The following is a 57,671-nucleotide window of genomic DNA, read 5'->3' on the forward strand; positions in this document are numbered from 1 at the left end:
CGACGGTTTCATCGATGAAGGGCACCATGTTGAAGTTGCGCTTGAGCTCGAAGTAGTAGTGCCCCCGCAGGAAGCGAGCTTCGGCCTGAAGTCCTGTTTTGTCAGCAGCCGTTACATCTGAACCAGCCGAAGCCAGCGAGCGCAGGACGGAGTTGCATCGGGCGATGCCTTCGTACATGGCATTCCACTTGGCGTTGACTTCACCACTGGAAGGCAGGAGCTGATAGGTTTCGTAGGGGGTCAGGGCGTTGAAGTCACCGGAGTTGGAGCCTTTGTTGGCTTCGCCCCCGGAAATGCTGCCGCGGACCCAGTTGAAGGAGGAGGCTGACTGGGAGAAGCCCCGGGCGTTGAGCTGGGCGTAGGCCCCCATCAACAGACCATCCAGACCCGCCTTGCTGGTGAGCTGGACGCCGGAGAGTTGCCCGGTGGCGGGCACTTCCAGGAATTTGTCGGTACAGGCAAAGGAGACGGCCATCAGCAGGGTGGCGGTCAGTGTGCCTTTATTAATCAATGTTTTCATTGTGCGTATATGCCTTAGAGATAATAAGGAATAAGAGTCTTTTCATATTCCCAGCGACTACATTCGATTAAGACCAAGTTAATCTATAAACGAACGGGAGTCGCTGGGTTGTATCTTCTCAACGCTTAGAAACCGAAGCTTAAACCTACGTTGTAGCCACGCTGAACCGGGTAGTTACCCACATCGATACCGAAGTTGGTATCGGCCGATCCACCTACGCCTGGGTCCATACCCGAATACTTGGTGATGGTGAACAGGTTGGTAGCCGAAACCGACAGCCGCAGCCGATTGATGTTGATCTTGCTAAGCAGGGTCGATGGGAGGGTATATCCCAGCGTCAGGTACTGCATCCGGGCATACGAACCGTTCTCTACGTAGTAGGAGTTGGGCTGGGTGTTGGTGCTGAAGTTAGACGCACTTTCGAAAATGGGCACCGTCGTGTTGGTGTGCGAAGGCAACCACGAATCTTTTACCCGTGCGCTCACAGCCGCCCCGGTGAAGGAGGGGTAGAAATCCGTAAACCAACGCTGGTTGTTGAAGATGCTGTTACCCAGCGAGGTGTACAGGTTGGTGTTCAGGTCGAAGCCTTTGTACTTCAGCGTCAGGGTGATACTACCCGTCATTTTCGGGATCGGGCTGCCCAGATACTGCCGGTCACTGTCGTCAATCTTACCATCACCGTTGGTGTCGGCATAGCGGAAACGACCGGGAGCGGCACCATCCTGAGTTGGGGCAGCGGCCACTTCTTCCTTGCTGTTGAACAGGCCGATCACTTTGTAGCCGTAGAACGACGACAGTTGGTGGCCGGGTTCGTTACGCACTACGTTGCCACTCAGGCGGGTACCCCCACCGTAGAAGTAAGGCACCAATGGGTCGATCGCCACGATCTTGTTGTTGAGGAAGCTGGCAATCGCCGTTACTTCATACGTCAGACCATTCGTAACATTGCCTCGGTTGGTCACTAAGATGTCGATCCCTTCGTTGCGCATGCTGGCCAGGTTTTTGAACGGAGCGCCTGAACGAACGCCGACTACACCAGGCAGAGCCAGTTGGTAGAGCAGGTCTTTGGTGTCCCGGCGCCAGAAATCGAGCACGACTTCGAGTTTGTTGTTGAAGAAGGCTCCATCGATACCGATGTTGCTGGTCACGTTAGTTTCCCATTTAGCACCCGCATTCCCGATCTGAGTCCGGTAGAAACCAGCGGCAATGGAGTTATTGGTTCCGTTGATGTCGTAACCCTGGCTGGCGTCGCCACCATACAGGTTATACTGGTTGGTCGCGCTCAGGAAGTTGGAGTTACCCATGGTACCGTATCCCCCCCGAATTTTCAGATCCGACACCCAGGGCAGGTTTTTCATGAACTCTTCCGACGACAGACGCCAGGCAGCTGACACGGCTGGGAAGACCCCGTACCGATTCGAAGCGGCAAACTGAGACGATCCATCCCGGCGAACTACGCCCGTAATAATGTACTTATCGTTGTAGGTGTAGCGTACCTGACCGAACAGCGAGTAGAACTTGTTACCTAGTCCGTAGCCACTACCTACCTGGCGGGTCGCTCCCGGCGTGGTGGTGCTGATGGTCACGTAGTTAGGGTCGGTCGAGAAAGGATTTTGACCCGATCCGAAAATATTCCGTCCTAATCCGGTGTTGAGGGCTTCGATACCAGCCAGGGCGTCGATATCATGGATACCGAACTTCTGCTTGAAGTGGGCCGTGTTGGTAAAGGTCCAGGCTAAGCCATAACCTGCGCCTTCGCTGTAGGTGTAGGTCGTGTTGTTCTCCGAGTTTTCGTACTGCACCCGACCGTAGCTATTATAGTAATTGGTGAAATAGTTACCACCGATGCTGCTGCGCAGGGTCAGGGAAGGGATCACGTCATACTCCAGGTAAGCATTACCGAAACCGATGATGTTCAGGTTGCTGTCGTTGGCCCGGGCCTGGCGAGTGGCAACGGGGTTCTGTGGGTTGTTGAAGCCCGGAGCAGCTGTACCCGCATAGCCTCCAAAGGAGTTATACACCGGAATGATGGGCGGCATCCGATAAGCAGCCAGTACCTCGTTTTCGTCAGAAGCGGCTGTCGAGTTGTTGTTGGTCGAGTTACCCAGAATGCTACCTACGCCACCTAAAAGACCTTTTGTGCGGATGTAAGCGAGCTGGAAGTTTTCGCCAAAGCGAAGCTTTTTAGTGATGTCGAACTCCGTGTTGGCGCGCAGCGTGTAACGCGAAAAATCATTGTTGATCACGATACCTGCCTGCTGCTGCATACCCAGGGCTACATAGAACCGGCTCGATTCGGTACCACCCGAGAAACCGATGTTGTGCCGCATCAGGGGGGCTACCCGGGTAATCTCTTTGTACCAGTTGGTACCTGCCTTATTAGCAGGAATGACGTTGTAAATCGCGCCGTTGGCTGGATTCACGTTGTATTTCGCTGCTTCAGCCGTCAGATCCACCTGCGAAGCCGACAGGCCCGAACGGCTACCTACCAGCAGATAATCCGGTAACACCGGCGTAGCGCCTTCGCCATACTGACCACCGGCCAGCCCTTTGAAGTCGTTAGATGGGTAGGTGCCCTGGTAGATGTCGTTCTTCCGGGCCTGCCAGGTCCAGTCAGCCTGTTCCTGCGGGTTGAGGATAGGCAGGCTCTTGCCTGGATCGGTCGCCCCGAACAGTCCATCGTAGCTCACGCTCAGCTTTTGAGCGCGACGCTGACCTTTGCGGGTGGTGATAACGATCACCCCGGAAGCGGCCCGGGCGCCGTAGATCGACGCCGAAGCGGCATCTTTCAGAACCGTGGTCGATTCAATGTCATCTGGAGAGATATAAGAGATACTCTGCGTTGGTACGCCGTCAACTACGTAAAGCGGCTGGTTACCCCCGAACGAACCGAAGCCCCGAACGCGGACCTGCGAAGAGGTGCCAGGCTGGCCGCTGGTGATAACGGTAACCCCGGCAACGCGTCCCTGCAACTGCTGTTCGACGTTGGTGGAAGGGACGACCTTTAATTGAGCCGGTTTAACGGTGGACACAGCTCCGGTCACATCCCGGCGGTTTTCGGTAGAGTACCCGGTAACGACGACTTCACTCAGCGCAGTGGCTTCGTCTTCGAGTTTAATCTCGATACTGGTCTGGTTCCCAACAGGTACTTCCTGGGTTTTGAAGCCGATGGCCGAAACCACCAGTACAGGACTTGCCCCCCTGATATTCAGGGAGAAACTGCCATTAGCGTCGGATGAGGTTCCGACTTGTGTCCCTTTGAGGACGATGTTGGCGCCGGGTACGGCTCCATCCGATCCCGTAATTGTCCCCGTCAGCCGACGGTCTTGGGCTGAAGCATGGAGGCTCCAAAGCAGCAGGACTGCACCCAGAAAAGCGGTCTGCAGAAACCTGTAGAACGATGCTTTCATGAAATTTAGGTTGGTTTGAAAAATGAGTAAACACGCTACTTTTAAAGTAAGCGCACCAATATTAAGTTGGTTAAATTATATTTCAAAAGGGGATCGTGATAATTCTATTTTAGGAAATACTTTAAAAAAGTTTAATTTATTAAAATAATTAAATTAAATCGATGTTAAGTTACTGTAAATCAATTTTTTAAATAGTAAATTATGTAAATAAAATTAAGTTTTTCCTGAAAAATTAAAGTAAAATTAAATTTGAATATACTGGTAAAATTTTTGCCTTATTTCTTTATAAATTAGTCCCTTGAGAGTTGATTAAATTGACTTAAAAAAATTTAATTGAGTATTTTTTTTATGGTGCTTGTAATAATACTCAGTTAAACTACTTAGTAGTAATTGATCAAATTACTTAATGGTATTTGACTAGTATAAAATGCTAACTCGACGTATCAAATGGACACTTATTTTTTTTATGCGTACTATCGAAATCCGAAGGTTACTATTCACAAAGCAACTTGTCGGTTTTGTAATCAGGGTAAAGGCATGCAGCCAAATAAGTGTAGTTGTTCAACGGGGCGCTGGCGGGGAAGCTTTTCCAGTTTCGAGCTGGCGTTGACGGCTGCTCAGGAAGTTGGTAAGCGATTAGGGGTAGAGCCTACCTATTGTCAACGTTGCATGCATGAGGCAGTTGCCGTTTCCGGGCAGGATGAGCTTGAGTGGGAAATGACTACGGCTGTATCCTAGCGGAGATCGTATACTGAGAGGAGACAAAAAAGCCCTGTTTGGCACACAGATATTGCCAAACAGGGCCTTTAGCATATAGCCTGATACGTATTAACTGGTAAACTGCTTCACGAGTCCTTCCAGCGTATGCAGGGGCTGAACCCCCGACTGCCGCCAGACAATCTTGCCGTCTTTAAATAAGATCATAGTCGGAATACTGCGAATCTGATATTGCTGGGCAGCCGCCTGGGCTTTATCGACATCAATCTTTACAACCCGAACTTTATCGCCTGCTCGGTCGGTGAGCTGCTTGAGGATAGGAGCCTGTTGTTTACAGGGGCCACACCAGTCGGCATAGAAATCGACCAGGACGGGTTTGTCGCCGTTGATCAGGTCTTTAAACGATTGCTTGTTCATAGTTTTGTTTGTTTACATTTTTTGGTGTACGGCTTATAGGGGGCTGATTCACGGCGGTAAGCCGTACGCCAAGAACCATAAACTTGTTTTATTGTTCCTCATTCACCGGTTCGTTCAGGATGGTGTGGCCCATTTTATCCCGTTTGGTTTGGAGGTATCGTTTGTTGTGCGGGTTGGATGGTATTTCGATAGGTACCGTATCGACAATTTCAAGGCCATACCCCATCAAACCGGCCCGTTTCTTGGGATTATTGGAAATCAGCCGTAGTTTGCGGATACCCAGGTCACGTAGAATCTGAGCGCCAACTCCATAATCACGGGCGTCCATAGGGAGGCCTAGTTCCAGGTTGGCTTCTACGGTATCACGGCCCATTTCCTGAAGTTTATAGGCCTTGAGTTTATTGAGTAGGCCAATACCCCGGCCTTCCTGAAACATATATAGAACAACGCCTTTGCCTTCCGCTTCCACCATTTTCATCGCTTCATGAAGCTGAGCACCACAGTCGCAACGGCAGGAGCCGAAGATGTCGCCTGTCACACAGGAAGAGTGGACACGTACCAGAACTGGTTCGTTAGGCTCCCAACTTCCTTTAATGAGTGCCAGGTGCGTATCTCCTGAGTTACTTTGCTTATAGGCAATCAGGTCAAAATGCCCCCATTCCGTAGGCAGATCGACGCCAATTTCCCGCTGAATAAGTGTCTCTGTCTTGAGTCTGTATTCGATGAGGTCCTGAATACTAATCAGTTTCATGTCGAAACGGTCGGCCATTATACGCAGTTGCGGTAGGCGAGCCATGGTACCGTCTTCATTCAATACTTCGATCAATACACCCGCTGGTGAAAGACCGGCCAGCCGGGCCAGATCGATAGCCGCTTCGGTATGCCCCGACCGTCGAATTACACCACCTTCAGCCGCACGTAGCGGGAATATGTGGCCGGGCCGCCCTAAATCCTCGGGCGTAATGGTTGGGTCAACCAATGCCTGAATTGTTTTAGCCCGATCGGAAGCTGAGATACCTGTTGTGCAACCATGACCTAATAAATCGACTGAAACCGTAAATGGGGTAGTGTGAACCGATGTGTTACTGGTTACCATCATATCCAGACCCAGTTCATTACAGCGTTCCTGCGTGAGCGGAACACACATTAGCCCACGGGCCTCGCGCACCATGAAGTTGACCATTTCAGGCGTAACCATTTCGGCCGCACAGATCATATCTCCTTCGTTTTCGCGGTCTTCATCGTCAACGACAATCACAATTTTGCCCGCCTTAATGTCGGCAATGGCCTCTTCGATTGTATTGAGTCGAATCGGCGTTGCGTCCGACGGGGGTAACTCGTAGCCAGAGGCAGATTCTTGCTGTGTGGCGTCAGAGTTGGTACTATTATTGCTCATTTTTTTTGGTCTATGCGTATCAGTAAAACTATCTTTGGTAGTGCTTAGCCAATCACCTGTTGGTTCGAAAGGTAGCACGGGCTTCTGTTTAATCGGAAAACTGAATTTTAGAAAGATACGTTTCGTGGGATGCGAAAATGTCTGTTATTCCGTTTAAAGCATAGATGAAATAATTATATAAGAATGCTAAAAAAGTTACCCTCTGTGCGAGCCTTACGATTGTGGTTGATGGAGTCTGGGGTGAAAACCAATGGATTGACTGGCTGGCTGAGCCTGGCTCTGGGCCTATACCTGCTACTGGGCAGCCCTCGATTTGTGCAAGGTCAGAATGTTTGTGCTAACCCACGATTTCCGGGTGATTTTTCAGTTGATAAGGCGAAAATATGTGTCGGCTCATCGGTCAATATCGTAGGTGTGCCAGCCAATTTAATAAGCGCTCAGTATAATTTTGAATACGATGGTAAGAGCACCATCGACAAAGTGACCCTGGCACCTACCAAAGCACATACCTATTCGACTCCTGGTTCGTATACAATTATTCAGAGTGGTACCGGTAATGGTGCAGGCACGGGTACTATTTTCTGTAAAGAGGTAGTTGTATTACCCGTGGATCAGGTAAAATTTACGGTCAATGTTTGCTCGGGGCGAAGGGCTATTCTTGTACCCGATGGTTCGACACTGGGCCAGTATGACAGCTACGAGATCAGATGGGGCGATGGAACCGTTGAGCGGAAAACCCGGGCTGAATTGACGAATCAACCAGCGCATACCTACAGCAATTCTGGTAATACAGTTTATACCATAGCACTTCAGGGAGTATATAATCCACCAGCCGACTGCAAGTCAACCGTATCCCAGTCAACACCAATTAGTTTGATAGGTGCAGCTACCCAGCCTACGATTTCGGCATTGAAAACCACCAGTGATAATACAATAGATATCGACTATCAGGCCAACACGGGGATCGCAGTACAGCTTTATCAGAAGGTAAATGGTGCCTACGTGTCGACAGGTAAGACTAGTACGGGAGGAGGGACTTTTACTGTACAGACTGATGCCAAGCAGGTACAATGTTTTCAGGTGGTTACTCAGGACGCCTGCAACAGTACTCCCGTAAAATCAGACGAAGTGTGTAGTCTGGTGCTGGATGCAAAAGCAGCTAATAAACAGAATAATTTAAGTTGGCAGGCCTATGCTGGCACGGCCACCCAGTTTCGGTTTTATCGGATTCGGCGAAATGGGGTGGTTAATGGTCAGTTAACGAGTCGGACAACAACGACTTATACCGATGCCAATGACATTACCTGTGGTACTCAATATTGCTATTCGCTCGAAGCCACGGTTGGCCCAACCACAATTACATCGCAACAGGTTTGTGTCAACGGAATTAATGATGGTACACCAGGGGATATTGAGGGGGTTGTGGTGTCTATTGAAAATAACAGGCCCCGGATAGTGGCTAATTTACCAGCCGCCAGTTTATCTTCCACCTTTACCCTGGTTGTGAGCCGTGCCAGTGGTTCCTCGGGTACTTATCAGCAGGTGGGCACCCTGGTTAACCAGAATTCATTTGTGGATGAAAGTGCCGATCCTGCAGCCGGTTCATATTGCTATCAGCTAAGTTACCAAAGTGCCTGCGGGTTGTCGTCAAAACCTTCAGAGCCGGTCTGTTCTGTATTCCTGAACTCAAACTCACCTAAAGGCATTGACTGGTCAGCATCGTCGCCTTTTACTCCCTCAACAGTGGCTGAGTACATTGTTGAAGTGATTGATTCAGTTAATAATACCAAACGAGAAATACGCGTAAGCTCCAATACCCACCTCGACCTGACCGATGCCGATCTGGAGTCGCAAACGCAAAAATACCGGATTATTACGGCCTCATCGGATGGAACGGTTAGCTACTCTAATTTCTACACCTTTCGGAGTGAAGTAAAAATCTGGCTTCCTGATGCGTTTACACCGGATGGTGATGGTATGAACGAAGTATTTTTGGCGAAAGGTATCTATCTGGATCAATTCCGTATGACCATTTTTGATCGATGGGGTGAGGTCGTATTTACTACTACGGATAAACAGCAGGGCTGGGATGGTACCGTAAATGGACAGCGGGCTCTGGAAGGACAATATTTGTATCGCATTGAAGTGATTGATCAGACTAATCTGAAAACTGTCCGAACGGGGGGCGTATTGCTTGTTCGAAGTAAACGTTGAAAAGAGATCTTACAGCCATTCAGCGTCGACTCCCTTGCCCATAATCTTCGCCAGATTATCTCCTAAACCTTAGTATCTAGTTCTGCCAGAAATTAATTTCCTGGCCCTTCTATGGCTGGCCGTTAATAGGCTATTCTGAAACAAATCCGTGTTAATCCGGGTAATCAGATAGCACCTGTATCGTCTGTCTGAAATGAGCAGGCTTTTTTGTTGCGAAGTCGATAAGAAGCTATAACGAATAAAAATGCCGGATGAACGCAGTAAACGTTCTTCATGTTGCCAGAAGTGTGATATTTACAAATAGAAATTAGATACGATATGAACATGATGGATATGTTCGGGAAGATGAAAGAAGTTCAGTCCCGAATGAAAGACGCTCAGGAAACGCTTAGTGCAGTTACAGAAGTTGGCGAATCGGGGGCTGGGTTGGTAAAAGTGACGGTGAACGGACTGAAAAACGTTCTGAAAATAGAAATCGATCCCGATCTGATTAAACCCGACGACCGTGAAATGTTACAGGATCTGGTTGTAGCGGCTACCAACAAGGCAATGGCTAATGTAGAGACGAAGTCCCGTGAACACCTCCGAAAAGCGACTGAGGGGTTACTGCCTAATATTCCCGGCTTAAATCTGGACGGACTTATGTGAGGAAGAGTTTGTAAGTTTGTCGTTCGTAGGGTGATGTAGGTCCTTGTTAACTATGACAAACGTCAAACTGCGAACGCAAACATTGAATGGATTTGGATAGTCTTGCCATTGTTATTCTGAATTACAACGGTCAGCCGTTTTTAGCGAAATTTCTGCCTAATGTATTGGCCCATGCCGATGGACATCCGATTTACGTAGCGGATAGTGCGTCTACGGATGCGTCAGTTTCTTTTCTTCGAACTACGTTCCCAACTGTCCGGGTAATCGAACTGCCTAAAAATGAAGGCTACGCTGGAGGGTATAACCAGGCGCTCAATCAGATTCGATCTGACTATGGAGGAGCCACTTATTACGTCCTGCTTAACTCAGATATTGACGTGACACCCAACTGGCTGTCGCCTGTGGTGGCTTTATTTGACGCAGACCCAAAACTGGCTGCCTGCCAGCCCAAAATTCGGTCGTATAGTCAGCCTGATTTGTTCGAACATGCGGGTGCCGCCGGAGGGTTTATCGATTGGCTGGGATATGTATTCTGTCGGGGACGCGTTTTTGCAACCTTTGAAGCTGACCGGGGCCAATATGATGATAATCGCCCTGTTTTTTGGGCAACCGGGGCGTGTCTGTTTGTCCGATCCGCCGTTTTTCATCAAACCGGCGGATTCGACGCGGCTTTTTTTGCCCATATGGAAGAGATTGACTGGTGCTGGCGTATTCAACAGCTAGGATATGAAGTCTGGACCTGCGGTCAATCGACTGTATATCACGTAGGTGGTGGAACGCTTCATAAATCGAATCCTCACAAAACATTCCTCAACTATCGGAATAGCCTGTTCATGCTCTACAAAAATTGGCCATCAGATGGTTGGCTATGGCCTAAAATTCTGTTGCGGTTGATTTTGGACGGCGTATCGTCGTTACTGTTTTTAAAGGAAGGGCAGTGGCAGGATGTATGGGCTATTATCCGCGCCCACTTCGCTTTTTACAGCAAGTTACCAACCTTACATCGTCAGCGAAACGAATTAAGGCAGCAGCGGATAAAACAGGTTCAGGTATACCCCAACAGCATTGTTTGGCAATACTTTGCCAAAGGCAGAAAGACGTTTCAGGAGATATATGAATAATGTATGATATAAGATGTAGGGGGTAGGATGTAAAGCGCCTTTTTTGTTTATACAGCATACATCCTATATCATACATTATTTACAGTTCCCAGATAGTTGGATGAGCATGCCGCCGAAGATGCTTGTTCATTTCCATCCAGAAAGCAAGTATCAAATAAAGCACAACTGGCGATCCTAAAGTCAGGCAGGACGTATAAATAAAATATAAGCGGATACTACTAGCCGAGATATTCATTTTCTCACCTAGACGGGCGCATACGCCAAATGCTTGATTTTCAATGAAGTAACGTATCTTGTCCATTTTCTTATGTATGAAGTGCCTAAAAGATCTGGGCAATGATATGACGAAGAACAAACTGTGTTTTTGATAGAATGTTTGCTCTTTGGATAAAAAAGCAATATAAACTTAGTGAAATTAGCTAAAAAGTGTTGGTAAACTCATTGAAGTCGGAACATTTTTGTTTTCTTTGTGTTGTAACGGCTGTGACGGTGCGTAAGTGTCGTTTTTAGCTATTTTTTTAACAAAGTTCGTTGATTATCAACTAAGTACCCTGGCAACGGGATGGTCTGGTATCTGTTTCCTGAATCTTTGTTAATAACTGACCCTTTAAATGTTTAATTGTTTAATTGTTTAAGTTTTATGCAAACAGGTGAAGTAAAATTCTTTAACGAGAGTAAAGGCTACGGATTTATCGTTGAAGACGGTACCAACAGAGACATTTTCGTTCACATTACTGGTTTAAACGGAATTACCATCCGTGAGAAAGACCGGGTACAGTTTGAAGTGATTGACGGCAAAAAAGGACTAAACGCCGTAAAGGTGCAGAAAATAGCCGACTAGCTTGAGTCTGTGAGAACCAGAGTACGAAAGAGTAAAGACAGGAATCCGTATCTCTTTCATACTCTGGTTTATGAATTAGCCTGCTATCCAGCCACGAACCTCCTCAATACGAGGCATTGCTACATCCATTTTTAGTTTTTTACGAACTCCGCCAAGATCATTAAAAAGCTTGTTTGGGTTTGTAGCTCGTAGCTGTTCAACGGTCAGGATACCCAGTTTCTGTAAGGCAGCTACCCATTCGGCAGGTACACCGGCAGCAACAAAATCGCCTTCGCCCGATTGCTCAACTTTCTTCTCAGGCCGCATCTGTGGGAAAAACAGAACGTCCTGAATAGAAGGCTGGTTGGTCATGATCATGGTTAACCGATCAATACCTAGTCCCACACCGGCCGTAGGAGGCATGCCATATTCAAGCGCTCTTAAAAAGTCTTCGTCCAGCGCCATCGCTTCTTCGTCGCCCCGTTCAGCCAGACGTAGCTGATCTTCAAACCGTTCGCGCTGGTCAATCGGATCGTTCAGCTCCGAATAGGCATTTGCAATTTCTTTTCCGTTACAGATCGCTTCAAACCGTTCGACCAGACCGGGTTTGCTCCGGTGCTTTTTCGTCAGTGGTGACATCTCGACCGGGTAATCGGTAATGAACGTGGGCTGAATCAGGTTGGGCTCACAGGCATCGCCAAACAGTTCGTCGATCAGTTTAGACTTGCCCATGGTATTGTCTACTTCGATTCCCCGGCTTTGGGCTACCTGACGCAACTCATCTTCTTCCATGGCCGACACATCAACACCCGTATATTCCTGAATAGCCTCGAACATGGTCATGCGCTTCCAGGGGCGTTTGAAATCGATCACATTCGTGCCTACCGTCACCTTCGTCGTACCAGCAACATCCAGCGCTACTTTTTCGACCATTTCCTCGATGGTATCCATCATCCAGAGGTAGTCTTTGTAAGCCACGTAAAATTCAACCTGCGTAAACTCCGGGTTGTGCGTACGGTCCATCCCCTCGTTACGGAAGTCTTTGGCAAACTCGAATACGCCATCATAGCCACCAACGATCAGCCGTTTAAGGTATAACTCATTGGCAATCCGCATATAAAGCATCATGTCGAGGGAGTTATGGTGCGTGCGGAAAGGCCGTGCTGTAGCACCCCCATGAATTGGTTGCAAAATAGGGGTTTCGACTTCCAGATAGCCCTTGTTGCTCAAATACTGGCGAATCGAATTGACCAGTTTGGTTCGTTTGATGAACACGTCACGTACCTGCGGATTGACGATCAGGTCGACGTAGCGTTGGCGATATCGTTGCTCTGGATCGGTAAAGGCGTCGTACACTTCTTTTTCACCCTGGTCGTTGACCACCTCTTTTACGACCGGTAAAGGGCGTAGTGATTTATTGAGCAGCGTAAACTCCCGAACGTAAACAGACAACTCTCCGGTTTTGGTCGAGAATACATTTCCCCGTACACCAACGATGTCGCCAATGTCGAGTAATTTTTTAAAGACAGTGTTATACAGGGTTTTATCGTCACCAGGGCATAGGTCATCCCGTCGAAAATAGAGCTGCATACGCCCGGTCGAATCCTGCATTTCGGCAAAAGAGGCATTCCCCATAATGCGGAAGCCCATCAGGCGCCCCGCTAGTTGAATATTCCCCCAATGACTGTCGCCCGACAGATCCTGTTCGGGTTCAATAGTCGGAAAAGCCTCTCGGATACCGGCAATGGTAGCCGTTACGTCAAACAGTTCGGCAGGATAGGGATCGATTCCCATCCGCATTAATTCTTCGCGTTTTTGTCGGCGATTTATTTCTTGTTCACTCAGGAGCATGATTGTCAATGGTCAGTCAACCGGTTGGTTAACCAGGATTTTAGCCCGCAAAAATAGTGAAAAGGATTGGCGTTTGCAGAGTTAGCCTTAGATGGATATAAAGCACAAGTTCTTTTTCGACAGGATTAACAGGATTTTCAGGATTAATTTTGAAAATATTTATCTTAAAGAATCCTGAAAATCCTGTTAATCCTGTCGAAAAAACGTTCTCCTGATTGCTTGAATTAGCGGTTAGCCTTCCAGCGCCACCATTGCTTTTATAACCCCATTAGCGGGATCGAGCCAACTGGCAAATTCATCACGTACCTGCCCAAAGGTAACCCGGTGCGTAATGTAGGTGGTAGGGTCAACCAGCCCGGCTTTCATTGACGAAATAACGTGTTCAAAATCGGCACGGGTCGCGTTTCGGCTGCTCATCAATGTACCTTCCCGCTTATGGAACTCGGGGTGACTAAAGCTTATTTCACCTTTCTGTAAACCAATCAATATATACCGGGCTCCATGGGCCATATACTGAAAGGCATTGTTAATTGCTCGTAAGCTGCCCGTTGCATCAATGACTACAGTGGGCATATCGCCGTTGGTAATTGACGATAACTGCTCATACACATCGGGTGCCGTGGCCAGAACTGTATGGGCTACTTTCAATCGGTCCTGACAAAAGGCCAGCCGCGACTCGTTGATGTCAAGTGCAATGACGTTTCCACCGGCAATGCGTGCAAATTCCATGACACCCAATCCGATGGGACCGGCACCTACAACTAATACCCATTCGCCCGGTTGTACACCTGCTCTGCGAACACCGTGAGCACCAATGGCTAAAGGTTCAACCAATGCCAGTTCGTCGAAACTTAACCCATTGCCATGCACCAGAGAATGAGATGGTACCGACAGGTATTCGACCATACCGCCATCGGCGTGAACACCGCATACCTGTAAATTGACACAGCAGTTGGGTTTCCCCGATCGGCAGGCAATGCAGTGGCCACAGTTGAAATAGGGAATAAACGTGACAGCTTCACCGGGTTCAAAACCCGGTGCATTGTCGGCTTCGACTAGCTCGCCAGCCAGTTCATGCCCCAAAATTCGGGGGTAGTTAAAAAAGGGCTGAGTACCTTCAAAAGCGTGTAAATCAGTGCCACAGATTCCAATCCGACGAATGCGCAGAATGCTATGATCGGGTTGTAAACTCGGTTTTTCGCCGGGCTGATAATCTAATTGGCCCGGTGTTGTACAGACTAATGTTTGCATAAATTAAGTTCTCTGCTTACGGTTCAGGTAGGAAGCTTATGGACTGAGCCGTTAAACTAAGATGCGTTGGCTAAAGCCCGGTCGAGGTGTACATAACCGCCATCGACATAGAGCAGTTGGCCCGTCGTGTGGCTTGACCGGGGCGATAGCAGGAAGACAGTTGTATTGGCAATTTCTTCGGCCGTAGTCATGCGGTTTTCGAGCGGGATATTTGCCACAATGGAGGCTAGTTTTTCTTCTGGGTTGGGTAAGGTTTGTATCCAGCGCTCATAAAGGGGGGTCCAGCATTCGGCTACAATGATGGCATTGACCCGGATGTCATATTTGAGTAATTCAACGGCCCACTCACGGGTCAGTGCATTACGGCCACCGTTTGCTGCTGCGTAAGCGGATGTGCCTCCCTGACCTGTTTCGGCGGTTTTAGAGCTAATATTGACAATCGCTCCTTTTGACTCTTTCAAGGCGGGTAGGGCATAGTGGACAATCAGGTAATAGTGCACCAGGTTTTTGTGCAGTGAGGCCATAAAGGCTTCGTAATTGCCATGTTCAAGACCAACACCATCATTGACGCCAGCATTGTTAACAACCCCGTCAATGCGTCCGAACTGTTGCATAACGGCTTTTACTGCTTTTTCTGATTCCTCTGGTTGCGTGAGTTCGGCCGAGACCTGGAAAGCTTGTTGCCCGGCAGCTTCCAGTTCTGCTACCACCTTCAGGTTGTCGTCTTCATTACGGCCAATAATGACAGGAATGGCTCCCTCAGCTGCCAGCACTTTAACAATGCCTTCGCCAATACCTTTAGCTCCACCGGTAACGATGATAACCTTGTTTTGCAGTTGTAAATCCATACTATTTTGTTCGGTAAGAAATGCCGGTAAAGTTAAGATTGTGTTGTTAGGTTTCGTGTTTCCGGCTGGCTGATGTAGCAGAATCCAAAATGATTTCCAAAAAGAAAGTCCTCACACAAGCCGGTGGGACTTTTCCAGAAAACCAACCTATGAAATAACTTCGTTTCCATCTTAAGCGACTTGAAACGACAACTGATTGAATTCCTCTTCATAGATGTAATCGTTGGGGTCATACAGCTCCGATGCGGCTACCAGCAATATAGTATCGGTGGTAAACCGAATTTCTTTCCATAGCATGGGAGGAATATATATAGCCTGGCCAGCTTCGGTCAGCCGAATTTGGCCAGCTTCGCCTTCTCTGTTTCTCAGGTCGATGGTAAGTTGCCCCTGTAGAACAATTAAATATTCCTGACAAGCACGATGGGCGTGAGTACCCCGAATGGCATCTGTTGGAACGCCATAGATCCAGTAAAGACGTTTTACCGGAAACGGGGCCTGTTTGAGTAAGGAAAGCGTATCCTTATTCGTTAAGTCAAGTTTATTTATCGTGAGCATTGCCATACGTTTGACGGTGATTTCTGTACTCCTTTCGTATTGCCTTAGTGTTAGTGCGAAGCTGTTAGCGTCACGTTCTTCACTGTGAAGTTTTTTACCGCGAAATAGAGAATCGGTAAGAAACAACAGGCCGGTACCAGGTAGGCCGTTTGCATAGTGGTCAGGTCTGAAACCTGACCCATAATAACCGGGAAGAACGCTCCACCCGCTATCGCCATGATAACAAGCGATGACCCCAGCTTTGTTTTCGATCCTAATCCCCGGATACTCAGGGCGAAAATGGTTGGAAACATGATCGACATAAAAAACTCAACGCCAATCAGGGCATAAACAGGCACTTGCCCATGCCCGGTTACCGCAATAGCTAATAGCCCAATGTTGAGCAGGCTGTACAGGGCTAGTAAACGGGAAGGGGCTATGAACCGCATCAGAAAGGTGCCAAAGAAACGACCGACCATAAAAGCCAGCAACGCTATAGATAGCAATTTGGCGGCTGGCTTTTCGGTAATATTGGCAGCCTGGCTAACAAAGCGAATAAAAAAGCTACTTACACAAACCTGAGCGCCTACGTAAAAAAATTGAGCAATTACGCCTGTGATCAAATTCTTTTCGGTAAGAATTGATTCCTGATTTGCCGATGGCGAATCATCTTCATCACTGATCGTTGGTAGCGGTGTGCGGCTTATTAAGAGAGCAACCAGGAGAACAAAGCCGCCGATAAGCAGGAACGGTATCTGTACGGATGACGCTTCTTCTTTTAGATAGGCCTGAAGTTGATCGGCCGACATGGCTTGTTTGTCAGCAACTGAGAGGTTTTTGCCGGACAAAATAAACTGGCCACCTGCCAGCGGAGCCAGAAACGCGGCTAAACCATTGAACGATTGGGCAAAATTAAGTCGTTGCGTGCCTGTTTCAGGGTCGCCGAGTACGGTGATGTAAGGGTTTGCCGCCGTTTCCAATAGCGTTAAACCACTGGCAATTACAAATAAGGCAATCAGAAATAAGCTGAATTGGAGCGAATCGGCTGCTGGGTAAAATAAAAAGGCACCACCTGCAAACAGAAGCAAACCCAGTGTAATGCCTGCTTTGTATCCGTAGCGTTTCATGAACAGCCCGGCAGGTATAGCCATCAGAAAATAGGCGATATACGATGCCGAGTCGATAAACGCAGATTGGACATCACTTAACTGGCACGCTTTTTTCAGATGTGGAATCAATATGGGATTCATATTCAAGGCAAATCCCCATAGAAAAAAGAGTGCTGTAATTAAGACAACGGCAAAACGATTCGTAGGTTTGGACACTGTACTTCTTCTGGTTTAGTTGTAAATCCGGTTAAGATTAGGTTGCAAAGAAACTCTATTTACTAACCCATATTTTGTAGGAATTTAGCTAGATCGTAAGCTATTTTAGCATAGACTCTCCTCTGATTTTTGGGCCAGAGCCGTTTTCTGCAAAGTTTGTATAGTAAGCATAACTACTTAGTATCTGTTTACTATTTATAATCAGGTAACAGCCCGAAATACGGCTTACAATATACGGGTTTTCGCCGGATGGTTGCTACAACAGGCCGGATGTAATACTGAAACAATGGTATAATCTTCTTGTATTGACCTGTTATAACCCTTACTTGGTGTCTAGTATGTGCTTTACTAGCCGTTGGTAAACTGGCTTGACCGTTCCTCCTGTTTTTAAAGAACCAATCTTATTTTTGACTATCATTGTAATATCAAAATGATAGCAAATCTGAACTAAACTTTTTACGAATATGGAAGAGAAACGACTTACCTCCGTTTCAGGCTATGTGTTTATACTGATTGGCCTGGTCTGTTTTGGCTTAGCTCCCTTTACAATACGATATGCCCCTATTTTGAGCGGGTTTCTGGCAATCCTGGGCATCTTTATCCTAAAAGGAATCATCGTTATTTACCCGAATGAAGGTATTGCTGCCACCTTTTTCGGGGACTACGTTGGTACGATTAAAGAGACAGGGTTACGTTGGGTGAATCCACTATACAGTAAAACCCGGATCAGTCTTCGCGCTCGTAACCTGAACGGACAGCAACTTAAAGTGAACGACAAAATGGGCAACCCAATTGAGATTGCTGCCGTTGTGGTCTGGCAGGTTGCCGATACCGCCAAAGCCCTGTTCGACGTCGATAGTTATGCTAATTTTGTACAGATCCAGTCCGAAGCGGCTGTACGGTTCCTGGCCAGCTCCCACGCCTACGACAACATGGAAGATGAACATGAAACCGTTACCTTGCGTGATAATACCGGACAGATCAACAAATTTCTGGAGCAGGAACTTGATGAACGGCTAGGGCAGGCAGGTGTTCGGGTAATGGAAGCGCGAATCAGCCACCTGGCCTATGCACCCGAAATTGCTGGAGCTATGCTTCAGCGCCAACAGGCCACCGCCGTGGTATCGGCACGAAAGCAGATTGTGGAAGGTGCCGTTGGGATGGTCGAAATGGCGTTGGCCCGACTTGCAGAAAAGGACGTAGTTCAACTGGATGAAGAACGAAAAGCTGCTATGGTGAGCAACCTGCTGGTTGTACTATGCGGTGAAAAGGCGGTTAGCCCGGTTGTGAACGCGGGCACGCTGTACAATTAAGTATTAGACGTGCGTGGCGGGGAGTGAGAATAGTCTAGCCATTCTTACTCCCCGCCACGCACGTCTCACTCCTGAAATGAGATGGCTGCTGAAAAAAAAGCATTTGTTTTACGGATTCAGCCGGAAACGCTAAAAGAATTGGAACGATGGGCACAGGAAGAGTTTCGAAGTGTGAATGGGCAAATTGAATATCTGCTCAATGATGCGCTTCGGAAGCGAAAAAAACGTGCTCAGCAAATTCCAGATAATGATATCAAACCTTCCGATGAATAAGCAATTATATCGACCACACAGTTCTAGTCCTCCTGAGGAGTGCTTAAACCCTTGGTAGAGGCTGTTTTTACGTCTTGCTCAATCATCAGGTTATATTGATTGATTAACACTAACCGCCCGAAAAGTAAGCGGTCATTGATATTGTGCGTATCAATATATTTTTTGAGCTGTTTGTCGTAACGGGTCATTAGGGGCGTATACACCTCGGTATAAAATCGGTCGAGTGATCGTAAATGGTCCCCATCATTAACGAAATATTCGAAATATTCAGGATTGTTGGCCATTGCTGGATGGTCGGAATAGTAGGCAGGATGTGTAAACGCAATTTTTCGAAATCCTCGTCGTGGTTTAAGTCGTCTGACTACGGCCAGTGAGCCATCCTGACATACTTCAAAAAAGGCCTGCTTAGCTGGAGCTTGATCACTCTCATGGATTAGGGCCTGAAACTCCCGGTATTTATGGATGCTAAAGTCAAACCAGCCGAATTGGCTAACCTGATTGGTTGAATAGGTATACATCCGCCCATCCTTCGTGCGAAATAGCACCATCTCAGTCAGCCAATTATAACATATATCGCCTTCCAGTGCGGTTTTGTCCCAGAAGATTATCTTTCCGGTTTGCCAGATGGGCTTAGGTACCGAAGCCTTGATAGAGAGACATTGGAAAAATACAATTACTATAATTGATGTTACCAGGTAGCGATAGTTCATATCCCCTTATGTTTGGTGAGAAGTTTATTTCCTAGTAGCCAGAGCCACGTTTTATGTAATAGTGGCCATAGTCCAGTTATGAAATTAATTATTTTGTATATAGATTGTTTTTCGATATAAAATAGTGCAATTTGTTATTTTTTAATTATGTGTAGCTACAATAGAACAGGCGGAAGAAAAGAAAGAGATCGTTCTATTTTTCTGTGCTTTGATTCAATTTAATCGGCTGACTAAATTTATCTAATGGCCTGAAAATTTTTGGCTATATTTTGTCGTCTTGATATAGTACAAAAAAATACGTCACTTCGAAGGCTGCTCACTGAAACAGCTTTCAAAGTGACGTATGAATGAGTGAAACGTAGATGCTTTTACAATTAGTCGGTAGAGGAAGTAACAAAATCGCCAATCAATCGAATTCCATCCAGCGTAAGTGAGGGTACTATTGCCGTAAATACATCGTTCAAGGACGGAATCCGCTGTGATAAACCACCTGTTGCCACCGCAAGGCAATCACCAGCCAACTCCGCTTGAATGCGAGCGACTAACGAGCGCACAAGTCCTTCATAGCCCAATACAATTCCTGCCTGAATGGCATGGGTTGTGCTGGTACCCAGGGCAGATAAAGGCACTTCAATAGGAACTTCTGGTAGTTGGGCGGTATTGGCAAACAGCGAACGAATAGCTGTTTTTAGTCCCGGAGCGATGGCAACTCCTAAAATTTGTCCTTTTCCCGAAACGGTTGTAAACGTGAGCGCCGTCCCAAAGTCAACAACTACGCAATTGCGTTTATACTGCATATAAGCAGCCAGCGCATTGGCCACCAGATCAGTGCCAATTTCGTGCGGGCGCAGAATTTCGAGGGGTAACAAAGGGTATACGCCTGGGCCGACTACAACAGGTGAAAAACCGAACAGCTCCGTTAGCATGTCCCGCATGATCGGTGTAAGGTCAGGCACTACACTGCTTATTACCGTGGTTTTGATGGCGCTCAGTGGAATATCGGCTTCCAGTAACCAGAGCCGGAGCCGACGTTCATATGATTCGGCGGATTCATCTTTTCGGGCAGGGGTACGCCAGATGGTGTGCCAGCCGGTTTGATTGTAAAGCCCAAAAACGGCGTCGGTGTTACCAATATCAACAATAATCTGCACAGGATAGGAGATGGACGGTTGTCGGGGCGAAATAAGGACAAAAACCGCACATTCCCGCACATTCTCCCGGAGCGTTTTCTGACAGGATTACCAATATAGACAGGATTTGCTAACTGCCTTAATCCTATCTATCCTGTTAATCCTGGCAGAAGAAATTTTATAATACCATCTTTTTAGGCTGCGTTGTCATGAAATCCTTAAGATAAAATGGTTCAAAGGTCGCCATATCTTCAAACTGCCCATTGGTATAGGACTGACCTGCCAACTGCCCCACGGTGCGGGCAGAAGGGACAAGAGAAATTGTCGGGAAAATGGCGTTGGGCTGGTCGTTCAACAGGCTCTTACATTTGGCTGCTCCATCACCAAAGAATACTATAGGGCTCTGGTTTAGCCAGTCACCGAACGAAGTTTGGTCAATAATTTGCGCTGCTGTTGCTTGCCGCTCCTGACCATTTGTATCATATAAAGCACAATACACCTCCATTCGTCGGGCGTCGATCATCGGACAAAGTAGATGATCGGCCGGATAAAATGCCCGAATTTGTTCGGCCATAGCGGCCAGTGTGTTGATAGCCAGTAAAGGTTTGTCAAGAGCAAAACACAGCCCTTTGGCAGTAGAAACAGCAATACGTAGGCCCGTATAGGAGCCAGGCCCTTTGGCAACTGCAATGGCATCCAGATTGGCTAGTTCATAACCAGCCTGTTGAACCACATCATGCATCAACGTAGTGAGCATAGCCGCTGAGGTGCGCTCCGTAAATAACTCGTGACAGGCCAGAAGCTGGGAATTCTGATGCAGGGCTACCGAACAGGAAGCGGTAGACGTATCGATGGAGAGAATGAGCATGATGTAAAGAGTGAAGAGTGCAGATGTAAAGCGAAGAATAACCCGTTGCGTCAGTCGTTATTCTCAACTTTATATCCTGCACTCTTCAGTGTCTACTGTCTACTTGCTTTTTAAAATTGACTGGTATCGTCCCATATCTTTAAACAGATCGAGGGCCGCTTTTAGCTCGGGATCGGTGGAAAAAGATGCTTCTTTAATCCCTTTCTGCAGGTAATAATGCCCCGCAATCTCCTGTTCCAGCAATGTCCGAATTTCGGGTTTGAAGGTATTCAGGTCAGCGTCTTTGCTGTGCGACATTTTGGTTTTCAGCGACTTCAACTGGTCCTGAATCTGATCAAAATATTTCTCTTTCTTGGCCGAAGCTTCGAGTGTACCCAGATCTTTTTCAACCTGAGTCGTGTAATCGTATTCTTTATCGGCGAGCCATTTGGTAAACTCAGCATACTCCGCGTCGGTCAGCTTGAACTCACGAGCGGGTTTGATGGTGGGATGATCGTGGTGGTATTTAACCGCGTAATCGAAGATTAACCCCTTATTGGTCAGGCTGAGCGCAATAGGCGTTGGCGTTTGGGCGTCAATCACAACGTCGGGCAGAACGCCACCTCCGTCGTAGACAACACGGCCCGCTTTGGTCTTGAACGCTGTTTTCAGAGAATCTGGGATTTTGCCCACGCTGCCGTCTGGGTTGCGATGGCTATAATCGATGGCCTGAATACACCGACCACTGGGTATGTAGTATTTGGCCGTGGTGATTTTAAGCTTGGTGTTAAACGATAGTTCGCGTGTGGTTTGTACCAGCCCTTTGCCATACGTACGCTGCCCAATCAACACGCCCCGGTCGTAGTCCTGAATAACACCCGACACGATTTCGGCGGCTGAGGCACTATGGCTGTTGGTCAATACGATGATCGGGATTTCGAGGTCCAAAGGAGGGTTCAGCGCCGTATAGGTTTTGTTCCATTCGGTCACTTTACCCTTCGTGGTTACTACTTCCGAATCTTTGGGGATGAACGTATTACAGATGTCGATAGCCATGTTGAGCAGCCCACCGGGGTTTTCACGAACATCCAGCACGAGTTTTTTCATGCCCTTACCTTTCAGTTCCTGAAACGCCGACCGGACTTCCCGCGAAGCCGTTGCTGTAAAGTCTTTCAGGTCGATATAGCCCACATCTTCAGAGATCATGCCGTAATAAGGCACATTCGTCATTTTGACCACATCCCGAACTACGCTCAGATCTACCGGGTTTTTCTCTCCATACCGTTGCACCGTCAGTTTTACGGCTGTATTGTTTTGGCCTTTCAACAGTTTGCCGGGGTCGGATTCTTTGATGTTCTTCAGCGTGATTCCGTCAATTTTGATAACTTCATCACCGATACGTAATCCTGACTTTTCGGCTGGGGTGCCTTCATAAACCATCAGTACGATGTGTTTTCCCTGACGTTGGCCAATCAGGGCCCCAATACCGTTGTAGCGGCCGGTAGTCATGGTCATGTAATCCTCGATTTCATCTTCCGCAAAGAAGTTGGTATAGGGGTCGAGGGCTTTCAGCATCGCATCGATACTGGTTTTGACCATACGATTGGGATTTACCTCGTCAACATAATATAAATTCAGCTCTTTGAAGAGCGTAGCATAGATGTCGAGGTTACGAGCGATTTCAAAAAACCGGTCATCGGTCTTGAAGGAGAAGAAGCCAATGCCACCCGCTACCAGCGCCGACGAGGCTAAAAGAGTAAGGCGTTTAGAAAAGCGCATATTGAGTAAGGGATGTATAATGAACAATGTGTAATGGATAATGGTAACGACAAGCCCGTTAAGGCATTACTCATTTTACATTATTCACTATACATTTAGCTATAGCTAATTTCATACCTTTTTCTATCTCTTCAAACGAAATTATCTGTTTGGCGGTATAAAGAAAGGCAATATATCCCGGTGTTGCTGAACCGGCTAATGGATTTTCAGTCTGAAACAACTCTTTATGAAGACGATAAGCCTCCCGCACCCGTCGGCGAATGAGGTTGCGGTCAACAGCTCGCTTAAACGTTCGTTTCGGTACTGTAATGACAATGGCAGGAAGCGAAACGTTGCTTGTCGGATCGGGTTGGGGAAGATAAAGTACCCGAAACGGAAAAAGGTAGAACGTCTTGACAGCCGCACTACCTTTCTTAAATAATTCGCCGAGAGTCTTTTTGCTGCAAAGCCGTTCTGATTTGGGGAAGGTTTGCGGCATAAAGTCGTGATCGATAGAAGTTAGTCGTTAGTTGTCAGCTATTATCGACTGTCGGCTAACGACTGACAACTAATAACTAGATTTTAAAGCGATCGCCTTTTTTCTCGTCTGAGACGGTCAGTTTATGCCGACCTTTTGCCCGGCGGGCAGCTAATACTTTGCGGCCGTTGGCAGTAGCCATACGCTCACGGAAACCGTGTTTGTTTTTCCGCTTCCGGTTCGATGGTTGGTACGTTCTTTTCATGATCTATCTTGCCTAAAACTCTTGTTTTCCAAATGAGTCCGCAAAGATAGCTGAATTGCATTAGTTTACCAAGCCCTTGTTTTAGATTTGTAGCTCATGAACTGGATTATGCATTATACTCTTTTACCATCTAGTAACCTACTCAACCAAATTTAGCCAAAACTATGCATTATCGCCTGTCTGCTGACCCTGTTACTCCTCATTATATCGCCGTTGAGGCTCAACTAACGGCCATTAGTACGGCTGAGGTGGAGTTACAACTACCCGCCTGGCGACCAGGGCGATACGAGTTGCAGCAGTTTGCCCGGAATATCCAGCGATTCACGATTGTTGACGGCAATGGAAACCCACTGCCTTTTCGGAAAATCTCCAAAGATCGGTGGCTTGTTCAAACAAATGGGGCGTCTGAGTTGACGGTGTACTATAATTACTACGCGTTATTAGCGACCCCCAATCAGTTGAATGCAGGCAGCAGTTTTATCAGCGAAACCCTGCTCTATGTCAATCCGGTCAACCTTTGCCTGTATGCCGAAGGACGTATCAACGACCCATGTACCTTGGAACTGGCTATTCCCGATGGTTGGACAATTGCCTGCGGCATGGAACAACGTGGTGCCAAATCACTTTGGGCCGCTGATTTTTATGAATTGGTCGATTGTCCCATTATTGCTTCGCCAGTGATTCAGCATATTCAGTATGCTATTGGCGAAACGGCGTTTCATGTCTGGATTCACGGCGGTCGTCGGACCGACGGCGAACTTACCTTCAATGCTGACCGGATTGTGCAGGATTTTAGTCGGTTTTCGCAGAAGCAAATCGACCTGTTTGGAGAGTTTCCGGAGAAAGAGTACCATTTTCTGACCCTGGTATTGACCGTGCCGTATTATCATGGGGTAGAACATCGGAATTCGACGGTGCTGGTGCTTGGGCCAAATGACGAAGGAGAAGGGCTGTATCAGGATTTACTGGGTGTTTCTTCGCATGAGTTGTTTCATGCCTGGAACATCATTCGGATTCGACCAGTGGAGTTACTGCCTTACGACTTCACGAAAGAAAACTACTTTTCGACCTGTTTTGTGGCCGAAGGAGTAACCACTTATTATGGCGATTTAATGCTTCGGCAGTCGGGTGTTTTTTCAGATGAAGCGTATTTGAAGGAGTTGCAGGTACTGTTTAAACGGCATTTTGAGGCAAATGGGCGGGCGTTTCAATCACTCACCGAGTCATCGTGGGATTTGTGGCTCGATGGGTATGATAAAGGTGTACCTGACCGGAAAGTGTCGGTTTATCACAAAGGATCGATTGTGGCGCTGATTCTGGACTTGCACATTCGTCGGCTGACCAATCATGCGCGTTCTCTGGATGATGTCATGCGACTGATGTGGCAGCAATTTGGGAAGCCGTTTGTTGGGTATACACTCGATGATTACCAAAAGGCAACCGAGCAGGTGGCTGGCGAACCGCTGGATTGGTATTATAGCCTATGTATTTTTGGTAATCAGCCCTTAGAAACCACACTCAATTCGTATCTGGCCTGGGTGGGTTTACAGATCGTTTACGAAGAACCAACGATTGAGCAACCAGGAGGTATCCGCCTGCTGGAACTGGAGGATGAAGCAGCCGCAACAGAACGAGCCAAATGGTTTGGCGGCTGGCTGACCGAGGTGCCTCAAACCGAACTAATATCCGAAGAGAAACCCGGTAAGAACGTTGTCGCCAAGTAGATAAGCATTGGTATACGATTACTATAACAGCTTGTGTAACCGCGACAAAATTATTCGGACTGTTACCGTCTGGATTTTATCGGGTTGCCAGTATCTAAGCTCTAAACCAATTAACCTTTAATTATTTTTTTGATGAAGCGTCTTTTTCTTCTTGTCCTGTTAGTGCCTGGTTGCCTGCTGGCTCAGTCAAAATCCGAAAAGCCCTGGATGCTGGGACCCTTTCAGAAAGCGAATGCGTACAATCCAATTCTATCGGCCAAAGCCACTACTACCTTCGACTGCCCCGTTCGTAAACAAACCATTCATTGGGAAGAAAAAGACGTTTATAATCCAACCACAGTGGTGCGGAATAACAAAGTGTATATGTTGTACCGCGCCGAAGATACCGTCCGAAGCGTAGGAGGTACATCGCGACTGGGGTTGGCGGTTAGTACAGATGGCATACATTTTAAACGGATGCCGAAACCCGTGTTTTACCCAAACAACGACCCGATGAAGGTGTATGAGTGGGAGGGAGGTTGCGAAGACCCGCGTGTCGTGGAAAGCGCCAACGGGGTGTATATAATGACTTATACGGCTTACGATGGCGATAAGGCCCGGCTTTGCGTGGCAACTTCGCGCAATCTGACCGACTGGCAAAAGCAGGGGCTTGCCTTTGGGGAAGCAGCCAATGGTACATACAAAAATAGCTGGTCAAAATCGGGAGCGATTGTGTGTAAGCGTGTCGGCGATCGGTTTGTCGCGCAGAAGATAAACGGCAAATACTGGATGTACTGGGGTGATCAGCCGCAGCTTCGTTTAGCGGTTTCGGACGACCTCCTGCACTGGAATCCTCTGGAAACTGATGCTGGACAGCCTGTTGTGGTGGCAGAATCCCGAAAAGGTAAGCACGATGTTCGACTCCTTGAGCCAGGTCCGTTTGCTATGCTGACAAAAAAAGGGATTCTGTTGATTTACAATGGAATGAACGATGCTAAAAATGGCGACTCGGGCCTGCCCGAAGGCGCTTATGCAGGTGGGCAGTTACTGTTCGATGCAACGAATCCAGCGAAGCTTCTGGATCGTTCAGAAACGTATTTTATTAAGCCCGACCAGCCCTATGAAATGGAAGGTCAGGTAAACCAGGTGGTTTTTCTGGAAGGAATGGTGCCATTTCACGGTAAATGGTTCCTGTATTATGGCACGGCTGATTCAAAAATTGGTGTTGCTATAGCTAACCAATAGTGCCTGGTAGACTACTTTTGTTTAGCGTATTTTCTGTAGTATTACGCTGATACTAAATGAGTAATATAATCGGTCGCTAGTATCTTATCAGTCTGTAAGTTAGGTTACGTAAAGTTTGAGTTGGGTATAAGTATACATATGCTATTGATAGGAGACCGAACGGGAGGTCTTTCGTCTAAAGGGGTATGTTAATCGTCACCTTACTCAAACTTTAATCGTATATGGGGGATGCAGCCAGTATTGGGCAACTCGTTACCGATGAAATGTTTTTTGAAAAAGCTGCCCAACAGTTTAAGATTCCGGTTTCCTGTGTAGATCTGGTGTTCCGATCAACAGTCAGTTTAGTAATGGCGTGTTTGCATAAGCAGTTGCAAACAGACATTGGGAAAGGACTTATTTATAGAACGTTGGAAAAGCAGACGCTGCAAGGTGAAGGCGAGTTGAGAATGGATGTAGAGCGGCCCATAAGTGTTGAGCTGTCGATCACTGAAGGCAATCGTTTGTTCGGTATATTACTTCCTGGCAAAAAAAGCCCTATCATGACAAGCGTAATCCATCATAGCAGACTATCGTATAAACAGGTGGATCAGCTTGTGGGTTTGTGCGCTTATTGCTTATTTGACAGGATGGCATCACAGTTGAAACAGCATCATGAATTGGCCTCTGTTTTAATCCCCTTTAAAGAACTGTCGAAGGTTGCCCCCGAACTGGATGAGAAAGATTACAGGAGTATTGGATTGCATGATAACTTATCTTTTTTTAAAACAGCCCCGACTTATATATCTATTTGATTATGAATGGCTGACTATATCCTAATAGTGAGCCAGAAACCATACCGTGAACACTATAAAAGTAGATTGATCAGTTCAACTAATGAATTGCCATTCCCTATTGAGGTGATTGACCATCAGCTTAGTTCGCTATTATCCTGTAAAAAAACTGTGAGTACGCATGGGTAATTTTCTGAGCCCGGATCTTTTGTTCGTATATAGATAACCGTTTTTTTATTGGCTGTTAAACTTTTTAGTGGCACCCTGTATAGGGCGATCTATAAAGACTTTGTTCGTTGATCATATCGGCTACCTCGTCTATACGTTTTCGCTGGGATCAAAGCATAGGAGGAGCAGGAGGATAGACGAACTGACTGGTGGGGAACTAGCCCGTTTAATAAACCAACACGTTTATTTTACTTCAGATTTGCTACCAATAGTTGGTTATCAATAATTTAATGCCCCTGAAACCTCAAATCTTTTTGACCAGTCGTATATGAAAAAGGCTTTAAAAGTAATTGGTATTGTACTTGGTGTAGTCGTCCTGGGTGTAGTAGGTGCCATGGCGTATGTAAAATTGGTCCTACCTGATGTAGGCGAAGCTCCGACACTAAAAGTAGATGCAACACCAGCCCGTATTGCGCGGGGAGAATATCTGGCGAATCACGTGACTGTTTGTATGGACTGTCATAGTACGCGGGATTACACACTCTTTTCGGCTCCCTTAACGGCGGGTACATTGGGTAAAGGCGGGGAGATGTTTAATCAGCAAATGGGCTTTCCCGGTTCGTTTACATCAAAAAATATAACTCCTTTTGGTATTGGCAACTGGACCGATGGCGAAATCTACCGAGCCATTACGACAGGTGTTAGCCGCGATGGACATGCGTTTTTTCCCGTGATGCCTTACCCATACTATGGGAAAATGAATGGTGAAGATGTAGAAAGTATCATTGCCTACTTGCGCACCATAAAGCCTATCGAATCGAAACCTGCCGAATCAAAGGCTGATTTTCCGTTCAACTTCATTTTGAATACCATTCCTAAAAAAGCAGAGCCGATGGCTATGCCTGACACGGCTAATGAGTTAGCTACGGGCCAATATCTGGTGATGATAGCGGGCTGTGTCGAGTGCCATACACAGGTTGATCAAGGCCGCATTATTCCTGAAAAATCGTTTGCGGGTGGCCGCGAATTTGCCATGCCCGGTGGAACGCTATATACGGCTAACATAACTCCTGATAAAGAAACGGGTATTGGTAGCTGGACTAAAGAGGCTTTCATTGCCCGGTTTAAAACATACGGTGCCGACTACAAAGCACATAAAGTTGGGCCGAATGATTTTCAGACCATTATGCCCTGGACTATGTATGGTGGCATGACGGAGAAGGATCTGGGAGCCATGTACACATACCTCATGTCGATTAAGCCCATTTCGAATAAAGTGGCCGATAAGTTCAAGCCCCGCCTAGCGATGCGTTAGTAAAGAATTTATGGAATTTAAAGCCGGCTCGATTCGCTTTGTGCATGCGGATAGAGCCGGCTTTTTGTTGTTTAACGTTCGCAATGAGGTTTTTGGGGGGGACGTAAGGTCAATACTGTACCCATCGTCTCTCTGGCGGTTTAGGGATAGAGGCTTCGCGCCCAGGAGAGAAAATAAAAATAACCGACCTTGCCAACCCTTGATCCCGCTTTACGGTCAACCTAATGAACCAAACAGAGTCATATATATAACGCTATGAGACATGTATACTCTTCACTTTTGACAAGCCTGCTGCTACTGAGCCATCCAGTTCTATTTGCCCAGCACAAATCCCTGCAAGTCGGCCTGAAAGGGGGGCTTAATCTGAGTTCTCTCCAACTGGCTGATCCAGCTATTCCCGCTGGTCGCACCAAACTGGGGCTTAATCTGGGGGCAACCGTGAGCTATTACCTAAAAGCGAATCTGTTTTTACAATCGGGCCTAAGTCTGACCAGTAAGGGTATGAAGTTGAGGGGTACGTCATCGCTGGGCTTTGGGGATAACTCAGTTCTTCCAGGCCGGGAAGCTAGCCTGATTAGCCAGCAGTGGTACGGGCAGATTCCCTTGTATCTGGGCTATGCCTTGCCCCTGGGGGGAGCTATTAAGCTAGTTTTCAACGCAGGACCTTATGTAGCCTACGGCCTGGGCGGCAAAACCCGGTTGACTGGTGATATTGTCTACGATGATGTGATTGACTATGGCACTTGGGAAGAACCTACCTTTGGGAAGCGGGGGCTTCAGCGGCTGGATGTGGGCATTGGTGCAGAAGTCGGTATCGAGCTTGGGCGAGCAACTATTGGTTTAGCCTATGAAGTAGGTCTGCGCGACATCAGCCCCACCCAGTGGGTCTATATTCCCTTTTATCCGACCAGTTACAAAAATCGGTTGCTATCCTTGTCGATTCAACACCGGCTTTAGCTATCTGTTCTCTCAGGATATTGACCGATGTATTGTGTCTGGTATGTCCTGAGCTGGCTACTGTATTTTGCTCCATACCATTCTTCTCTCCACAGCTCTGCTTACATGAGCCGTGGAGAGAAATTAGTTGAGCCGTAGAAGAAAGCTGCTTTGTGTTGGGGCGGCTGATATTTGTATCATGAAAAACAGCACAAAAATTCAATTAGGTCAGCATGGCCCTTTCGTAACTAAACTTGGTTTAGGCTGCATGCGTATGTCGTCCATCTGGGGCGGTGTTACACCTGACGAAACAGAAAGTATCGCTACGATTCGTGAAGCCCTGGATGAGGGAATTAATTTTTTAAACACGGGTGACTTTTACGGCGCTGGGCATAACGAGATACTGGTGGGCAAAGCTATCAAAGGAAGGCGCGACGAGGCTTTTATCAGCGTAAAATTCGGAGCTATCTTCCACAACGGTCATTGGCTGGGAATGGATCTACGCCCCATCGCGATCAAGAATTTTGTGAACTACTCACTGACCCGACTGGGTATTGACACCATTGACCTTTACCAGCCCAGCCGGATGGACGACAGTGTACCTGTGGAAGACATTATTGGGACGGTTGCCGACTTGATTAAAGAGGGCAAAGTGCGACACATTGGCGTTTCGGAAATTACGGCTGACCAGCTTCGTTTAGCCAACCGTATTTATCCTATCAGTGCCCTGGAGATCGGCTATTCGCTGGCCGACCGTCAGATAGAACGAGAACTACTGCCAACAGCCAGGGAATTAGGGATTGGCGTTGTCACTTTTGCCAATACGGCTGAAGGTTTACTGACGGGTGAATTAACAGCTCCGCTTGCCGAAAACGATTATCGGAATCATTTCACTCGCTTTCAGGGGGAAAACTTACTACATAATCTGGAGAAAGTGGAGTTTCTGAAGCAACTGGCCGGTCAGAAAGGTTGTACACCAACGCAGCTGGCCATTGCCTGGGTGAATAGGCAGGGCGATTACATTATGCCGCTAGTCAGCATGAGTCGTCGGTCGCGATTGCCGGAAAATATCGCAGCAATGGATATTGTATTCACAACAGAAGACATGAACAGCTTAAATGCGACTTTTGCACCAGGTGCCATACTCGGTGGCACGTACTTACAACGGTAAATGACGAATCCAGCTGAAATTCTCCCAGGCGTAATCTTCTATTCTTACTCCTGCACTGAGCGAAAAGAAAAGGTATGCTTCTGGAATCACCATACATTAATATTCCAGGTTTCGGGGCAGTTTACCTTAGAAACCTCAGCGCAAACCATTTCGATAGGCGGAGGAGGCATATTGTTGATCGGTAAAAATCAGCTGGGTACGCTCACCAAAAGTCCGTTTCCTGACGGGCATTATGAAACCATCGTTATATCCCTGCAGGAAGACCTGCTGCGTAAGATTGTATTGGAAGATAAGCTGGAAACAGATCAGAAATATGTGGGGCCGCCCAATATCCTGATTCCTGCCAACGAATTTCTGCAGGGGTATTCTCAGTCTATAGTCCCTTATGCACACAGCGCAGGTGGGGCCATGACAGATGAAATGGGTATCCTGAAAATAAAAGAAGGCGTGAAGCTGTTGGTTCTTGCGCTGCCTGAGCTTCGCAACTTCCTATTCGACTTTTCAGCCCCTTACAAGATCGACCTGGAAAAGTTTATGCTTAGTAATTTTCACTTCAACGTGCCCATTGAAAAATTTGCTCAGCTTACCGGCCGCAGCCTGGCTGCCTTCAAACGAGACTTCCTGAAAACATTCGGCGCTCCGCCCCGTCAATGGCTGCAACACAAACGACTACTTGAAGCCAGGCACCTTCTCGAAATCAAACATCAGAAACCTTCTGCCATTTACCTTGAACTGGGGTTTGAAAGTCTGTCCCACTTCTCATATTCCTTCAAGAAAAAGTTTGGTATGGCCCCTACTTCGCTGCATTAGGAGCAGCCTGACAACCTAAGGATTTCCTCTTAAGTTGTCAGGCTGATCAGGCCCAACGGTAATTCGGAAAATACATCGGCTACACTGATCTGGGCTTCCAGGCGGCCTCGGGCCTTTGTTAGCCGGTGTTCCCATCGTTTGGGCGTTTCATCGGGTAGTAAAATATGGGTATCATCCCAGTCGATGCTAACAGGAGAGGTTTGTTGATCGCGGCACAACTGGGCAATACCCAGAGGGATGGCTATCACATACCATTGCTGGGTGTCGTGTCGGGCAAAGGCCAGCACCTGTTCTTTGTAACGTCCTTCTATCCTCAGAGGAGTATAGTGGCCCTCAGCAAACAGCATGGGTTGTTGCTGGCGTTCCTGTAGCAGGGTGTAAATCAGCCGTAGTTTAATCTGACCATCATAGCGACTCTTCCATAGGTCCTGCCAGTCAGGGTCATATTCGAGCAGGGTGTCGAGGGCCTGGCACCGTTGTTCGAAATCGACCGGGCGACGATTATCGGGATCGACCATACTCAGATCCCAGCCTTCACAACCCTGATACACATCAGGCAGTCCGGGACACGTACATTTAAGTACGACTTGTATGAGTGAATTGATAATGCCCAGGTCGGTTATCTGCCGATAGAAGGTGTCGAACCGTTTCCAGAAGGGCCGATTCGTATCCAGTAGCTCATGAGCAAACGCCTTCGTTGCGTCTTCATAGGCTGTGTTGGGCGTGTCGTGACTTGAGTACCGTTTGGCTTCCCGCAGGGCTTTTTCCAGATACTCGTTCAGGCGGTTGGGGAAGTCTTCACCGTCCTGATCGGGCATGGGATAGGCACCCACCAACGTCTGGTAAATAAAATATTCGTCATTGGGATCGGGCGAGTCGATGAAAGTAGCTTCTTCTTCTGAAGATTCTGGCCCATTGATCGCTACAGATGACTTGAGGGGTCGGTTGAGCGTTTGCCAGATGCGCACTTCGTCGATCCACTCGTCGGCCAGATCGGTCAGCACGTTTAATCGACTACGTACATCTTCACCCCGTTTGGTATCATGCGTTGAGGTGGCGTTGAGTGCCAGGGGCCACTTGGCCCGTCGATCAATCATTTTCTGGTGGAACTCATCAACCGTCAGGCCAAAGTAAAGCGGAGAATCACCCACTTCGTCGTGCCCGATAAAGCGTGTGTAAGTATACATTAGCGTATCCTCTACACCTTTTGCCATAAGAGGCCCTGTAAACTGCATACAGCGTTGGTAGAACCGTAGGGCATGGTCGTTATAGGATGAGTTACCCGCTTTCGGTCTGGTCAGAAGAACGTCTTCCAGTAGGTCGATAGCCGATGCCAATCGTGATTTGCTGGTTCGTATACGGTCGAAAATGCTGCGGACGGCGTCGGCTTCTGAGGAGTCGAGCGGCATCTGGTTGCCGTAGTACCGATAAACGGGGCACTGAATCAGAAATTCGCCAATGGCTTCTTTCAGGGTATTGTCAGGGAGTCCAGCCAATTGCTCCTCGCTGGCTAGCTGAAGTTCGCTAAACAGGTGGAATAGATTGTCCAGTTCGCCACCCATGTGCTGGAAAAGGATGTAGGCCTTCTTGTCGTACAGTTCCTGACGAACTACCTGTCGTTCGCCTACCAATTCCTGGTAGAACCGGGTGAAGCTTTGCTGGCTGCTGGTTCGGGTCAGCAGATTATTAACAATAGAGAGAAAACCGTAGCCAGTAGCCCCCTGAATAGGCCAGTTGGCAGGCAAATCCTCGTCGTCTTTCAGGATTTTTTCGACGATAAGGTAAGCGTCATCACCGGACAACTGGCGTAACCGTTCCAGATACTGGCTGGGATCATAAAGACCATCAATATGGTCGACGCGCAGGCCCTGAAATACGCCCGTTTCGAGCAGGTTTTTCGTGTAGCGATGCACATGATCGAAGACATTCTGGTGCTGAATGTTCAGACAGATCAGGCTGTTGACTGTAAAAAAGCGTCGGTAGTTGATTCGGGCATCGGTTTCGCCGTAAGAACACAGCCGATACACTTGCTCATTGGCTATGCGTTTCAGCTGGTCGGGGCTTTTATTTATCGTGTTTAGGCACTTGTTCAGGTACGACTTAGTAGCGGGTTGGCGTGACCACTCGGCCAGTTTCACCTGCAAAGCGGTACTGTGTAAGGCATAGGTTGTTGGATCGGTTATACCTTCCAGTTCGGATACCTGGGCGATCCATTCCTGGAGCAGTTCGGAAGGAGCCTCATCAGCCGCTTGCAGAATGGTAGCGTAGGAACGTAGGTGAATTGGATAGTTTGTATCGAAGTAGGCAAGTACGAATCGCTGGTTCTGATAGGCTACAGTTAGTTCGCCTTTTCGGAGTACTTCGTCCAACGGTTCGCCCAGAAAAGGTACCATGAGTCGACCATGATGATGCGGACTGTCCCAGTCGATGTCGAAAAAGGTGCTGTAGATGGATAAAGGGCCTTTTTCCAGCACATCCATGAGCCAGCCGTTGGCCGGATGAAACGCCATATGGTTGGGTACAATATCCTGTAGCCAGTCGATACCACGTTGGGCCAACGCCTGATGAATATGCCGTAGCTGTTCGTCGGTGCCGATTTCGGGATTGATTCGTTGCGGGTTGACGCCATCATAGCCATGGACACTCCCCGGAACGGCCTCAAAAATAGGCGATGCGTATACGGTTTTGATGCCTAATTTATCCAGATAAGGGATAATTCGTTCAAAGTCAGTGAAGGTAAAGTCCTTGTGAAATTGGATTCGGTAGGTTGAAATGGGATTTCTCATGACCCAGCGCGTAAATAATAATGGATTCGGGTTTTAGCGTGTTAGGCACCCTTTCTGACCATGTATCGGGTGCTGCAAGGGCCGTTAGTTGATGATCGGGTTGTTAGATGCTATCATGACCAATGAGTTACCGTTACAGTTTATTCTTCTGAAACATAGTTTCATTCTGTGGATCGGCACCAGCATCGCCATCTGAATGAAGACGAGAAAACTCTACTTACCGACTCTGAGCACCGCTTTTTCGCGTTATTGCCATTCGCGTGATAACCGGCCTGTATACAGGGCAACACTCCAGGGTGGCAGATTAACAGGTTGACCAGGCGCTAGTTGGTTGGGCAACAGGGCTATATCTGTTGAGTTGGTTTCCTGCCATTGTGCCTCTTTCGAATCCAGTTGTTTGTCCCACTGCGTAACCCAGACGGGAAGGGTATAGGAGATGGGCTCTTCCGAAAAGTTGAAGAGGATGTTAGCATGCTGTTGGCCATCAATAGTTTGGCGGTGTAGCACAAAGCCCGATTGCCCAAGTACCGTAACCCGAATATCGTTCTTGCTGACATTCCGCAGCACAGGAATCGACTGCCGTAATTCGATTAAGCGTTTGTGCCACGCCAGCATCGTGGCATGTCGTCCTTCGGTTCGGGTATGCCATTGTATTTTCGACTGTACAAACGTGTCTTTGTCGGCAGGGTCGGGGAGTTCGGCGTCGCCAATGAACGCTTTGAAATCGTTCTTGCGACCTTCCCGAACGGCGTTGAGCAAGGCGGGGTCGGTATGGCTGACGAAGTAATAAAAAGGAGATTCATCGGCGTATTCTTCACCCATAAATAGCATGGGAACATAGGGCGACAGCAGCAGGGCTGCCGCTGCCACTTTCTGACGGTCAAAATCGACCAGGAGCGAGAGCCGTTCGGTGCCGAGCAAATTGCCAACCTGATCGTGATTGAGGTTGAAAACAACGAACCGATCGCCAGGAATACCTGCCGATGATCGACCAAATTTCCGTTTGCGAAGCGAAGCATAGTCGCCACTGGCTACGAAACCATCGGTATAGGCTTTGGCAAGCTGTTCCATTCGGCCGAAATCATGATACCGCTGGCGGCCGGGTTTATGGATCAGTACATGCAACGCATGGTGAAAATCGTCGAGCCACTGGGCATCAAAACCATACCCGCCCGCATCGGGTGATTTAACCACGCGTGGGTTGTTCAGGTCGGATTCCGCAACCAGATAAAGCGCCCGGCCGAGTCGTTCTTCCAGATAAGCTACCTTGCTGTGGGTCAGTTCCCAAATATGGACGGCCCCCATGTCAAATACTTCATGAATGGCATCGAAGCGCAGGCCATCGACATGATACTGTTCAAACCAGAAAAGCGGATTATTGGACACGTAGTCGCGCACACCATCCGACCATTCTCGGTCATAGTTTATTGCATTACCCCAGGGCGTATGGTATTTGTCGGTGAAGTAAGGACCAAACTGGGTGAGGTAGTTGCCTTCTGGACCCAAGTGGTTATACACAACGTCCAGAAAAATAGCCAGTCCACGTGCATGGCAGGCATCGACCAGTTTTTTTAGCCCGGTTGGTCCGCCATAGGAGTCCTGAACCGAATAGGGGTATACCCCGTCGTAACCCCAGTTACGCTCGCCCGGAAACTGACAGACGGGTAACAATTGCAGGGCATTTACGCCCAAGTCTGCCAGATCATCAAGTCGGGCTATGATGGCTTCAAATGTACCCTCTTGGGTGAACGTACCCACATGTATTTGATAAAAAATAAGATCATGAAAAGGTAAGCCACGCCAGCCCTCATCCTGCCAGTGATAGGCCGAGTGATCAATAACCTCCGATGGGCCATGAACGCCATTGGGCTGAAAATGAGAGGCTGGGTCCGCAAATTCGCTCTGGTTGTCCAGCCTGTACAGGTATTGGGTGCCTGGTTCAATACCCTCAACTTCCAGCTTGAAATACCCCCATTCATCACATAACATGGGCAACTCTCGTTGTTGGGGGTGTACAATATGCAGGGTTACAGATTTACATTTGGGTGCCCATACCGTAAATACGCAGCGCCCATTACTGGTATATGTTGCTCCTATTGGTTTCATGTGTTCGTAAGTTACTCGTCAAGTAAGCGTATTAATAGGCCTTCGTCGCCACCGAGGCTGATGCTGTCGGCTACCTCAGCTCCTTCCCATTCGGGTACTGTTGCGATTGCGACAATGCCTTTTAATGAATTGTCTTTGGCGTTAAAATAAGCGGGTCGATGGCTCAGGTTCAGCAGAATAAGGAAACGAGGATGGCCTTCCAGTTGCCGGATATAAGCGATAAGCTGTGAGGTAGCGTTAACAGGTACGTAGTCGCCAACCATTAGTGCTGGCTCCTGTTGCCGGAGGCCGATCAATTGTTTATAGAACGAAAGCATGGAAAATGGGTCTGCTTCCTGTCGCCAAACGTTTTCCCTATCGAAATTACGAGCCACTCGTAACCAGGGTTTGCTTTCTGTAAAGCCTGCATTAGCTGTGTTATTCCACTGCATGGGCGTTCGGGCGGGGTCACGGCTTAGGTTTTTATCGGGCATGTTTAGCCCTTGCGGGTCCTGGACTTCATTGAAGGGGATCGGAACATCGCGCATCCCGATTTCTTCGCCATAATAAATAGTTGGCGTACCGCGTAGGGTTAGCAGCAGCAGGGCAGCTACTCTGGCCTGTTCAGTGCCCACCCGGCTCGTAATGCGGGGCTGGTCGTGATTACCCAGCACCCAGTTGGGCCATCCGCCCTTGGGCAAAAGACCTTCATACTGGTCGATAGTAGCCGCAATTATCTGTGCATCCCAGGGTAGGGTTAACAGTTGAAAATTGAAGGGCAGGTGCGCCCCATTGCCATCAATACCGTAATAGGTAACTAATTGATGGATAGGGAGATATATTTCGCCAATCAGCAGCCGCTCTGGATAGGAGTCGATGACCTGCCGCATTTTTACTACGATATCATGAACTTCAGGCTGGTCAGTAGAGTAAACTGGCAACAGCTGCTCATACGTCGCCATGTGGGACTGATAGTCGGGGTTGACGGGGTTATCCCGCAGGTTTTTATCCTTGATCATGTGCCACATCACATCTACCCGAAACCCATCAACCCCTTTGTCGAGCCAGAACCGCATAACATTCAGCATGGCTTCCTGCACCGCTAGATTTCGCCAGTTCAGGTCCGGTTGCTCCTTCAGAAAAGCATGGTAATAATACTGCCCGGTGTGTTCGTCCCATTCCCAGGCGCTTCCGCCGAAAACGCTGAGCCAATTGTTGGGTTCTGACCTATCAGATTTACTGTCGTGCCAGATGTACCAGTCCCGTTTCGGGTTATCGCGCGATGAGCGGGATTCGAGAAACCAGGGGTGTTGGTTCGATGTATGGTTGGGAACAAGGTCCAGAATCAATTTCATACCCCGGCTATGCACCCCCGTCAGTAGTTCATCGAAATCGTCTAGTGAACCAAAAATGGGGTCGATATTCTGATAATCAGCAATGTCGTATCCAAAGTCGGCCATTGGGGATGGGTAGACCGGGGAAAGCCATATAGCCGTCACGCCCAGTTCGTTCAGGTAATCCAGTCGTTTCAGGATACCCCGAAGATCACCAATGCCATCACTGTTACTGTCCTGAAAGGATCGTGGATAAATTTGATAGATAATTCCCCCCTGCCACCATATATATCCTGATTTACTCTCGATCATAGTATTGAGTCGTTACTAATGGGTGCCGCTGACCGTCTAACGAATCGTCCGATGCGCTATCTGACTACTATGCCTCTTTAAATGAAGGGAAAGCTATTTTTGTTTGCTAAACAGGATGTATTACTCCCAAAAATTGAGGAAATGGCTGCCGGAAATGGTCAGGGACAAGACAACTCGTTGATGAATAAAAGGGTGGTGCATCGTTATTTTTTTCATTCGTTAAACGAAGCCGGTAAGTCTGGGGTCTACTAATACATACTACACCTATATGTTATTTTTCTAATGATAATTGATCAGTTTACTATTGCCACACACCACAACCTTCTTACGGATATACACACAAACGGCGTTTTTATTGGCGTATTGAATAAACCCGATCTGCGTATTAATCTCCTTTACTGGAATCGATTTCTAGTCGAAATCCACTGTCAGTTTATTGGCCAGGAATGGGAGCCTGTCAAGGTTAATTACCAACTTCGAACAGAAGTTTATATGGATTTATTAATGTCCAGCCTAACTCAGCAACAGGTTTGTAAGCTCCGCGACGCCATCCATAGTCAGGAAACAAACTGATTACTTGCTAGTGCGACCTATTGTGCTTACGCTAAGAGCATTACGAAGAACGCTAAAGTCACGTCGTAACTCGTCGGATATTGTCCAGTAACACCGCTGTGGCAATACCGACGTTCAAGGATTCAGCTTCTCCGTATCGAGGAATGGTAACAGGCTGGGTGACATACCGGGCAAGGTCGGGTCCGATACCATTCGATTCATTACCCATCACCAGATAACCAGATTTTGCGAATGGGAGCGTATGCACATCGGCACCGTTCAGAAAGGCACCGTAAACGGGTATAGCGCCAGCCGATTGAGCGAGTACCTGAACCACATTGCCATACCACCAGTTTACTCGGGTAAAGGAGCCTTTGCTGGCCGAAATAACTTTCGGATTATAGATATCGGCAGTTGTCTCGGAGCATAAAATTTTTCGGACGCCATACCAGTCAGCAATGCGGAGGATAGTGCCCAGATTGCCAGGATCACGGATGTCATCTAAAATCAGGGCAATTTCGTCGGGCTGAGCCAATAGCGGGCGGTTCTCTTTCGTTCTGACCACAGCCAGAGCCGCATTATTACTTTCGAGCGTTCCGGCGCGTGTCAACTCCGCTTCGGAAACGATTTCGACAGCTATTCGTTGGCGATCTGTAAGGTGAGCGTTTTCTTTGTAAAATGCTTCAGTCGCTATTACCAGTTCGGTCTGGAAGGTTGATAGCAGAACCTCTTGGACGCTCTTGGCTCCTTCGACCAGAAAGGCGCCGTGTTGTTGCCGGTATTTTTTCTGGTGCAGTGACTGAATGTATTTAAGCTGATTTTTGGAAAGCATGTTGTTAGGAATGAATAATGTAAAATGGATAATGAATAATAGTATACGGGTACTTCGTTCGTACCATTGTTCATCATTCATTGTTCATTGTACATTAATTATTTCGCTGTCCAGTTGCCTGAGTACCAAGCGGCTGGGTATCAATCAATATATCCTGACGGCTCAAACAGTAAAAGGTAATCGAGCTATTTCCCGAGAAAATCTCGAAAGCCTGATTCCTCAAAAACCGAACCGGCGGGTACTGGGTCTACCCATTACGCCACCCCTCTGGTTTTATCAACTGGGCCTACGTCGATACAATCGTGAAAAGGCTGTTCAGGAGTTAGAGGCCAAAACTAATGAATTTGAACAGCAAAGCCAGCAACTGGCCGACCAGCCCAGGGAACTCAAAAAACTGAATAAACAATATAGCCGTAAACTGAAGCGTCTACGTGTGAAGGCTGAGGAAGGCAACTGGCTGATGCGGAGTCTGGGCGAACCCCCTTCTTATTTTGCCGAAGCAGATGCCAAGGCCAATACGGCCAAAATGCAGAAATATCTGTCGGACAAAGGGTTCTTCAATGCAAAAACAAGTTATACCCTCGACACGATTCGTCGGTCGCAGATTCGGGTAAATTATTTGATTCGAGAAAACGAAGGGTTTTATCTGCGCAATATCAGTTATCAGATTGCCGATCCTCGGGTCGATTCAATTGTGCGGCAGTCGTTCGACCAGTCGAAACTTAAAGTGGGCGAACGATTCGATTTCGATAATATGTCGGGGGAGCGCGTTCGGATAGAGTCGCTGCTGCGCGATCAGGGATATTACACCTTTTCTCGTCAGTATATCCGGGCTACCGATGTCGATACCATTCGCCGGGGTAATGCCCGTCGGTATCTGGAGGGGGTTGAACCCGGCGATTCGACCCGCCGGACGGTTGATGTGGCCATTCTGATTGTGAATCCGCCCGGAAGAGCGTCGCATCCGATTTACCACATTGGTGATGTCGATGTTCAGATAAGCCCAAACGGCGATTTGGCTACTAATGGTCAGCCTGCCATTATGAGTTCGCTGGATACCATGAAGCGGAACGGGATTAGCTACATGCTGAGCGGTCAGGATATTTCGCTACGGCTGCTGGAATCAAAAATTCTGCTTCGTCCCAATCAGCTGTATAGCCAGACCAGCTTCCGGGATACGCAGCGGCAGTTGTTCATGCTGAATCAGTTTAAATACATTAACCTCACGTTCACGGATACCACCAACCGGCGATTGCATGCGCTTGTAACAGCTAGTCCACTGGATAAATACGAGGCTACTGCCGAAGGGGGAGCGACTGGACTGTTCTACCAGGGGCAGGGGTATCCAGGTGGATTTGGAAGTCTGGTTTTTCGGGTACGTAATCTGTTTGGCGGGCTGGAAACGTTGGAAACCTCGGTTCGGTATGGGGTAGAAGCCCAGACGGGATTTGTGCCTGATCCGAATAATTTTAACAAAGTCGTGTATGCGTCGCAGGAGTTAGGCGTCAGTAGTTCACTGATTTTTCCGCAGATTTTATTGCCAGGTCGCTTTCGCTTCCGCTTTACACCGTATGCTCCCCGTACTCAGGTTAGTTTAAGTTTTAACAATACCTTTCGCCCTGACTTTCGCCGGTCACTGCTTCGGGCCACTATGGCTTACAACTGGCAAACGACCCCTGCCAAACAATTCAATTTCCTGATTGCCGATATTAACCTGATCAATGCTGGAGATGGTACAAATAAGGTCATAAGTCAGGCGTTTTACGATCAATTATTAGCCTTACGAAGCCAGGGAAGCACTGTTTATCTAAACTTTTTTCGGCGCTCGCTCAGTTCAAGTTTTAGTTTCGCTTATACCTATAATACAAATACCCCTGGCCAGAATCGTCGGGCCAATTTCTTTCGTACAGTTCTGGAGTCAGGTGGAACCACACTCAATTTCTTTTCAGATAAGACAGTGGCTGGCTGGAGTGAAGAAAATGGGGGTATTGGTGTTCAGCTCTATAAATTCCTGAGAGCTAGCCTTGACTATCGGCATTACATCCCAATCCGGTCTCGCACAACGCTGGCTTTTCGGGTCAATACAGGGGTCGCTTATGGTTATGGGCCCGGAGGAGGCCCGGTGCCGTACGAAAAACTATTCTTTGCTGGTGGGAGCAATAGTGTCAGAGCGTGGTTACCCAGAAGGCTAGGGCCGGGTTCTGCGTTCCCGTATCAGGCCGGAGATGCGTCAAAACCAGCCATTGACTCCTTAACCGGGCAGTTCAAATATTTATTCGAGCAGCCAGGTAATATTCTGATCGAGGGCTCAGCCGAACTTCGGGGGCGTTTATTTCACCTTGGAGCTGATATCAATGGGGCTGTTTTCATCGATGCAGGCAACGTATGGGCGTTTAGAAGCCGTTCGGCTACAGCCGACCAACCTCGTGCTGGCTCTACCTTTCAATTCGATTCGTTTATTCCGCAAATTGCTGTCGGTACGGGGGTAGGGTTACGGATCGACTTTTCATTTTTCGTGATTCGGCTGGATGGTGGTATTAAAGTGTGGGATCCTGCCCGATTGAATCTGAGTGAAGCTGAGGGGGGAGGGGCTTTTATCCTTCCCAAGTTCTCGCTTGCTAAATTGTCGAGCGGGCCTAATCCGCTGGTAATCAATTTCGGCGTTGGCTATCCGTTTTAAGTCAAGGGTATGAACGTCGCTGTCGACCAGGTCGTTAACAGAATTTAACGGCTACTTTCTGCCAAAATGACAGGATTTTCAGGGCAATCTTCTTAATTTTGTAAAAAAGAGTCGCCAAATCGTAAAGGAAGGCTGTCAGGAACTGGCGACTACCTATCTACGCGTATCGACTACCGACGAGCAATGACACCGATTACTGAACTTACTATACTTCAACCGGCTGATAAAGAACAGATTGATTTACCCCGTACCTCTGAAGAGGAACTGGCAGTGGGTAAAAAAAGACTGTATATCGAAAGCTACGGTTGCCAGATGAACTTCGCCGATAGTGAAATCGTAGCCGCTGTGATGCGGAACGCCGGTTTTGCTACTACCTCGTCGGCCGAGGAAGCTGATCTGATCTTTTTGAATACCTGCGCTATTCGGGATAATGCTGAGCAGAAAGTTCGCAATCGACTCAAGCATCTGACGGGCCTTAAACGTCAGAAACCTGAACTGCTGGTGGGTATGCTAGGCTGTATGGCCGAACGATTGAAAACCAAACTACTGGAAGAAGAAAAAGTGGTTGACATTGTGGCTGGCCCCGATGCCTACCGCGATATTCCGAAACTGGTAGAAGAAGCCGAATCGGGCCAGAAAGCTGTCAATGTGTTTCTGTCTCGCGAGGAAACCTATGCTGATATTTCGCCTATTCGGTTGAATTCCAATGGGGTTACAGCTTTTGTTTCGATTATGCGGGGGTGCGATAACATGTGCAGTTTCTGCGTAGTGCCGTTTACCCGTGGGCGCGAACGTAGCCGTGACCCGCACAGCATTGTTCGGGAAGCACAGGAGCTTTTCGATCAGGGCTACCGCGAAGTGACTCTACTCGGCCAGAACGTGGATAGTTATAAGTGGCAGGGAGCCGGGAGCGAGGAGCCAGTAGCTGCTAACGCCATGCCCCAGGCACCGAGCCTTCAGCCTTTGGTCACGTTTGCCAACCTCCTCGAAATGGTGGCGCAGATTCACCCTGATCTGCGGGTTCGTTTCTCAACGTCGCACCCCAAGGATATTACGGATGATGTGCTACATACTATGGCCCGGTACGAGAACATCTGCAAGTACATTCACCTGCCCGCCCAAAGCGGTAATAGTCGGGTGTTACGACTCATGAATCGGACGTACGATCGCCCCTGGTACATAGGTAAGATTGACCGGATACGGGAGATTTTAGGCGAGGATTGTGGAATATCGACCGATATGATTTCGGGCTTTTGTACTGAAACCGAAGAAGAGCACCAGGAGTCACTATCGCTCATGGATTATGTGCGGTACGATTACGCGTATATGTTTGCCTATTCGGAGCGTCCGGGTACACTGGCTGCTAAAAAGTACACCGACGACATTCCTGAAGAGGTGAAAAAGCGTCGGCTGAATGAAATCATCGCCCGTCAGTTGGAGCACTCGGCCGAACGGAATCAGCGGCACATCGGTCAGGTGCAGCGCGTACTGATCGAAGGGCCATCCAAACGCTCGGATGAGTTTCTGTGCGGCCGCAATGACCAGAACAAAATGGTCGTATTCCCGAAAGGAGATCACCAGAAAGGCCAATACGTCAATGTCCTGGTGACCGAATGTACCTCGGCAACGTTGATTGGCCAGGTAGTTAGTCATTGAATGTCATTCGATGGTCATGAGCTTGCATCAGCAACGAAAGACTGCCTGTTGACTATTAGTGACAGTAAATGACATTTTATATGAACAATCAGGAAATACAGTCGGTTAAGCAACGCTTTGGTATTATTGGGAACGCCCCTGCACTAAACTATGCCATCAACGTGGCCATGCAGGTAGCTGCCACTGACCTGACGGTGCTTATTACGGGCGAGAGTGGAAGTGGGAAAGAATCGTTTTCGAAGATTATCCACAGCCTGAGTGCTCGCAAACACGGCCAATTCATTGCCATCAACTGTGGGGCTATTCCCGAAGGCACCATCGATTCGGAATTGTTTGGCCACGAAAAGGGCTCATTTACTGGCGCCGTCGATTCGCGGAAGGGCTATTTCGAAACAACAAATGGCGGAACCATTTTCCTGGACGAAATCGGCGAAATGCCACTCGGTACGCAGGCCCGGTTGCTGCGGGTGCTGGAAAATGGCGAATTTATTCGCGTAGGTTCATCCAAAACCCAGAAGACCGATGTTCGGGTGGTGGCGGCTACCAACGTGAACCTGATGGATGCGGTTGAAAAAGGAAAATTTCGGGAAGATTTATATTATCGGCTCAATACCGTACCCATTTATGTGCCGCCCCTGCGCGAACGGGGGGCCGATATCGAGCTGCTGTTTCGCAAGTTCACAACCGATTTCGCGGAGCGATACCGCATCAAACCCCTGCAACTGACCGAGGGAGCCAAACAGGTATTGATGTCGTTTCCATTCCCGGGAAATATCCGTCAGTTGAAAAATATTGCTGAACAGATTTCTATCCTCGAATCGGAGCAGAACAAACCCATCGAGGCCGATACACTGGCCAAATACCTCCCAAGTGCTCAACAGCCGAGCCGGACACTGGCCCTGTTTCCGCAATCGTATGCAGGAAACAGTGAGAATTTCTCTGAGCGCGAGTTGCTGTACAAAGTACTGTTCGATATGCGCCGGGATATGAACGAGCTAAAAAAGCTAGTTCGGGATATGCTGGGTAGTGAACAGGATGGCCGACAGATTTTGCATACCCACAAAGACCTGTTTGATTCCATTATTCCTGATAGCGAGCCCCGCCCTACTGGCGATATGGGGGTAACGCGTTTTCTGCCTGCCAACAACGGAACCGTCCGGCCAGATGTGCCACCTCCTTCCGAAACCTATGGCAGTCATCCGCCCGTACAGATTTTTGATGATGTGAATGGCGATATCAATGATCTGACGGAAGTAGAAGATGTTACGCATGAAACAGAAGAGGACGACTCATTGTCGCTGGAACGACAGGAAAAAGAAATGATCCTGAAAGCCCTTCGGCGTAACAATAACAAGCGAAAGTATGCCGCTCAGGCGCTCGGTATTTCTGAGCGGACGTTATACCGGAAAATTAAGCAGTATGAGATTGATGAAGAGTAAGTTCGTAATGGGTAATGAAAAATGGATAATTAAGGATGTCAACAAGGGGCTTCGGTTGCTGCTATACCCATTATTCATTATTCATTGTTCATTGTTCATTACCTCGTGTGGGGTTTATTCCTTCACCGGTTCTACGCTTTCGCCCGATATTAAGACGGTTACCGTAAATAATTTTGTACTGGCAACAGCCGGTGGGCCTGCCAATTTGCCGCTTACATTCAACGAAAAACTGAAGGAATACTATCAACGGTATACCAATCTGAAGATAGTTCCTGCCAATGGTGATATCGTTCTGGAAGGAAATATTACGGGCTACGACCTGCTGGCCGTAGCGCCAACCGCTCAGGATCAGGCGGGCGTTAACCGACTGCAAATCACTGTACTGGTTCGATTTTATAATAATAAAGACGAAACCAAAAACTTTGAGCAGTCATTTTCATTTTACCAGGACTTTCCTCAGGGCCAAACGCTGAGCCAGAACGAAAGCCGTTTGGTTCCCAAAATTCTGGACCAGATTGTCCTCGATATTTTCAATAAGACAGCTGCTGACTGGTAAAAAAAGTAGGGATTACACTTTACGAATTAGGCTTGAAGCCGTACTTTCGCAAATCGTAAGTTGTACCCATAACTAGTATTTTCCTTGCTTTCGCTCGATAAAGAAACCTTTTCTTACTGGGTTACTCACCCCGACGATTTATCTGCAACCGACTTTGTTCAGTTACAGGAAAGTCTGGCAGCGTATCCCTATTGCCAATCATTATATACCTTAACGGCTAAGGCTGCGTCCGTACATCAGCGGGGGCAGGCCATTTCATTTGTGCGTCGGGCAGCGGCCCATGCACTAAGCCGAAATGCGTTGCGTAAGTTGATCGAAAACGAATTCCAGTGGTCCGAAAACCTGTTGTCGAAGCTGAATGAGCTATCGGCAAAGCACGTTCCTATCCCCGACGATTATCAGCAGGAAAGCTACGCGATCTTTAAGTCGAAGGCAGGGCTGAGCAACGGCTTTCCAAAATTATCGCTATTGCGTCTGACGGCACCCGGCGAAGCCGATCGGATCGATACCAAACCATTGCCCGAAGATCCGACATTGGCTGAGACGAGTCTGCAACATGAACTTGTACAAATTGCTGAATCTGTTGAAGACGAACAGCCTGAACTGTCGGCTGCCGATCTGGAGCGACAGCGTCAATTCGATCTGATCGAGAGTTTTATCAAGAACGAACCTAGTATTTCCCGGATTTCGGTGCGAGGAAAGATGAGCGAATCCAACGAACAGGAAGATCTGACGAAGCGAAATAAAACGGTTAGCGGAGGATTGGTAACGGAGAGTTTCGCCAAAATATTAGAGAAACAAGGAAAAATTGACAAAGCCCGTGAAATGTATAAGAAGCTGATGGTGAAGAATCCAGAAAAAAAGGCGTACTTTGCGGCAAAAATTAGTGAATTGGAGAGCCGTCAGTAGCCATAGAGGAACGATTTTTGATCACTCCAATTCAGAAACGCATTAACTAAACAGAGTAAGCATCTTTTTTCATGGTAACGGCACTTGTTATTCTTATTTGTATTCTCACCGTACTGCTGATTCTTATCGTTCTGATTCAGAACTCGAAAGGGGGCGGACTAGCCGGTGAATTTGGTGGATTGGGATCAAACCAACTGATGGGCGTTAAAAAGACGACCGATTTGCTTGAGCAAATCACCTGGGGATTGGGTATCGGGGTGATGGTTTTGACCCTGGCTTCGTACATCATGGTTGATCGTACACAGACCGCCACTATTAATAGCGCAAACGTTGACCGGGCGCAAACTCAAACCCTGCCAGGAGCCGCGGCTCCCAGTGCTGCCAATGGTGCCGCACCAAGTCAGGCTGTTCCAGGGGCTCAGTCGCCGGGAGCTTCTACGTCGGCTTTAACTCCGCAGAAGTAATAGAGACCAGTCGTACACGTATTAAAAAGCCACTCTTTCAATGGGAGTGGCTTTTTAATTGTGGTTAGGCCGCTGCCTGGGCTAGTAACTGGCGGGCAATCGGCAGTAGTGTCTCCTGAACAGGGTAAGTGCGTTTGCTTTCCAGGATAAAAGTTGCTGGATTGGGCAAATGCTGATGTTGACGAATAAGATCGAGCTTGATCTTTTCAAAGGTGTTGACCAGGCTTTTTGTGACGACATCGACCAGGCGTAATTGCACGAGTCGACCGCCCGGTTCGTTCTCTGAATACAGGGTAACCGCGAAATAATACACATGCATGTCGGCATGGCTGGTCGCGTGGAGCAGCAAATACCCTTCTTCAGGCCGAAGTGGTAATAAGCCTACCGGAGCTAAGGTAAGGGATTGAGCAATGTCGGCCCAGCGTTGATGCCCTTCTGTCAGCATGGCCTGAAAGCGGGGGAGGGCGAACTCCATAATGGCATCCAACTCCGCCATAAAGGCAGGGTCCGTTACCTCAGATTTGTATTCGATTCGGGGAGGGGGGCCACTTATTCGACTGACACGCTTGGGGAACGCCCCATTTAGCGTACCTTTGCCCCTCGTAAAACGAAGACCTTCGTGGTAGTGGTCGCGTAGTTCGGGTAAATCGGGACAAAGTTTATGCTCGGCGAAGTTCTGTTGAACACCTTGTAAGTATGCCATCACGACATATTTTTGGTATTCGGCGTCGATCCAATTTTGTGTAAACCAGTCAGATTGTAACTTTTTCATAAGCAGAAATCTGCCATTTGGCGGGAAAATGACTTGGTTAATTTAACCAGTACAGGTTAAAAAACCAAATTCTGTTTGTTAAAAAGACTCAATCTGCCGAAGAAAGTTTAATGAATTAGCCAAATGGCAGTATGTCAGTCCTGAGACTGAAAATTTGACAGTCTGATCGGGTTGGCACAGTAATTGGCGGGTCCAGAACGTCGTGTAACTAAAATCAGTACACAAACAGTTTAAAAAACCTTAATCAACTCATTATCATGGTAGCAGAAACGGAAAGCGTTAAAGTGAACGTGAAACCGCTGGCCGACCGAGTGCTGATCGAAGCCGCACCGGCCGAAGAAAAAACCTCCTTTGGTATTATCATTCCCGATACCGCAAAGGAAAAACCCCAGCGTGGTACGGTCGTTGCCGTTGGCGCAGGTAAGAAAGATGAGCCGCTGACGGTTCAGGTGGGCGATACGGTATTGTATGGCAAATATGCCGGTACAGAAATTACCGTTGAGGGCAAAGAGTATCTTATCATGCGTGAATCCGACATTTTCGCAATCCTTTAATCTCAAATGAATAATGTTTAATCGGGCCGCCTGTGCGGTGTAATGTACAACCGATCTGTACATGAGCAGATGACATTATCCATTCTACATTGTTCATTATTCATTCTTTAAAAAAATGGCTAAGAAAATATTTTTTGATACCGAAGCCCGCGAACGCATTAAGAAGGGCGTCGACACTCTCGCCGATGCGGTGAAGGTAACTCTGGGTCCTAAAGGCCGTAACGTTATTCTGGACAAAAAATTTGGGTCGCCTGCGATCACCAAAGATGGTGTAACGGTGGCTAAAGAAATTGAACTGAAAGACGCCATGGAAAACATGGGCGCTCAGTTAGTAAAAGAAGTTGCTTCGAAAACCGCTGATTCGGCTGGTGATGGTACCACAACGGCTACCGTACTGGCGCAGGCGATCTATTCGATCGGCGCGAAAAACGTAGCTGCCGGAGCAAACCCAATGGACCTGAAGCGTGGTATCGACAAAGCCGTTACGGCTGTTGTTGCTAACCTGGCTAGTCAATCGCAAACGATTGGTGATGATTTCGGTAAAATTGAGCAGGTCGCTACTATTTCGGCTAACCACGACGAGGAAATCGGTACGATGATTGCCGAAGCCATGAAGAAAGTGGGTAAAGAAGGTGTAATCACGGTTGAAGAAGCTCGTGGTACCGAAACGGAAGTAAAAACCGTAGAAGGTATGCAGTTCGATCGGGGTTACCTGTCGGCTTACTTCGTGACCAATACCGATAAGATGGAAGTTGAACTGGATCGTCCGTTCATCCTGATTACCGAGAAGAAAGTATCGTCGATGAAAGAGTTGCTGCCCGTTCTGGAGCAAGTCGCTCAAACCGGCCGTCCTCTGTTGATCATTGCTGAAGATGTAGATGGCGAAGCGCTGGCAACCCTGGTATTGAACAAAATCCGTGGTGCTCTGAAAGTGGCTGCTGTTAAAGCACCTGGTTTCGGCGATCGTCGGAAAGCAATGCTGGAAGATATCGCTATCCTGACCGGTGGCCAGGTGATCAGCGAAGAGCGTGGCTTCAAACTCGAGAATGCTTCGATCGAATATCTGGGACAAGCTGAAAAAGTGCTGATCGACAAAGACAACACAACTGTTGTGAATGGGGTTGGTCACAAAGACGATATCACAGGTCGCGTTAACCAGATTAAAGTACAAATTGAAAACACCACTTCGGACTACGACCGCGAGAAATTGCAGGAGCGTCTGGCCAAACTGTCGGGTGGGGTCGCTATCCTCTACATCGGTGCGGCTACCGAAGTAGAAATGAAAGAGAAGAAAGATCGCGTTGACGATGCTCTGCACGCAACCCGCGCTGCCGTTGAAGAAGGTATCGTAACGGGTGGTGGTATTGCGCTGATCCGTGCTATCCCTGCTCTGGAGGATGTGAAAGCATCGAACGAAGACGAAAAAACCGGTATCAGCATCATCCGTCAGGCTCTCGAATCTCCACTTCGGACGATTGTTGCCAACGCAGGTGGCGAAGGATCCGTTGTAGTAAATAAAGTGAAAGAAGGTGAAGGTGGCTTTGGTTACAACGCCAAGAACGATAGCTATGAAGACCTGTTTGCTGCTGGTATCATTGATCCGAAAAAAGTAACCCGTCTGGCACTGGAAAACGCAGCGTCGATCGCTGGTCTGTTGCTGACCACCGAATGTGTTATTGCTGATGAGCCAGAAGAGGCTCCGGCTGGTGGCGCTGGTCATGGTCACCCAGGTGGCATGGGCGGTATGATGTAATGCCTGCCTGAACCGGGACTTTAGTTTTTTAACAGATTTTCCGGATTATATAAAAACGCTCCTAATCAAACGATTGGGAGCGTTTTATTTTTTGCTTATTTAGCTCATTCATGGGATAATTTTTATGAACAAGTTTTTTTCGGCTGAAGCAATCTGGCAGGAGGGAGGTTTGGCACTAATCCGAATTATAGTAGGGTTACAGTTAGTATACCATGGATGGGAAGTCTTCGACCCGGCCCAGATGAAAGTGTATGCAGCCTGGGACACCTTCAAACAATCGGATTTCCCTTTGCTGATGGTTTATTTGGGCAAAGGCTCTGAGTTGGTTGCCGGAATTTTGCTTACACTAGGGCTTCTGACGAGAGTAGGATGTTTAATTACGATAGGTACCATGCTATACATTACGTTTATTATAGGGCACGGAAAATTCTGGTACGAAGACCAGCACCCGTTTCTGTTTGTACTGTTAGCGTTGGTATTTCTGGTTACGGGCGGAGGGCAATGGAGCGCTGATGCCCTGCTATTTGGAAAAGGCCTGCGTCGTTAAGTAGGGAGAACTAACCAACCTGTAATCGGCTAATGAGTTTTCAGTATAGATATATAAACAAAAAAGCCAAGCGAGACTCTCTCTTGGCTTTCTGATTTACTCAACGTTATGAAAAACTTTTCTTTTCGACACAATTATAAAACAAAATTAGCAAAAACAAATATACTTAACTCAACTTTTTTTTTGCCCTTTGCATAGTCGCTTGATAATGAAGCCGATAAATAAATTTTTTGAGTGTAAATACTTGGTTGTAAATACTTATAATACTCAAAAAATAGGTTATGGCAATTGCGTTAGGAAGGCCACCTTATCTTGGCCTACTGGCTAATGACGAATCTTCTGGTCAGTTGCCGTTTTGAACTAGTATTCAACTGGATAACAAAGATGCCATTCGGCAAGTTCGGTAAGTTTATACGGTGAATGGCTGATTTTTCAAGTGAAATGTTGTCTGTATGCACTTTCTGGCCCATTGTATTGTAAACGTCTATCCTAATAGCCGTAGGCTCCGCAATGGATATATCAATGTCCAGGTAGTCCTTTGCCGGATTGGGAAATAAAGTGAGCGTAGCGTCAAAATCAGCTCCGGCTCGTCCACCGCTCGTCGTACAGCCGACCGATTCCAGTTTCCAGTACTGTACATAGGAGCCACTGAAGGTGTACTGGATAACCATTCCGTTTTCATCCTGATTAGCTATGTCGAGCAGCTTGTTAGAATGGACAGCTTTGAGCGTTGAATACCCATCGGAACTTGTCTGAATGATCCACTTCTGATGGGTGGCGTTCTTATTAGTATCCTGAACAACATTAGCCCGGTCCTGTACGGAAGCATCTTTAACCGCAAGCACCTGCCCACTATGAACAGCTGCCAGTTGATAGGTGTTTGGGGTGTCGCCTGGGCGGAGTTCCCACTTTTGCCAGGGTTGATTGGCATACGTTTGCTGACGTACTATAGCTCCGCTGGCCGTTGCTCCATTTTCTACTGCCAGCACTTTCCCACTCACTCGATTGGTTATTTTGTAGCAGAGCGTTGCTGAGGCTGGAGAGGTCACATTGGTGCACCCGGTTGCTTCAATTTTCCAGTACTGTACATACGATCCACTGGCGGCATACTGGATAACCATTCCACCGTCATTCTGATTGGCTATGTCCAGCAACTTATTAGAATGTACGGCTCTGAGCGTGGAGTAGCCGTCATTCCCTGTCTGAATAATCCATTTCTGATTATTGACATTCGCAGGAGTGTTTTGAACAATGCCTGCCCAGTCCTGGGTTGATGCGTTTTCAACCGAAAGAGCCTGATTACTGTGCAAGGCGATGAGCTGATATGTATTCGATCCGACGGATTGAAACTTCCATTTTTGCCAGGCTTGATCAGCAAATAGGCGTTGTCGTACCGGAGCTCCGTCTGTAATTGCACCGGATTCGACTGAAAGCACATTGCCGCTAATTCGGTTCGTTAGTTTATAACACAGCGTGGGATCGAATTGGGATAGGGTAGAAGAGGCTACGCCTGTAGTTAGACTTACCTCAACCCCCCTCGACCAAGTCGTATCTTTTCGTGTAAAGGCTCGAAAATAATACGTTGTTTGTGGGCTTAAGTTCGTAACGATTACTGAGGTAGCTGTTCCTCGGTAAACAGTTTTACCGCCTTCAACGACCGAGCTGTTCCCCAGAATGTCAGGGTTGGCGATATAGTTGGTTCCTGATGGACGGGCGGAGAAGCCGCTGCCTGTTCGAACGGCAATAAGCACTTCATCGAAGGGGGCTATTGGAGGGGTCCAGGTCAGACTGGCGCTGGCAGGTCCTGACAAAGTAGCTTTAAAATTCTGTACGGCAAGAGTAAACCAGTCGCAATCGGGGTAAAGAGTTATCGAGTCGCTGGCCGATAATCCTTCTTTATCCGTAACAGTAAGTTTTATGAAGTAATAAACTTCGGTATCACAGCCAACAGACGTGAGCGATATAGTCGGCGAAATATCGGTTACTGTCGATACAACCTGTTGTTGGTTATTACGTCGTACTATAACCTGCCATTTATACGTCAGGGTATTAATCGATTCGTCAGTAACGGCGGCTTTTAATGAGTAATTGCTGACCTTATTGGATGGAAAGGAACTGTTCGCAATTGGGCTTGTGATTTTTGCCGTTGGGGCTGCGTTTTTTAACGCAATGAGAAGTTGCTGTTTTGATGAAAGCCCTTCGGGATCAGTTACTGTCAATTGAGCTGTAAAACTCTGCGTGCCGGTTGAGGAGAACGTATGACTTGGATTAGCGAGTGTTGACCTACTGCCATCGCCGAAATTCCAGTTGTAAACTAAGGCATCGTCGTCGGGGTCAGTAGAATCTTCCCCCTTGAATTGTACGGTTAAAGGGCTAGTCCCGCTAAGTTTATCGGCTGATATAACCGCTGAGGGAGGGCGGTTGGTCGCATACGTAATTTTACGAATTTCCCCTGAATTGATATTCGTGAAGTAAAGCGCACCGTCTAGTGGATTGAATTCAATATCCACTATGCCATTCGTACCTCCCGTCGGAACAAATTCGTTTACCGAGGTGATATCGCCTGCTGTACCCAGGCTTGCTGCTTTTATCCAGTTGGCACCATAATCGGCGAAGTAGTAAAGATTACGGTAAGCAGCAGGATATACGGTTCCTGAATAATAGGCCCCCCCAGTCGAACAGTTGCCAGAGAAAGGCTTTCCCGGTACGGGTGAGTCTGCGGCACCAATCAAGGCTGTTGTGGTAGAGAAAGCGGTAAGCTTTGGTACACGAGCGATGTTGTTTGTATGATTCCAGTCAAGTGCCGGAACACTATGTACATAGCGACGCTGGAGACCTGGCAACGGCAGCCCACTACAGGGGTTTACAACCGTAACGACTTCTTCAGATGCCTGTTTTAGCAGGTCGGCAAAGGTTAAAAATGGCTTGGTGCAGGTGTTGGACGGATTCGGTTCGTCTTTGTTTTCGAGTGTTTGGGCGGCTATAGCATAGGCGCTATTTTCCAGAATACCTTCATATAGGGGCCAGCCTGCATTTTCGCCCCCTTGCCGGATAATATGCATTTCTTCCCAGTTATTCCAGCCTACATCGCCTACGAGCAGAACACCGGGATTGCCGTCAACTGCTTTAGTGCTTCCCGTGCCGGGTTGCAAACTCATTCGGCAAGGATTTCGTAACCCTAATGTCCAGACCCGTGAAGCTGCTGAACGAGTATTCGCTGGAATATAGAAAGGGTTACCGGGTACGCCATCGCCTGTATTGGGGTCGAGACGGAGAATTTTGCCGCAGAGAGAGGTAGGCATCTGAGCCCGAAAAGCACCTACGTTTTCGTTGACACGCAGAATGCCATCGTTGATAGCGGTTTGCCAATACGTTTCTGACGAATTACCCAGATCGGTGCTGATATAACTAGCATTGTCGCCAGTTGACACGAGTAATGTGCCATCACGGCCAAATAAAAGCGTTCCCCCTGCCTGCGATTCGTGCGTAAGTGGAATGCCTGTCGATTGACTTTCTCCCAAAAGCACTTTGCGGCTGGTCAGATCGGCGAATAGTCCATCATTGGTTGTGTTTACTTTGTACCGGGTTACCCGGCTGATGGTAGCATTAAAGTACTCGTCTTTAGTATCGCTGTAGGAAGCTGTTCCAAAATGGAGAAGGTGATGACGGTCGACCACATAAAGTAAGTAGATCAGGCCATTTGTTGCAAAGTTTGGATCGAGGCACAGGCTTAACAAACCAAAATCCCGCCAGTTACCAACTTCTGGGCTAATATCGAGTATAGCTGTTGGTTGTTTAATGTATTGTGTTCCGTTCCAAACCGAAACCCAGACACGCCCTGCTTTATCCCAGACGAAAAGTTGTTTGGCATCGGCAGAGAAAACAGTGCCCATGGGCGTATTGTAGCCACTCTGTACTAAGTTGTTGTGGAATCCTGCCGGGAGCTGAGCGAGTGAGTCAGTTGCTTGGATAAGCAGCCATATAATCAAAGAAACGGCAAATCGGCCAGACAGGCGATTGCCAGCGAGGAAGGTAGTCATTCGTCAAATACAAGTTCACTTATGGGTATAGCAATATTAACGATTCTTGGCAGATCGTTAAGCTACTCTTTCACTAAAAATTCGAATAGTATTATGTAAGTACTACGCCATCGCGAATGGTTAATTTTCGGTCGGCAAGGTCGGCTAAATGTTCGTTATGAGTAACGATGACGAAGGTTTGACCGAATTCATCCCGCAGTTGGAAAAATAACTGATGTAGTTCTTCTGCATTCCGTGAATCGAGATTACCGCTGGGTTCGTCGGCAAAAACAATAGCTGGTTGATTAATTAAGGCTCTTGCTACGGCTACTCGCTGCTGCTCTCCACCCGACATTTGAGACGGGAAATGAGATTGCCGTTCACGAAGCCCCAGTCGCCCCAATAACTCGTCGGCTCGTTCACGCACCTGCTTTTCGTATTTTCCGGCAATGAATCCGGGTAAGCAGACATTTTCGAGGGCAGTGAACTCTGGTAGCAGGTTATTGAACTGAAAGACAAAGCCAATTCGTTCGTTCCTGAATTGAGCCAGTTTGCGGTCGTTCAGGTTGAACACATTTTGTCCATCAAGGATAAGTTCGCCCGAGTCGGGTCGGTCGAGCGTACCAAGAATTTGCAGGAGGGTCGTTTTGCCAGCTCCCGATGCCCCTACTATCGAAACGATTTCGCCCGGTTCAATACGTATATCTATTCCTTTCAGTACAGCCAGATTTTTGTAATTCCGGCGGATATTGGTGGTTTGAAGAAGCGACACGAGGTTTTCAGTTTTCAGTTTTCGGTTTTCAGTTGGTGGTTATGGGCTCTTTTTGAACTGAAAACCGAAAACTGAAAACTGAAAACTCTTTTTATTATTAACTTGCCACGCAAAAATACGATTTCCAATCCTCCTTGTTGCAGTTGTCATGAATATACACGAGTATCAGGGTAAAGAAATTCTCAAAAAATACGGTGTCCGCATCCAGGAAGGCATCGTTGCTGAGTCGCCCGAAAAAGCGGTGGAAGCCGCTAAGCAGATTATGGCGCAGACGAATTCCAAGTTTGTCGTCGTAAAATCGCAGATTCACGCAGGTGGACGTGGTAAGGGCAAAGTTGTCGGCAGCGAACAGCGTGGGGTAGCCTTAGCGAAATCGGTCGATGAGGTACGCGACATTGCCAAAAATCTCATTGGTAATGTACTCGTTACGCACCAAACCGGGCCTGAAGGGAAAAAAGTAAATAAGGTTCTGGTAGCACAGGATGTTTTCTATCCAGGAGCGTCGGAGCCTAAAGAAATGTACATCAGCATCCTGCTCGACCGGAGTAAAGCCTGCAACGTGATCATGGCCAGTACCGAAGGGGGTATGGACATTGAAGAGGTGGCTGAAAAAACACCCGAGAAAATTGTGAAGGAATGGATCGATCCTGCCGTTGGTCTGCAGCCGTTTCAGGCACGAAAAGTGGCATTTGGATTGGGTTTGTCGGGTGAAGCTTTCAAAGAGATGGTCAAATTTGTGACCTTGCTCTACAAGGCGTATGTCGATACCGACGCATCGATGTTTGAAATCAACCCTGTTCTGAAAACATCAGATAATAAGATTCTGGCCGTTGACGCAAAGGTTAATCTGGACGATAACGCACTGTATCGCCATCCAGATCTGGCCAATCTGCGCGACATCACCGAAGAAGATCCGCTCGAAGTAGAAGCATCGGCCAATGACCTGAACTATGTGAAACTCGACGGTAACGTAGGCTGTATGGTAAATGGTGCAGGGCTGGCGATGGCAACGATGGACATCATCAAACTGTCGGGTGGTGAGCCTGCCAACTTCCTGGACGTAGGCGGTGGTGCCAACGCCAAAACGGTTGAAGCAGGTTTCCGTATCATCCTGAAAGATCCGAATGTAAAAGCCATTCTGATCAACATTTTTGGTGGAATCGTTCGCTGCGACCGCGTAGCAACGGGCGTGGTAGAAGCTTACAAAGCGATTGGTGATATCCCTGTCCCTATTATTGTCCGGTTGCAGGGAACCAACGCGGCCGAAGGTGCTAAAATTATTGATGATTCGGGACTGAAAGTACAGTCGGCTGTAGAGTTGAAAGAGGCCGCCGAGAAAGTTCGGCAGGTTGTTTCGGCACTGTAAGACGCATTGTATAAAACTTTTATACAGAAAAGCCGGAGTTTGCGCTCCGGCTTTTCTGTGTGTATTTGAGGACAGTTGGCTAGCGACGGGCGCTGGCATAATACTTCTGGGCATCAGGCAATAATTTTTGCAGATCCGCAATCCGACGGGCATCGGAAGGGTGATCGGAGAAAAACTCGGCCGGCGCTTTTCCGCCACTGGCCTTTGCCATGCGCTGCCAGAACGTAATGGCTTCTGCCGGATTGTAACCCGCCATCGACATGAAAATCAAGCCCAGGTGGTCAGCTTCTGATTCCTGATTACGGCTATGCGGAAGGCC

49 protein-coding genes (1 of these 49 running past the window's edge) are annotated in these 57,671 nt (G+C 47.8%); 25 read left to right on the plus strand and 24 right to left on the minus strand.

The features are described 5' to 3' along the window. Together BGO59_RS05430 and BGO59_RS05435 are read right to left on the minus strand one after the other, a co-directional pair. Positions 1–520 (minus strand): RagB/SusD family nutrient uptake outer membrane protein (locus BGO59_RS05430; protein ID WP_293681741.1); only part of this gene is annotated, 520 nt, incomplete at its 3' end. 125 nt (positions 521–645) lie between these two features. Continuing rightward, the gene (locus BGO59_RS05435) at positions 646–3,930 is read right to left on the minus strand and encodes a TonB-dependent receptor (RefSeq protein ID WP_293681744.1); all 3,285 of its coding nucleotides are present in this window, start codon (positions 3,928–3,930) and stop codon (positions 646–648) included. 447 nt (positions 3,931–4,377) lie between these two features. Here BGO59_RS05435 and BGO59_RS05440 point away from each other — a divergent pair, with 447 nt between their 5' ends. Next, a complete protein-coding gene (locus tag BGO59_RS05440; RefSeq protein ID WP_293681747.1) occupies positions 4,378–4,668 on the plus strand; it encodes a hypothetical protein in 291 nt (96 codons plus the stop codon). 90 nt (positions 4,669–4,758) lie between these two features. Here BGO59_RS05440 and trxA read toward each other — a convergent pair whose 3' ends face one another. Both trxA and BGO59_RS05450 read right to left on the minus strand, forming a co-directional pair. Next, a complete protein-coding gene (gene trxA / locus BGO59_RS05445) occupies positions 4,759–5,064 on the minus strand; it encodes a thioredoxin (protein WP_293681750.1) in 306 nt (101 codons plus the stop codon). An 88-nt stretch (positions 5,065–5,152) separates the two neighbouring features. Next, complete coding sequence (locus BGO59_RS05450) at positions 5,153–6,460, minus strand: bifunctional 3,4-dihydroxy-2-butanone-4-phosphate synthase/GTP cyclohydrolase II (protein ID WP_293681753.1); 1,308 nt, start codon at positions 6,458–6,460, stop codon at positions 5,153–5,155. A 183-nt stretch (positions 6,461–6,643) separates the two neighbouring features. Between BGO59_RS05450 and BGO59_RS05455 the strand changes: the two genes are divergently transcribed. The 3 genes from BGO59_RS05455 (at position 6,644) to BGO59_RS05465 (ending at position 10,443) form a co-directional block, all read left to right on the plus strand. Further along, positions 6,644–8,674 carry a gliding motility-associated C-terminal domain-containing protein gene (locus BGO59_RS05455; protein ID WP_293681756.1) on the plus strand — a complete coding sequence of 677 codons (2,031 nt, stop codon included), beginning with the start codon at positions 6,644–6,646 and terminating at the stop codon, positions 8,672–8,674. A 318-nt stretch (positions 8,675–8,992) separates the two neighbouring features. Then, complete coding sequence (locus BGO59_RS05460) at positions 8,993–9,322, plus strand: YbaB/EbfC family nucleoid-associated protein (protein WP_080055136.1); 330 nt, start codon at positions 8,993–8,995, stop codon at positions 9,320–9,322. 92 nt (positions 9,323–9,414) lie between these two features. Next, positions 9,415–10,443, plus strand: a complete 1,029-nt coding sequence (locus tag BGO59_RS05465; protein ID WP_293682462.1) for a glycosyltransferase family 2 protein — start codon at positions 9,415–9,417, stop codon at positions 10,441–10,443. Positions 10,444–10,522: 79 nt separating this feature from the next. Here BGO59_RS05465 and BGO59_RS05470 read toward each other — a convergent pair whose 3' ends face one another. Next, positions 10,523–10,744: a PspC domain-containing protein gene (locus tag BGO59_RS05470; RefSeq protein WP_293681764.1), complete on the minus strand. Its 222-nt coding sequence runs from the start codon at positions 10,742–10,744 to the stop codon at positions 10,523–10,525. A gap of 339 nt (positions 10,745–11,083) precedes the next feature. On the opposite strand from BGO59_RS05470, the gene BGO59_RS05475 reads away from it, so the two are divergent. Beyond that, positions 11,084–11,284 (plus strand): cold-shock protein, encoded by a 201-nt coding sequence (locus BGO59_RS05475; protein ID WP_020600148.1) that lies wholly within the window; start codon positions 11,084–11,086, stop codon positions 11,282–11,284. 75 nt (positions 11,285–11,359) lie between these two features. On the opposite strand, the gene lysS is transcribed toward BGO59_RS05475, so the two are convergent. From lysS to fucP, 5 genes are all read right to left on the minus strand, one after another. Then, the gene (gene lysS, locus BGO59_RS05480) at positions 11,360–13,114 is read right to left on the minus strand and encodes a lysine--tRNA ligase (protein ID WP_293681771.1); all 1,755 of its coding nucleotides are present in this window, start codon (positions 13,112–13,114) and stop codon (positions 11,360–11,362) included. Positions 13,115–13,345: 231 nt separating this feature from the next. Then, positions 13,346–14,365 (minus strand): zinc-binding alcohol dehydrogenase family protein, encoded by a 1,020-nt coding sequence (locus BGO59_RS05485; protein WP_293681774.1) that lies wholly within the window; start codon positions 14,363–14,365, stop codon positions 13,346–13,348. A gap of 56 nt (positions 14,366–14,421) precedes the next feature. Continuing rightward, positions 14,422–15,213, minus strand: a complete 792-nt coding sequence (locus BGO59_RS05490; protein WP_293681777.1) for an SDR family oxidoreductase — start codon at positions 15,211–15,213, stop codon at positions 14,422–14,424. Positions 15,214–15,384: 171 nt separating this feature from the next. Next, the gene (locus BGO59_RS05495) at positions 15,385–15,768 is read right to left on the minus strand and encodes an FdtA/QdtA family cupin domain-containing protein (RefSeq protein WP_293681780.1); all 384 of its coding nucleotides are present in this window, start codon (positions 15,766–15,768) and stop codon (positions 15,385–15,387) included. Between the two features lie 50 nt (positions 15,769–15,818). Next, positions 15,819–17,072, minus strand: coding sequence for an L-fucose:H+ symporter permease (gene fucP / locus BGO59_RS05500; protein ID WP_293681783.1), 1,254 nt, complete (start codon positions 17,070–17,072; stop codon positions 15,819–15,821). A gap of 464 nt (positions 17,073–17,536) precedes the next feature. Here fucP and BGO59_RS05505 point away from each other — a divergent pair, with 464 nt between their 5' ends. Both BGO59_RS05505 and BGO59_RS05510 read left to right on the plus strand, forming a co-directional pair. After that, positions 17,537–18,385 (plus strand): SPFH domain-containing protein, encoded by an 849-nt coding sequence (locus BGO59_RS05505; protein WP_293681786.1) that lies wholly within the window; start codon positions 17,537–17,539, stop codon positions 18,383–18,385. 81 nt (positions 18,386–18,466) lie between these two features. After that, complete coding sequence (locus BGO59_RS05510; RefSeq protein WP_293681789.1) at positions 18,467–18,658, plus strand: Arc family DNA-binding protein; 192 nt, start codon at positions 18,467–18,469, stop codon at positions 18,656–18,658. Positions 18,659–18,681: 23 nt separating this feature from the next. Here BGO59_RS05510 and BGO59_RS05515 read toward each other — a convergent pair whose 3' ends face one another. The 6 genes from BGO59_RS05515 to rpmH all read right to left on the minus strand — a co-directional run bounded on the left by BGO59_RS05515 (position 18,682) and on the right by rpmH (position 23,846). Further along, positions 18,682–19,368 carry a hypothetical protein gene (locus BGO59_RS05515; RefSeq protein ID WP_293681792.1) on the minus strand — a complete coding sequence of 229 codons (687 nt, stop codon included), beginning with the start codon at positions 19,366–19,368 and terminating at the stop codon, positions 18,682–18,684. 374 nt (positions 19,369–19,742) lie between these two features. Continuing rightward, entirely contained in the window at positions 19,743–20,519 is a 777-nt protein-coding gene (locus BGO59_RS05520; RefSeq protein ID WP_293682464.1) for a type III pantothenate kinase, read from the minus strand. Positions 20,520–20,676: 157 nt separating this feature from the next. Then, complete coding sequence (tsaB, locus tag BGO59_RS05525; RefSeq protein ID WP_293681795.1) at positions 20,677–21,366, minus strand: tRNA (adenosine(37)-N6)-threonylcarbamoyltransferase complex dimerization subunit type 1 TsaB; 690 nt, start codon at positions 21,364–21,366, stop codon at positions 20,677–20,679. A 99-nt stretch (positions 21,367–21,465) separates the two neighbouring features. Continuing rightward, positions 21,466–23,124 carry a S41 family peptidase gene (locus BGO59_RS05530; protein ID WP_293681798.1) on the minus strand — a complete coding sequence of 553 codons (1,659 nt, stop codon included), beginning with the start codon at positions 23,122–23,124 and terminating at the stop codon, positions 21,466–21,468. 70 nt (positions 23,125–23,194) lie between these two features. Then, entirely contained in the window at positions 23,195–23,602 is a 408-nt protein-coding gene (gene rnpA / locus BGO59_RS05535) for a ribonuclease P protein component (protein WP_293681801.1), read from the minus strand. 76 nt (positions 23,603–23,678) lie between these two features. Next, a complete protein-coding gene (rpmH, locus tag BGO59_RS05540) occupies positions 23,679–23,846 on the minus strand; it encodes a 50S ribosomal protein L34 (protein WP_020600134.1) in 168 nt (55 codons plus the stop codon). A 164-nt stretch (positions 23,847–24,010) separates the two neighbouring features. On the opposite strand from rpmH, the gene BGO59_RS05545 reads away from it, so the two are divergent. From BGO59_RS05545 to BGO59_RS05575, 7 genes are all read left to right on the plus strand, one after another. Continuing rightward, positions 24,011–25,570, plus strand: a complete 1,560-nt coding sequence (locus BGO59_RS05545; protein WP_293681806.1) for a M61 family peptidase — start codon at positions 24,011–24,013, stop codon at positions 25,568–25,570. Positions 25,571–25,702: 132 nt separating this feature from the next. Further along, complete coding sequence (locus BGO59_RS05550) at positions 25,703–26,794, plus strand: glycoside hydrolase family 130 protein (RefSeq protein ID WP_293681809.1); 1,092 nt, start codon at positions 25,703–25,705, stop codon at positions 26,792–26,794. Positions 26,795–27,015: 221 nt separating this feature from the next. Next, positions 27,016–27,585, plus strand: a complete 570-nt coding sequence (locus BGO59_RS05555) for a hypothetical protein (protein WP_293681812.1) — start codon at positions 27,016–27,018, stop codon at positions 27,583–27,585. A 475-nt stretch (positions 27,586–28,060) separates the two neighbouring features. Then, a complete protein-coding gene (locus BGO59_RS05560) occupies positions 28,061–29,047 on the plus strand; it encodes a c-type cytochrome (RefSeq protein WP_293681815.1) in 987 nt (328 codons plus the stop codon). Between the two features lie 255 nt (positions 29,048–29,302). Beyond that, positions 29,303–30,004, plus strand: a complete 702-nt coding sequence (locus BGO59_RS05565; protein WP_293681818.1) for a porin family protein — start codon at positions 29,303–29,305, stop codon at positions 30,002–30,004. A 178-nt stretch (positions 30,005–30,182) separates the two neighbouring features. Further along, positions 30,183–31,154, plus strand: a complete 972-nt coding sequence (locus BGO59_RS05570; RefSeq protein WP_293681821.1) for an aldo/keto reductase — start codon at positions 30,183–30,185, stop codon at positions 31,152–31,154. Beyond that, positions 31,155–31,964, plus strand: coding sequence for an AraC family transcriptional regulator (locus tag BGO59_RS05575; protein ID WP_293681824.1), 810 nt, complete (start codon positions 31,155–31,157; stop codon positions 31,962–31,964). Between the two features lie 29 nt (positions 31,965–31,993). Here the strand turns inward: BGO59_RS05575 and treY are convergent, their stop codons facing one another. The 3 genes from treY to BGO59_RS05590 form a co-directional block, all read right to left on the minus strand. Continuing rightward, a complete protein-coding gene (gene treY, locus BGO59_RS05580; protein WP_293681827.1) occupies positions 31,994–34,750 on the minus strand; it encodes a malto-oligosyltrehalose synthase in 2,757 nt (918 codons plus the stop codon). 246 nt (positions 34,751–34,996) lie between these two features. Beyond that, a complete protein-coding gene (treZ, locus tag BGO59_RS05585; RefSeq protein WP_293681878.1) occupies positions 34,997–36,856 on the minus strand; it encodes a malto-oligosyltrehalose trehalohydrolase in 1,860 nt (619 codons plus the stop codon). 11 nt (positions 36,857–36,867) lie between these two features. Then, a complete protein-coding gene (locus BGO59_RS05590; RefSeq protein WP_293681881.1) occupies positions 36,868–38,481 on the minus strand; it encodes an alpha-amylase family glycosyl hydrolase in 1,614 nt (537 codons plus the stop codon). Positions 38,482–38,763: 282 nt separating this feature from the next. Here BGO59_RS05590 and BGO59_RS05595 point away from each other — a divergent pair, with 282 nt between their 5' ends. Beyond that, positions 38,764–39,054 carry a hypothetical protein gene (locus BGO59_RS05595; protein WP_293681884.1) on the plus strand — a complete coding sequence of 97 codons (291 nt, stop codon included), beginning with the start codon at positions 38,764–38,766 and terminating at the stop codon, positions 39,052–39,054. Positions 39,055–39,112: 58 nt separating this feature from the next. Here the strand turns inward: BGO59_RS05595 and BGO59_RS05600 are convergent, their stop codons facing one another. Further along, positions 39,113–39,865 (minus strand): RNA methyltransferase, encoded by a 753-nt coding sequence (locus BGO59_RS05600; RefSeq protein ID WP_293681887.1) that lies wholly within the window; start codon positions 39,863–39,865, stop codon positions 39,113–39,115. A 31-nt stretch (positions 39,866–39,896) separates the two neighbouring features. Here BGO59_RS05600 and BGO59_RS05605 point away from each other — a divergent pair, with 31 nt between their 5' ends. The 6 genes from BGO59_RS05605 (at position 39,897) to secG (ending at position 47,569) form a co-directional block, all read left to right on the plus strand. Further along, positions 39,897–42,545: a BamA/TamA family outer membrane protein gene (locus BGO59_RS05605; protein WP_293681890.1), complete on the plus strand. Its 2,649-nt coding sequence runs from the start codon at positions 39,897–39,899 to the stop codon at positions 42,543–42,545. A 183-nt stretch (positions 42,546–42,728) separates the two neighbouring features. Then, positions 42,729–44,201 carry a tRNA (N6-isopentenyl adenosine(37)-C2)-methylthiotransferase MiaB gene (gene miaB, locus BGO59_RS05610; RefSeq protein WP_293681893.1) on the plus strand — a complete coding sequence of 491 codons (1,473 nt, stop codon included), beginning with the start codon at positions 42,729–42,731 and terminating at the stop codon, positions 44,199–44,201. 80 nt (positions 44,202–44,281) lie between these two features. After that, positions 44,282–45,640, plus strand: a complete 1,359-nt coding sequence (locus BGO59_RS05615) for a sigma-54-dependent Fis family transcriptional regulator (RefSeq protein WP_293681896.1) — start codon at positions 44,282–44,284, stop codon at positions 45,638–45,640. Continuing rightward, positions 45,630–46,196: an LPS assembly lipoprotein LptE gene (lptE, locus tag BGO59_RS05620; protein ID WP_293681899.1), complete on the plus strand. Its 567-nt coding sequence runs from the start codon at positions 45,630–45,632 to the stop codon at positions 46,194–46,196. Before BGO59_RS05615 ends, lptE begins: the two co-directional genes overlap by 11 nt. A gap of 84 nt (positions 46,197–46,280) precedes the next feature. Further along, positions 46,281–47,105, plus strand: coding sequence for a hypothetical protein (locus BGO59_RS05625; RefSeq protein WP_293681902.1), 825 nt, complete (start codon positions 46,281–46,283; stop codon positions 47,103–47,105). A 71-nt stretch (positions 47,106–47,176) separates the two neighbouring features. Next, a complete protein-coding gene (gene secG / locus BGO59_RS05630; protein WP_080055163.1) occupies positions 47,177–47,569 on the plus strand; it encodes a preprotein translocase subunit SecG in 393 nt (130 codons plus the stop codon). Positions 47,570–47,633: 64 nt separating this feature from the next. Here secG and BGO59_RS05635 read toward each other — a convergent pair whose 3' ends face one another. Continuing rightward, complete coding sequence (locus BGO59_RS05635; protein ID WP_293681910.1) at positions 47,634–48,341, minus strand: hypothetical protein; 708 nt, start codon at positions 48,339–48,341, stop codon at positions 47,634–47,636. 257 nt (positions 48,342–48,598) lie between these two features. Between BGO59_RS05635 and groES the strand changes: the two genes are divergently transcribed. The 3 genes from groES (at position 48,599) to BGO59_RS05650 (ending at position 51,195) form a co-directional block, all read left to right on the plus strand. Beyond that, entirely contained in the window at positions 48,599–48,895 is a 297-nt protein-coding gene (gene groES, locus BGO59_RS05640; protein ID WP_293681913.1) for a co-chaperone GroES, read from the plus strand. A 115-nt stretch (positions 48,896–49,010) separates the two neighbouring features. Next, positions 49,011–50,648, plus strand: coding sequence for a chaperonin GroEL (gene groL, locus BGO59_RS05645; RefSeq protein WP_293681916.1), 1,638 nt, complete (start codon positions 49,011–49,013; stop codon positions 50,646–50,648). 124 nt (positions 50,649–50,772) lie between these two features. Next, positions 50,773–51,195, plus strand: a complete 423-nt coding sequence (locus tag BGO59_RS05650) for a DoxX family membrane protein (RefSeq protein ID WP_293681919.1) — start codon at positions 50,773–50,775, stop codon at positions 51,193–51,195. A gap of 317 nt (positions 51,196–51,512) precedes the next feature. Here BGO59_RS05650 and BGO59_RS05655 read toward each other — a convergent pair whose 3' ends face one another. Beyond that, the gene (locus BGO59_RS05655) at positions 51,513–55,235 is read right to left on the minus strand and encodes an RICIN domain-containing protein (RefSeq protein ID WP_293681922.1); all 3,723 of its coding nucleotides are present in this window, start codon (positions 55,233–55,235) and stop codon (positions 51,513–51,515) included. Positions 55,236–55,326: 91 nt separating this feature from the next. Continuing rightward, positions 55,327–55,986 (minus strand): ABC transporter ATP-binding protein, encoded by a 660-nt coding sequence (locus BGO59_RS05660; RefSeq protein WP_293681925.1) that lies wholly within the window; start codon positions 55,984–55,986, stop codon positions 55,327–55,329. A 148-nt stretch (positions 55,987–56,134) separates the two neighbouring features. Here BGO59_RS05660 and sucC point away from each other — a divergent pair, with 148 nt between their 5' ends. Beyond that, the gene (sucC, locus tag BGO59_RS05665; RefSeq protein ID WP_293681928.1) at positions 56,135–57,352 is read left to right on the plus strand and encodes an ADP-forming succinate--CoA ligase subunit beta; all 1,218 of its coding nucleotides are present in this window, start codon (positions 56,135–56,137) and stop codon (positions 57,350–57,352) included. Positions 57,353–57,431: 79 nt separating this feature from the next. Here the strand turns inward: sucC and BGO59_RS05670 are convergent, their stop codons facing one another. Continuing rightward, positions 57,432–57,671: the 3' portion of a M48 family metallopeptidase gene (locus tag BGO59_RS05670; protein WP_293681931.1), read on the minus strand. The gene runs 594 nt beyond the window's last position; the window shows 240 of its 834 coding nt (coding positions 595–834); the start codon falls outside the window, past its right edge — the gene reads right to left on this strand; it ends in the stop codon at positions 57,432–57,434.

The sequence above is a fragment of the Spirosoma sp. 48-14 genome (assembly GCF_001898575.1).
GTDB lineage: Bacteria > Bacteroidota > Bacteroidia > Cytophagales > Spirosomataceae > Spirosoma.

Excerpts from the sequence above, each read along its gene's own strand:
- BGO59_RS05655 (WP_293681922.1), bottom strand. The coding sequence starts at position 55,235 with ATGACTACCTTCCTCGCTGGCAATCGCCTGTCTGGCCGATTTGCCGTT.
- miaB (WP_293681893.1), top strand. The coding sequence starts at position 42,729 with ATGACACCGATTACTGAACTTACTATACTTCAACCGGCTGATAAAGAA.
- BGO59_RS05595 (WP_293681884.1), top strand. The coding sequence starts at position 38,764 with ATGATAATTGATCAGTTTACTATTGCCACACACCACAACCTTCTTACG.
- BGO59_RS05555 (WP_293681812.1), top strand. The coding sequence starts at position 27,016 with ATGGGGGATGCAGCCAGTATTGGGCAACTCGTTACCGATGAAATGTTT.
- secG (WP_080055163.1), top strand. The coding sequence starts at position 47,177 with ATGGTAACGGCACTTGTTATTCTTATTTGTATTCTCACCGTACTGCTG.
- BGO59_RS05515 (WP_293681792.1), bottom strand. The coding sequence starts at position 19,368 with ATGAACTATCGCTACCTGGTAACATCAATTATAGTAATTGTATTTTTC.
- sucC (WP_293681928.1), top strand. The coding sequence starts at position 56,135 with ATGAATATACACGAGTATCAGGGTAAAGAAATTCTCAAAAAATACGGT.
- BGO59_RS05455 (WP_293681756.1), top strand. The coding sequence starts at position 6,644 with ATGCTAAAAAAGTTACCCTCTGTGCGAGCCTTACGATTGTGGTTGATG.
- BGO59_RS05505 (WP_293681786.1), top strand. The coding sequence starts at position 17,537 with ATGGAAGAGAAACGACTTACCTCCGTTTCAGGCTATGTGTTTATACTG.
- BGO59_RS05565 (WP_293681818.1), top strand. The coding sequence starts at position 29,303 with ATGAGACATGTATACTCTTCACTTTTGACAAGCCTGCTGCTACTGAGC.
- BGO59_RS05590 (WP_293681881.1), bottom strand. The coding sequence starts at position 38,481 with ATGATCGAGAGTAAATCAGGATATATATGGTGGCAGGGGGGAATTATC.
- BGO59_RS05570 (WP_293681821.1), top strand. The coding sequence starts at position 30,183 with ATGAAAAACAGCACAAAAATTCAATTAGGTCAGCATGGCCCTTTCGTA.
- rnpA (WP_293681801.1), bottom strand. The coding sequence starts at position 23,602 with ATGCCGCAAACCTTCCCCAAATCAGAACGGCTTTGCAGCAAAAAGACT.
- BGO59_RS05575 (WP_293681824.1), top strand. The coding sequence starts at position 31,155 with ATGACGAATCCAGCTGAAATTCTCCCAGGCGTAATCTTCTATTCTTAC.
- trxA (WP_293681750.1), bottom strand. The coding sequence starts at position 5,064 with ATGAACAAGCAATCGTTTAAAGACCTGATCAACGGCGACAAACCCGTC.
- treZ (WP_293681878.1), bottom strand. The coding sequence starts at position 36,856 with ATGAAACCAATAGGAGCAACATATACCAGTAATGGGCGCTGCGTATTT.
- tsaB (WP_293681795.1), bottom strand. The coding sequence starts at position 21,366 with ATGCTCATTCTCTCCATCGATACGTCTACCGCTTCCTGTTCGGTAGCC.
- BGO59_RS05560 (WP_293681815.1), top strand. The coding sequence starts at position 28,061 with ATGAAAAAGGCTTTAAAAGTAATTGGTATTGTACTTGGTGTAGTCGTC.
- BGO59_RS05470 (WP_293681764.1), bottom strand. The coding sequence starts at position 10,744 with ATGGACAAGATACGTTACTTCATTGAAAATCAAGCATTTGGCGTATGC.
- BGO59_RS05495 (WP_293681780.1), bottom strand. The coding sequence starts at position 15,768 with ATGCTCACGATAAATAAACTTGACTTAACGAATAAGGATACGCTTTCC.
- BGO59_RS05440 (WP_293681747.1), top strand. The coding sequence starts at position 4,378 with ATGGACACTTATTTTTTTTATGCGTACTATCGAAATCCGAAGGTTACT.
- BGO59_RS05460 (WP_080055136.1), top strand. The coding sequence starts at position 8,993 with ATGAACATGATGGATATGTTCGGGAAGATGAAAGAAGTTCAGTCCCGA.
- rpmH (WP_020600134.1), bottom strand. The coding sequence starts at position 23,846 with ATGAAAAGAACGTACCAACCATCGAACCGGAAGCGGAAAAACAAACAC.
- groL (WP_293681916.1), top strand. The coding sequence starts at position 49,011 with ATGGCTAAGAAAATATTTTTTGATACCGAAGCCCGCGAACGCATTAAG.
- BGO59_RS05615 (WP_293681896.1), top strand. The coding sequence starts at position 44,282 with ATGAACAATCAGGAAATACAGTCGGTTAAGCAACGCTTTGGTATTATT.
- BGO59_RS05485 (WP_293681774.1), bottom strand. The coding sequence starts at position 14,365 with ATGCAAACATTAGTCTGTACAACACCGGGCCAATTAGATTATCAGCCC.
- BGO59_RS05490 (WP_293681777.1), bottom strand. The coding sequence starts at position 15,213 with ATGGATTTACAACTGCAAAACAAGGTTATCATCGTTACCGGTGGAGCT.
- BGO59_RS05530 (WP_293681798.1), bottom strand. The coding sequence starts at position 23,124 with ATGCGCTTTTCTAAACGCCTTACTCTTTTAGCCTCGTCGGCGCTGGTA.
- BGO59_RS05475 (WP_020600148.1), top strand. The coding sequence starts at position 11,084 with ATGCAAACAGGTGAAGTAAAATTCTTTAACGAGAGTAAAGGCTACGGA.
- treY (WP_293681827.1), bottom strand. The coding sequence starts at position 34,750 with ATGAGAAATCCCATTTCAACCTACCGAATCCAATTTCACAAGGACTTT.
- lysS (WP_293681771.1), bottom strand. The coding sequence starts at position 13,114 with ATGCTCCTGAGTGAACAAGAAATAAATCGCCGACAAAAACGCGAAGAA.
- BGO59_RS05450 (WP_293681753.1), bottom strand. The coding sequence starts at position 6,460 with ATGAGCAATAATAGTACCAACTCTGACGCCACACAGCAAGAATCTGCC.
- BGO59_RS05550 (WP_293681809.1), top strand. The coding sequence starts at position 25,703 with ATGAAGCGTCTTTTTCTTCTTGTCCTGTTAGTGCCTGGTTGCCTGCTG.
- BGO59_RS05650 (WP_293681919.1), top strand. The coding sequence starts at position 50,773 with ATGAACAAGTTTTTTTCGGCTGAAGCAATCTGGCAGGAGGGAGGTTTG.
- BGO59_RS05435 (WP_293681744.1), bottom strand. The coding sequence starts at position 3,930 with ATGAAAGCATCGTTCTACAGGTTTCTGCAGACCGCTTTTCTGGGTGCA.
- BGO59_RS05510 (WP_293681789.1), top strand. The coding sequence starts at position 18,467 with ATGGCTGCTGAAAAAAAAGCATTTGTTTTACGGATTCAGCCGGAAACG.
- lptE (WP_293681899.1), top strand. The coding sequence starts at position 45,630 with ATGAAGAGTAAGTTCGTAATGGGTAATGAAAAATGGATAATTAAGGAT.
- BGO59_RS05635 (WP_293681910.1), bottom strand. The coding sequence starts at position 48,341 with ATGAAAAAGTTACAATCTGACTGGTTTACACAAAATTGGATCGACGCC.
- BGO59_RS05600 (WP_293681887.1), bottom strand. The coding sequence starts at position 39,865 with ATGCTTTCCAAAAATCAGCTTAAATACATTCAGTCACTGCACCAGAAA.
- BGO59_RS05605 (WP_293681890.1), top strand. The coding sequence starts at position 39,897 with ATGAATAATAGTATACGGGTACTTCGTTCGTACCATTGTTCATCATTC.
- BGO59_RS05545 (WP_293681806.1), top strand. The coding sequence starts at position 24,011 with ATGCATTATCGCCTGTCTGCTGACCCTGTTACTCCTCATTATATCGCC.
- groES (WP_293681913.1), top strand. The coding sequence starts at position 48,599 with ATGGTAGCAGAAACGGAAAGCGTTAAAGTGAACGTGAAACCGCTGGCC.